This window comes from Moritella sp. PE36, from assembly GCF_000170855.1.
GTDB lineage: Bacteria > Pseudomonadota > Gammaproteobacteria > Enterobacterales > Moritellaceae > Moritella.
The window spans coordinates 230687-276364 of the sequence record NZ_ABCQ01000002.1 but is presented as its reverse complement, the minus strand read 5'-3'; the positions used below and the strand labels follow the sequence as shown (position 1 = coordinate 276364).

Annotated in this window: 43 protein-coding genes and 1 pseudogene; 22 read left to right on the top strand and 22 right to left on the bottom strand. The window is 41.5% G+C overall.

The window, feature by feature from the left end:
• A partial coding sequence (locus PE36_RS02920; protein WP_006030460.1) for a MarC family protein occupies positions 1 to 371 on the top strand: 371 nt, incomplete at its 5' end.
• 188 nt (positions 372 to 559) lie between these two features.
• Here PE36_RS02920 and PE36_RS02915 read toward each other — a convergent pair.
• Both PE36_RS02915 and hflX read right to left on the bottom strand, forming a co-directional pair.
• Positions 560 to 1771: a DUF3103 family protein gene (locus PE36_RS02915; protein ID WP_006030459.1), complete on the bottom strand. Its 1212-nt coding sequence runs from the start codon at positions 1769 to 1771 to the stop codon at positions 560 to 562.
• Between the two features lie 391 nt (positions 1772 to 2162).
• On the bottom strand, positions 2163 to 3506 hold the full coding sequence (hflX, locus tag PE36_RS02910) for a GTPase HflX (protein WP_006030458.1): 1344 nt from the start codon (positions 3504 to 3506) through the stop codon (positions 2163 to 2165).
• Between the two features lie 258 nt (positions 3507 to 3764).
• Here hflX and PE36_RS02905 point away from each other — a divergent pair, with 258 nt between their 5' ends.
• Positions 3765 to 4379: a LysE family translocator gene (locus PE36_RS02905; protein WP_043993715.1), complete on the top strand. Its 615-nt coding sequence runs from the start codon at positions 3765 to 3767 to the stop codon at positions 4377 to 4379.
• A gap of 133 nt (positions 4380 to 4512) precedes the next feature.
• Positions 4513 to 5520, top strand: a complete 1008-nt coding sequence (locus tag PE36_RS02900; protein WP_006030456.1) for a tetratricopeptide repeat protein — start codon at positions 4513 to 4515, stop codon at positions 5518 to 5520.
• 111 nt (positions 5521 to 5631) lie between these two features.
• Here PE36_RS02900 and PE36_RS02895 read toward each other — a convergent pair whose 3' ends face one another.
• From PE36_RS02895 to PE36_RS02885, 3 genes are all read right to left on the bottom strand, one after another.
• Positions 5632 to 6117 (bottom strand): VOC family protein, encoded by a 486-nt coding sequence (locus PE36_RS02895; RefSeq protein WP_006030455.1) that lies wholly within the window; start codon positions 6115 to 6117, stop codon positions 5632 to 5634.
• A 211-nt stretch (positions 6118 to 6328) separates the two neighbouring features.
• Positions 6329 to 7189, bottom strand: a complete 861-nt coding sequence (locus tag PE36_RS02890) for a LysR family transcriptional regulator (protein ID WP_006030454.1) — start codon at positions 7187 to 7189, stop codon at positions 6329 to 6331.
• 42 nt (positions 7190 to 7231) lie between these two features.
• The gene (locus PE36_RS02885) at positions 7232 to 8110 is read right to left on the bottom strand and encodes an MBL fold metallo-hydrolase (protein WP_006030453.1); all 879 of its coding nucleotides are present in this window, start codon (positions 8108 to 8110) and stop codon (positions 7232 to 7234) included.
• Positions 8111 to 8513: 403 nt separating this feature from the next.
• Here PE36_RS02885 and PE36_RS02880 point away from each other — a divergent pair, with 403 nt between their 5' ends.
• The gene (locus tag PE36_RS02880; protein ID WP_043993713.1) at positions 8514 to 9959 is read left to right on the top strand and encodes a methyl-accepting chemotaxis protein; all 1446 of its coding nucleotides are present in this window, start codon (positions 8514 to 8516) and stop codon (positions 9957 to 9959) included.
• 2 nt (positions 9960 to 9961) lie between these two features.
• On the opposite strand, the gene PE36_RS24325 is transcribed toward PE36_RS02880, so the two are convergent.
• The 4 genes from PE36_RS24325 to PE36_RS02865 form a co-directional block, all read right to left on the bottom strand.
• Complete coding sequence (locus PE36_RS24325) at positions 9962 to 10120, bottom strand: hypothetical protein (RefSeq protein ID WP_006030451.1); 159 nt, start codon at positions 10118 to 10120, stop codon at positions 9962 to 9964.
• A 91-nt stretch (positions 10121 to 10211) separates the two neighbouring features.
• Positions 10212 to 11081, bottom strand: coding sequence for a tetratricopeptide repeat protein (locus PE36_RS02875; protein WP_198138572.1), 870 nt, complete (start codon positions 11079 to 11081; stop codon positions 10212 to 10214).
• Between the two features lie 384 nt (positions 11082 to 11465).
• Positions 11466 to 11768: a hypothetical protein gene (locus PE36_RS02870; protein ID WP_006030449.1), complete on the bottom strand. Its 303-nt coding sequence runs from the start codon at positions 11766 to 11768 to the stop codon at positions 11466 to 11468.
• Between the two features lie 63 nt (positions 11769 to 11831).
• On the bottom strand, positions 11832 to 12653 hold the full coding sequence (locus PE36_RS02865) for a helix-turn-helix domain-containing protein (protein ID WP_006030448.1): 822 nt from the start codon (positions 12651 to 12653) through the stop codon (positions 11832 to 11834).
• An 84-nt stretch (positions 12654 to 12737) separates the two neighbouring features.
• On the opposite strand from PE36_RS02865, the gene PE36_RS02860 reads away from it, so the two are divergent.
• Positions 12738 to 13457 (top strand): hypothetical protein, encoded by a 720-nt coding sequence (locus PE36_RS02860; RefSeq protein ID WP_006030447.1) that lies wholly within the window; start codon positions 12738 to 12740, stop codon positions 13455 to 13457.
• Between the two features lie 13 nt (positions 13458 to 13470).
• Here the strand turns inward: PE36_RS02860 and PE36_RS02855 are convergent, their stop codons facing one another.
• On the bottom strand, positions 13471 to 16968 hold the full coding sequence (locus PE36_RS02855; RefSeq protein ID WP_006030446.1) for an EAL domain-containing protein: 3498 nt from the start codon (positions 16966 to 16968) through the stop codon (positions 13471 to 13473).
• A 512-nt stretch (positions 16969 to 17480) separates the two neighbouring features.
• On the opposite strand from PE36_RS02855, the gene PE36_RS02850 reads away from it, so the two are divergent.
• A complete protein-coding gene (locus tag PE36_RS02850) occupies positions 17481 to 19103 on the top strand; it encodes a methyl-accepting chemotaxis protein (RefSeq protein ID WP_006030445.1) in 1623 nt (540 codons plus the stop codon).
• Between the two features lie 134 nt (positions 19104 to 19237).
• Here PE36_RS02850 and PE36_RS02845 read toward each other — a convergent pair whose 3' ends face one another.
• Positions 19238 to 20305: a hypothetical protein gene (locus PE36_RS02845; protein WP_006030444.1), complete on the bottom strand. Its 1068-nt coding sequence runs from the start codon at positions 20303 to 20305 to the stop codon at positions 19238 to 19240.
• Positions 20306 to 20847: 542 nt separating this feature from the next.
• Positions 20848 to 21099: pseudogene (locus tag PE36_RS23885) on the bottom strand (helix-turn-helix domain-containing protein); the annotation flags it as partial.
• Here PE36_RS23885 and PE36_RS02840 point away from each other — a divergent pair.
• The gene (locus PE36_RS02840) at positions 21090 to 21344 is read left to right on the top strand and encodes a hypothetical protein (RefSeq protein ID WP_006030443.1); all 255 of its coding nucleotides are present in this window, start codon (positions 21090 to 21092) and stop codon (positions 21342 to 21344) included. The pseudogene PE36_RS23885 and the gene PE36_RS02840 overlap by 10 nt on opposite strands.
• 57 nt (positions 21345 to 21401) lie before the next feature.
• Here the strand turns inward: PE36_RS02840 and PE36_RS02835 are convergent, their stop codons facing one another.
• Positions 21402 to 21908, bottom strand: a complete 507-nt coding sequence (locus tag PE36_RS02835; RefSeq protein ID WP_043993708.1) for a heme-binding protein — start codon at positions 21906 to 21908, stop codon at positions 21402 to 21404.
• Between the two features lie 162 nt (positions 21909 to 22070).
• Here PE36_RS02835 and PE36_RS02830 point away from each other — a divergent pair, with 162 nt between their 5' ends.
• Together PE36_RS02830 and PE36_RS02825 are read left to right on the top strand one after the other, a co-directional pair.
• A complete protein-coding gene (locus tag PE36_RS02830) occupies positions 22071 to 22751 on the top strand; it encodes a response regulator (RefSeq protein WP_006030441.1) in 681 nt (226 codons plus the stop codon).
• Positions 22729 to 24132, top strand: a complete 1404-nt coding sequence (locus tag PE36_RS02825) for a cell wall metabolism sensor histidine kinase WalK (protein ID WP_043993706.1) — start codon at positions 22729 to 22731, stop codon at positions 24130 to 24132. Before PE36_RS02830 ends, PE36_RS02825 begins: the two co-directional genes overlap by 23 nt.
• 284 nt (positions 24133 to 24416) lie before the next feature.
• Here the strand turns inward: PE36_RS02825 and PE36_RS02820 are convergent, their stop codons facing one another.
• On the bottom strand, positions 24417 to 25283 hold the full coding sequence (locus PE36_RS02820) for a LysR family transcriptional regulator (protein ID WP_006030438.1): 867 nt from the start codon (positions 25281 to 25283) through the stop codon (positions 24417 to 24419).
• 104 nt (positions 25284 to 25387) lie between these two features.
• On the opposite strand from PE36_RS02820, the gene PE36_RS02815 reads away from it, so the two are divergent.
• From PE36_RS02815 to PE36_RS02795, 5 genes are all read left to right on the top strand, one after another.
• Positions 25388 to 26455, top strand: coding sequence for an HlyD family secretion protein (locus PE36_RS02815; protein WP_043993704.1), 1068 nt, complete (start codon positions 25388 to 25390; stop codon positions 26453 to 26455).
• A gap of 77 nt (positions 26456 to 26532) precedes the next feature.
• On the top strand, positions 26533 to 27552 hold the full coding sequence (locus PE36_RS02810) for a DUF2955 domain-containing protein (RefSeq protein ID WP_006030436.1): 1020 nt from the start codon (positions 26533 to 26535) through the stop codon (positions 27550 to 27552).
• Between the two features lie 123 nt (positions 27553 to 27675).
• On the top strand, positions 27676 to 28593 hold the full coding sequence (locus tag PE36_RS02805; protein ID WP_006030435.1) for a permease: 918 nt from the start codon (positions 27676 to 27678) through the stop codon (positions 28591 to 28593).
• Positions 28594 to 28823: 230 nt separating this feature from the next.
• The gene (locus PE36_RS02800) at positions 28824 to 29348 is read left to right on the top strand and encodes a Tfp pilus assembly protein FimT/FimU (RefSeq protein WP_006030434.1); all 525 of its coding nucleotides are present in this window, start codon (positions 28824 to 28826) and stop codon (positions 29346 to 29348) included.
• 28 nt (positions 29349 to 29376) lie between these two features.
• Positions 29377 to 29940 (top strand): DNA-3-methyladenine glycosylase I, encoded by a 564-nt coding sequence (locus PE36_RS02795; RefSeq protein WP_043993702.1) that lies wholly within the window; start codon positions 29377 to 29379, stop codon positions 29938 to 29940.
• Between the two features lie 4 nt (positions 29941 to 29944).
• On the opposite strand, the gene PE36_RS02790 is transcribed toward PE36_RS02795, so the two are convergent.
• Positions 29945 to 31216 (bottom strand): CynX/NimT family MFS transporter, encoded by a 1272-nt coding sequence (locus tag PE36_RS02790; protein WP_006030432.1) that lies wholly within the window; start codon positions 31214 to 31216, stop codon positions 29945 to 29947.
• Positions 31217 to 31408: 192 nt separating this feature from the next.
• Here PE36_RS02790 and PE36_RS02785 point away from each other — a divergent pair, with 192 nt between their 5' ends.
• Complete coding sequence (locus PE36_RS02785; protein ID WP_043993756.1) at positions 31409 to 32095, top strand: helix-turn-helix domain-containing protein; 687 nt, start codon at positions 31409 to 31411, stop codon at positions 32093 to 32095.
• Between the two features lie 232 nt (positions 32096 to 32327).
• On the opposite strand, the gene PE36_RS02780 is transcribed toward PE36_RS02785, so the two are convergent.
• The 4 genes from PE36_RS02780 to PE36_RS02765 all read right to left on the bottom strand — a co-directional run bounded on the left by PE36_RS02780 (position 32328) and on the right by PE36_RS02765 (position 36506).
• The gene (locus PE36_RS02780; protein ID WP_006030430.1) at positions 32328 to 32849 is read right to left on the bottom strand and encodes a peptide-methionine (S)-S-oxide reductase; all 522 of its coding nucleotides are present in this window, start codon (positions 32847 to 32849) and stop codon (positions 32328 to 32330) included.
• 131 nt (positions 32850 to 32980) lie between these two features.
• Complete coding sequence (locus PE36_RS02775; RefSeq protein WP_043993701.1) at positions 32981 to 33388, bottom strand: hypothetical protein; 408 nt, start codon at positions 33386 to 33388, stop codon at positions 32981 to 32983.
• A gap of 92 nt (positions 33389 to 33480) precedes the next feature.
• Positions 33481 to 35415 (bottom strand): hypothetical protein, encoded by a 1935-nt coding sequence (locus tag PE36_RS02770; protein WP_006030428.1) that lies wholly within the window; start codon positions 35413 to 35415, stop codon positions 33481 to 33483.
• A 269-nt stretch (positions 35416 to 35684) separates the two neighbouring features.
• Positions 35685 to 36506 carry a 2OG-Fe(II) oxygenase gene (locus tag PE36_RS02765; RefSeq protein ID WP_006030427.1) on the bottom strand — a complete coding sequence of 274 codons (822 nt, stop codon included), beginning with the start codon at positions 36504 to 36506 and terminating at the stop codon, positions 35685 to 35687.
• Between the two features lie 198 nt (positions 36507 to 36704).
• On the opposite strand from PE36_RS02765, the gene PE36_RS02760 reads away from it, so the two are divergent.
• Positions 36705 to 37643: a LysR family transcriptional regulator gene (locus PE36_RS02760; RefSeq protein WP_232286516.1), complete on the top strand. Its 939-nt coding sequence runs from the start codon at positions 36705 to 36707 to the stop codon at positions 37641 to 37643.
• An 84-nt stretch (positions 37644 to 37727) separates the two neighbouring features.
• Positions 37728 to 38336, top strand: coding sequence for a LysE family translocator (locus tag PE36_RS02755; protein ID WP_006030425.1), 609 nt, complete (start codon positions 37728 to 37730; stop codon positions 38334 to 38336).
• A gap of 109 nt (positions 38337 to 38445) precedes the next feature.
• Here the strand turns inward: PE36_RS02755 and PE36_RS02750 are convergent, their stop codons facing one another.
• Entirely contained in the window at positions 38446 to 39423 is a 978-nt protein-coding gene (locus PE36_RS02750; protein WP_006030424.1) for a zinc-dependent alcohol dehydrogenase family protein, read from the bottom strand.
• A gap of 109 nt (positions 39424 to 39532) precedes the next feature.
• A complete protein-coding gene (locus tag PE36_RS02745) occupies positions 39533 to 40741 on the bottom strand; it encodes an MFS transporter (protein ID WP_006030423.1) in 1209 nt (402 codons plus the stop codon).
• A gap of 152 nt (positions 40742 to 40893) precedes the next feature.
• Between PE36_RS02745 and PE36_RS02740 the strand changes: the two genes are divergently transcribed.
• The 5 genes from PE36_RS02740 (at position 40894) to PE36_RS02720 (ending at position 44437) form a co-directional block, all read left to right on the top strand.
• Positions 40894 to 41769 carry a LysR family transcriptional regulator gene (locus tag PE36_RS02740; RefSeq protein WP_006030422.1) on the top strand — a complete coding sequence of 292 codons (876 nt, stop codon included), beginning with the start codon at positions 40894 to 40896 and terminating at the stop codon, positions 41767 to 41769.
• Between the two features lie 86 nt (positions 41770 to 41855).
• Entirely contained in the window at positions 41856 to 42701 is an 846-nt protein-coding gene (locus PE36_RS02735; protein WP_006030421.1) for an AraC family transcriptional regulator, read from the top strand.
• Between the two features lie 44 nt (positions 42702 to 42745).
• Positions 42746 to 43462, top strand: a complete 717-nt coding sequence (locus PE36_RS02730) for an AzlC family ABC transporter permease (RefSeq protein ID WP_006030420.1) — start codon at positions 42746 to 42748, stop codon at positions 43460 to 43462.
• A gap of 1 nt (position 43463) precedes the next feature.
• On the top strand, positions 43464 to 43787 hold the full coding sequence (locus PE36_RS02725) for an AzlD domain-containing protein (RefSeq protein ID WP_232286515.1): 324 nt from the start codon (positions 43464 to 43466) through the stop codon (positions 43785 to 43787).
• A gap of 128 nt (positions 43788 to 43915) precedes the next feature.
• Positions 43916 to 44437, top strand: coding sequence for a GNAT family N-acetyltransferase (locus PE36_RS02720; RefSeq protein ID WP_006030418.1), 522 nt, complete (start codon positions 43916 to 43918; stop codon positions 44435 to 44437).
• Positions 44438 to 44472: 35 nt separating this feature from the next.
• Here PE36_RS02720 and PE36_RS02715 read toward each other — a convergent pair whose 3' ends face one another.
• Positions 44473 to 45411 (bottom strand): VirK/YbjX family protein, encoded by a 939-nt coding sequence (locus PE36_RS02715; RefSeq protein ID WP_006030417.1) that lies wholly within the window; start codon positions 45409 to 45411, stop codon positions 44473 to 44475.
• Positions 45412 to 45678: the final 267 nt, after the last annotated feature.

Sequence of the window (45678 nt, the reverse complement as noted above, 5' to 3'; positions counted from 1 at the left end):
TAGTATTCCTTGTTGGCTATCACATGCTGCAAGGCAAAAGTTCGAAGTTACATACAGCAGAAGACAATAATGATTCAGATGTGGCTGTATCACCGCTTGCTGTGCCTCTGCTGGCTGGACCTGGCACGATTGCCACCGCGATGAACTATTCATCAGCAGGTGGATGGGGTGAAATTATTATTACAATATCTGCGTTTGCTATTTTATGTCTTATCACCTTTGTTTGTTTTATTTTTTCGTCAAAGATCATATCGGCAATCGGTGAGAGTGGGCTTAGTATTGTTACCCGCCTTATGGGACTGATCTTGGCTGTTATCGGTGTGGAAATGCTGATTGGTGGCGTAACTGATGTTATCAGTACGATGGGCTAACAAGACTGGTCATGGTGTCTTTCTAATTAAGGGGTAAGTTTTGGTCAACATTGATGCTCCCGTTCATAATGCTATCTCCATAACGTCATCAGGATTCTTTAAGTAAAGTAAGCACAGCGTAGTGGTATTTTCCTCTTAGCTTATGGCAACATTAGCGATACCACTACACAGTTTCAGTAATAGATTATTTACCTTGGCTGAATAACCAGAGGTGCAAAGGTCGCCCTTGCATTACCACCTGCGCCATAGTGATCTGTGTATGTTTCACCTTCTTGTAAGGTGTAATACGCATCCACAAAATCATCGTCATTAGTAAACCATGAATCAGGTAACGCTTTGATTATTCCGTTAGTAATCGTGGCGAGAATAGCAAAGCCTTGTACTTCAGGATCTGGGATCGCTTTTAAAATTGTCTCGGCAGCAGAGACAAGCAGCGTAGCAAGCTCTTTGTAATTAGTACCGTCATCATGCTCCATCAATATAATATCTGCCGCAGCCCAACGATAGCGCTCCCAATGAATGACGACTTGATTTGGGTAGTATTCTTTCTCTGCATAATCAAGATAAGGCATTTCAATGATATCAAGCACTGGCTCATCACGGGTTGGGTTAACGCCATTCACTATCGCGTATACCTCAGCAGCACCGGATATCCAAGGTTCTTGATCATCTTGTAAACTTATCTGTTTAATGACAGTTGTCGATATGGCTTGAGCTCCAGATTTTGAAGCGCTTCGCTGAGGATAGGCAGACTTGAGTTGTTTTCTTGAATCTGTGCTTTGAGCTAAGATCTCGCGCATTACCGCTAGCCCTTCACGTATCGTTTGTTGTTTATCTAATCCAACCACGATGACCGGTCTGTCTGGCAGCTGGTACACATCGAGCAGATGTATATCACCATTTACATCATAGGCTTCAATATTAGCCCAATCTTTATCATTGCCTTCTGGCTCGAAGGCAAATAACGGTGATACGCCTTGCTGCCAGTCGCTTAGCATACTCGCGTCGGCGAGACGAAATTGAACTAAGTCAGGATGTTTAACGCCCTTAAAAACCGATTTATTCGCCGCTGTAGTCGCTAAGCCTTTTGCCGAACGAATAGCCAGCTCACTTTTATGTAATGCCTGAGTTGCAACACCACTAGACTGCAACACTTGATCCGCATTGACAGTTAAATTATATCGGTTAATGCCAGATTGCAGAGCCGGTAAGACTTGAGTGTATTGTCGACTCAGTGCCAATGCTATTTCACGTTTAGCACTCGCAACACTGATACCGTATTCAGGTTGCTTTTGAACTATTTGCTTTGTATCGTCAGATTTAGCTGCAGAAACAAAGGAGGAATTAATTAAAGCTAAAGGACCTACTAGGATCAGCATAGCTAAAGTCATTTTTTTCATATAATGTCCTTATTAATTGTTACTCGTTTAACCACTATTGAGTTCAATATGAATCGTATTGATAACTATTCTCACTGTCAAAGACATTGTTTCAACTATGCTGATCTAGATTGTTTTTTCTGTATTTGGGGATTTTTAGTGTTAAGAAGATCACTATACACTTGTGGATATAAGACCACCTTCTCGGGGGCTTGGGGTAAAGTTCATATATGCGGTCTATTGAACATAAAAGTGATAATATACACACGCTAATCTAGGGGATGAGTTGCAGCCAAACTCGCTTAATTGTGTAATGTGCATCGCATTTACGGCCATGTTCGTCATTTAACGCTGTTGAAATGGATTAAAAAGGTGACTCGTAAAACGGTCACCTTTTATTTATAACGACGGATTAAAAAGTCGTGAGTTGCAGCATTTTATGTAATCGCTCTAAGGCAATCGGGCTGGCTTTTAATGTTATGCGAATACCATTTTCATGATATTCCTCTTCGAGGACCTGCATTTTACTGTGAATTTCACCCATCACACCACTGGCTGTGTAGGGGATGTCAAAGCAAGCTGGGCACATTTTCTTTTCCAGTATGTTTTGAATTTCCCGATGTACGAACGCGACATCAGCTTTGTCATGGGCACTGATTTGTAGCGCATCTGGATAGCGTTCCAGCAGGTCTAACTGTTGCTCTTCGCTTAAACAGTCGACTTTATTCAGCAATAATACCTTGTTATTCAAATCGATATCTAATTGCCCTAATACATGGTCAACAATGGCTAATTGCGAAATGAAATTTTCGTCTGATGCATCAACCACGTAAAGCAATAAGTCGGCATTTTTTGCTTCTTCCAAGGTTGAATGAAATGATGCCACTAAATCATGAGGTAACTTTTGGATAAAACCAACGGTGTCGGAGATTAAAATACGCGGTTTTGTCGGCGGCTGTAGTGTACGTACCGTGGTATCTAAAGTAGCAAACAGTTTATCTTCAACTAATACTTCAGAGCCTGTTAGAGCACGCATTAAAGATGATTTACCGGCATTGGTATAACCCACTAACGCCACGGTTAACTGTTCGATACGACCACTGCTTCGACCTTGCATCTCGCGTTGTACCTTGGTCAGTTCTCGTCGTAGTTCAGCTATTTTAGTACGAACACGGCGACGACTAATCTCAAACACAGTTTCACTGATTGAACGGCCTTTTTGGCGTTCGCGATCGCCACTGCTTTCATCACGTAATCGCGGTGTTAAGTAATTAAGTCGCGCGATCTCTACTTGCAGCTTCGCAGTACGAGTACGTGCGTGTTTACTAAAAATTTCGATAATAACGCGGGTACGATCGTAAACTTCTACGCCGAGTGCCGCTTCAACATTACTTAATTGATTCGGGCTTAGTTCGCAATCGAATACCACAACGTTGGCTTGGCATGTAACATCTGTTGTTGCTAATAATTGGCTTAACTCGTCTTGGTCTAATTCAATCTGCACTTCATCTTCATAAAATGTGCTTTCACCTGTTAACGTGGCTAACTCTTCCAGTTTACCAGTGCCTAATACAGTTAGCTGTTTGGTCGATTTTTGGCGTTGGGTTCTAGTCCCAACCACAGAAAAGCCGAGGGTATTAACTAAACGGCTTAATTCAGATAATGATTCGTCCACGTCCTGTTGCGAAATACAAGGGGTGCGAATAGCGATTAATAAGGCGCGGGTAGCGGTGTCTTCTGTTGTTGCGATCGACATGTCGGTCTCATAGCTTTAAGTAATATGAGGTGCATCCTACCCGTTTGTGCCGCGGTTATATACGCATTTCTAATTTCTATTGTTAACGATGTTATAAATCGTAACTATATCAATGCATAAACAAAATTTTTATAGGGCTTTGATTGTTATATGAGAGGCTAAATAGAGGCGATGATTTGTTTTCATGTATCCTCGTTACATGGCTTTATTAATGCTACGGCCTTAACTGTTAATTTTATATCCCAAGAAGGAAAAAATATGTCAACCGTCAGTCTGTTCACATTATTCGGCACCATGCTGCTGCTTGCTATTGTACCTGGTCCCGGCGTATTCGCTATTATCGCACGTTCGTTTTCATCTGGTTTTTCGCGTGGTGTATATATGGTGATTGGGATGGTGTTAGCTGACTATGTCTTTATCGTTCTGGCTTTATTTGGGCTATCAGCGCTTGCTGAAATAATGGGTACGGCATTTTTTATCATTAAATATATTAGTGCTGCTTATTTAATTTGGCTTGGTTATAAATTGTTGAAGACCAAAGCGACGGCTGTTGATATTGAAGCGACGCAAGAGTCATCATTATTGTCTAATTTGATGGCTGGACTGCTAGTGACCTTGGGTAATCCTAAAGCTATTTTGTTTTATGTGGGATTCTTCCCTGCTTTTGTCAATGTTGGCGATGTCTCTTATTATGATGTTGCTTCAATAATGTTGGCGGCGACGGTTGCTTTTGGCAGTGTGAATATTGGTTATGCTTTTCTTGCTGTGAAGGCGAGAAAGGTATTTAAATCGCCCAATGCATCGAATGTAATCAACAAAACGGCGGGGACAGTCATGGTTTCCATGGGTGCTTTAGTCGCGATCAGGTCGTAATTTCACCCATCTTACGCGTTATCTACAAAGTTAATGTTTCTATATATATCAAGTGCATAAAAACTATTTTGTTGATAATGTAGAGTGCTAAGTTTAAACTTACGTTACAAATTTTTAACAAGTGGTAGTTGTAATGAAACGTATTTTAGTGATTTTACTTTATGTTTGTTCTGTAAATACAGTGCAGGCGTTTGACCTTTCGATGGAATCTTACGATAAGCAACAATTGCAAACAGTGGGCGCTGTTAAAAACAGTACAGATCCAGCGGTGCTTTATGCTGCCGCTAACGTACTTTGGTATGACAGTGATTTTCAAGAAAATGTTGAGCAAGGTACCTTGTATATGGAACAGGCTGCTGATGCCGGCTTTTTACAAGCGATTGAGGCGATGGGTGACTTTTATTATGAAGATAGTCTGATCGATGCTGACAATAAAAAGTCTATTCACTGGTTTGAAAAATCGGCCGCGAAAAGTAGTGCTTATGGTTATTATTCACTAGCTACTATCTATTATGAGGGCGGTGCTGGTGTGGATGCTGATTATAAAAAAGCGTTTGATAATTTTCTAAAAAGTGCTGAACTTGGTAATGACAGTGCTATGTATGATCTTGCTTTCCAATATATGTTGGGAGAAGGGGTTAAAAAAGATAATAAAAAGGCACTTTATTGGTTTGAAAAATCAGCTGAACTTGGCGATGTTCGCTCGACTTATCAAGTTGGTTACGCTCACCAGTTTGGTCACGGCGTTGAGCAAGATTGCGCTAAGGCGATCGCGATATATCAAAAAACGTTTGATGAAGATGAGTATATCCGTTCTGCTGTGGCGCTAGCGGATATCTATTATGATAACCGAGTGCAATGTGCTGAAAAAAGATCTGATTACAAAAAGTCATTCAGCTTTTATAAATTTGCAGCCTATAACGGTAATACCTACAGCAAGTATCAATTAGGGTATGCTTACCGTAATGGCCATGGCGTATATAGTGATGTTGTACAGTCTTTAGCTTGGTACTCTCTTGCTGATGAAGACGGCTATGATGGCGCCGCTGATGCTATTAGAGAAGTCAAAACGAATATGAGATCAGAACAAATTGCAAAAGCTGACAAGCTTAAAATAGAACTGGAAGAAGAGGTTTATTAAATGCGTGAACAGGCGCCGATTAATTGGTATGACGTTTAATCAACATTGTCGGTGGGAGTGAGTTCGCTAGCTGTTGTTGTACGATACTAGTCTAGCGAACACGCTTAGACTCTATTCATATTCAGAAGAATAAGTCTCTTCGTAAGTGTGTGAATAAAGCTCAAATAAGTTACCAAACGGGTCTTCTAGGTAAACCATTTTGTAAGGGCGGCTGTCGTCTTCAGGGTGATAACGCATGATGTCCATTCTTACTTTGCCGCCTAACTTTTCAGTCTTTGCAATCACACCTTCAAAGTCGTCAGTTTGCAGACAAAAGTGGAAGATACCAAGGCGAGAGAAATCAACATCGTGGCGTTCTGCACGTTCTTTCATTTCAAATAGCTCAACACCAATGCCATCGGTTGTTACCATGTGAGCGATGTTAAAGCCTTTAAAACCTTCACCAAACACAGCAATACACATTTTGCCGATTGCAGTTTGGCGTTCTTCTTCGATTTTAGTGTTTCCCATGATAAGTCTAAGACCCAGGGCTTGAGTATAAAACTCAATTGCTTTGTCCATGTCACCGACGAATAATCCGATATGATTCATTTTCATAATATGCTCCAAGACGTTAACTAATTAATGCGTTGTTTGTTTTGATGAAGCAAGTATATGGCGTGTTTTTAATTATATAAAATTATCATTTTTAATGTAAATGATAATTTATTGTAATGATGAGTTAAGGTCAGTTCTTATAATGGTAGGCCAGTTCTTATGATGGTAGGTCAAAGCTTGGTTTCTTTATGCCCCCACAAACGAAGCGCCGCTACCTTGGTGCGAACAGGTTCACTAACGCCATAAAATCGGGCTGCTGTAAACGATTAGCCGCTAACGTTATCCCAACTTGACGCTCCATTTGTTCTATCCCGGTTATGTTGGAAATTGGGATTGCGGTATAGTTTTCATGTTCAAGTTGCTCGGTCGTTAGTGGGGCGAGTAGAAGCCCTATTTGCTGCTCTACCAATGCCAGAGCCCATTCTTCGGTATCAACCGATGCTACGCGCTCTATCTGCAATTCACGCATGTAATCCATCAATAGGCTCATTTTTTTACACTGCCGACGTTCAATCATCGCGACACCGTGCAGTTGCTCTAATGTGACATGAGTTTTAAAAGCCAGCGCATGATTGTTTGGAATAATGAGATAGTACTGATCACGCCACAAGGGGCGGAATGTCGTTACACTGTTCTTGTTGTCGTTGCCTAAATTAATGTCTTGGCAATCGCTGCCTAAATAAATATCGGCGGTACTATCGCTGGTTAAATGTAACAGCCATTGTGGACAATGCTGTTGCAGTTGAGACATGAGCCGTTTTAAATAGACCAAACTTATATCTGCTTGCACTGCGATAGTGACGGTTTGCCGAGATTGCTGTGGATTAAAATAATCGAACATCGACCCCGCTTGATTTAACAAGGCTTTACTGTGTTGATAAAACTGTTGTCCGGCAGACGTCGGCGTCACCCCCTTTTTATGGCGCGTTAACAGCACAGTATCAAATTCCGCCTCCAGTTTATTAATGGCGATAGTGATAGACGGCTGAGCCACAAAGCACTGTTTTGATGCCCCTGTGATGCTACCTGAGTCGACTGCTGCAACAAAATATTTCAACGATTTTAAATCCACCGAAAACCTCTTTTTACGACGTGTGAACCTAATTAAAAGAGCTCACATTAAAAATTTAGGATAGCGCGGCAACGTTGCTGCTACTATTTCATCATGCGCTGGAACAATAACTAACTTTTTATTTTCTATGCTCAACTGGTGCAATTTTTCAACCAGATTATCAGACTGTTGCTGATCGTAATTGAGATCCACTAACCATTTCACTAATGCGCTGCGGCCAACATTATTGTTCACGCCTGCAATTGACCATGTGCTATCGCCAATAAACAGATATTCGTTATTAACCAGCACACCTAGCTGACCATGGGTGTGACCAGACATATCGATTAAGATGACCGAACCATCATCAAAAACATCTAAGCTGGCTGCAAAGCCTAATGTATTGGTGCTATTTAATTCGATGAAATGCCAGTTTATCGCTGGATCATCAAATTGGCTTTGAATAAAGGCTGGTGGAGCATGTTTCTTTGCGGTTTCCAGTTCATTTTCCTGCACCCATACCGGTGTATTTAAGGCTTTGAAATCTTCAATGCCAGAGGCATGATCCCAGTGTAAATGGGTTGGTATAATGGCTTTTAAGCGGTTAAAGTCATAACCCTGTTGCTGCAATTGATCGATCACAGGCTCGGTCTTTGTGTAAGCAAATAACTGCTGGTTAAGCCAGCTCATGGCCGCAACTTGTTGTTCGACTTCTCTGCCAAGGCCCGTATCAATTAATAAATCGCCTTGTTCATGTTGAATGAGTATCGCATTGTGCACCAGCTGACGTTTTTTAAACCAGTCCCCACCCGAGACAATAAGCCCTTCAGAACTACCTGCCGATTGTCCGGTATTGATGACCGAGAAATTTGCTTTGGCGGCTGCGTTGAAACTGCAAACCAGCGTACTTGCCATCATTAAAACAACACCAATATTTCGCATTATTATTACTCCTTAGAAAGAAAGAGTAAGTGTATGTAGGCTCTGCCTATATGTAAAATATACTATATTTATGGTTGTGGCATATTTTTCTTATGGATAGGTGTTGTGAGGCATAGTTGGCCCCAAACGTAAACGCGATTTTACTTGCCAATAAATGTAAGTTCCTGTCTACATTTTTTAGTGATCTTACTGTCTAACAATATGGATGTAGCTATTCACGATATATTTTCACTAGGTATCTATCTCTTTGGTACAGTTTGTACGCTACACGATAACGAATATAGGATTTACATCTACTTATCAGATGTAAGATCTTATTTTAATAGTAAATTTATGTAAATATTGGTATTAGTATCTAAATGCATTGTGTGATGTAGTGTTTTGTTATATCAGAGGCGTAATAATGAGAGAAGTTAACTTTAGAACCATAGATAAGCTGTTCATAAAGATGAATATTACTGATAAATTTTGGCTGTTGTTCATTATAATATCAGCGACTTTAATTGGTTTTTCTGGCAGTCATTATTACGCGACCATAGCGCAAAGCAATGCTGCAAACCATCTGCAGGCACAAACCAGACTCGTGTCTACGGTGAATACGTTGAAAGGGGTTGGTTTAAATAAAGATGATTTACAAACATCCCTTCTACAGCAGAATATTCGCGTGGTCAGCCAGCCTCCAAAATCGGCAGCACGCGATACTGAAATAACAGTGTCGATACCGTTGGGCAAGGGCTATGCTGTGCTCACTCATTCCGTGGATAACACAGAAGTGGAGAAACAGGCGTTCTTTAAGTTTTTACTTTCTCTACTGCCACTTGCGCTAATTGGACTATTTAGTTACTGGCTTGCAACACACTTAGGCGGTGCCCTGTGGGTTATGCATCAAGCGACCTGCCGTATTGCCAATGGCGATTTGACTTCGCGCCTTGGCTTTCATGTGGGACGTGATGAGTTTGGTGTGATCGGTTACGAACTTGATCGTTCAATGGACACCATCAGTGAATTAGTCGAAAGTGTTAAAACCAGTACCGTTACTTTCCATCGGACCACAACGGCATTTGAAAAAGATGCCCGAGATTCAGAAAACCAGGTTAATCAACAGTATGCCTCGGTTGATTCTGTGGCGACAGCAATGGAAGAGATGTCGGCTACGGTGAAAGAGATCGCAGGTTTGGGTCTACAAGCATCCCAGCAAGCGGATAACGAAACCAGCAAGATCCTGCAGAGTAATGAAAGAGTCCGGGATGCGATTGTCATGGTGACTGAATTGTCTGAGCACACCAATGCAGCGTCAGTCTCTGTGGTTAGTTTGAATGAGAAAGTGACTGAAATTGACAATGTTATTATTACTATTAATGCGATTTCCGAGCAGACCAACCTGCTGGCACTGAACGCGGCGATTGAAGCTGCCAGAGCGGGTGAGCAGGGCCGCGGTTTTGCTGTTGTCGCTGACGAAGTACGGACTCTTGCCGGGCGTACGCAACAGGCGACCGTTGAAATTAGGGATATGATTGACAAGTTGCAAGCTGAAACACAGGGGATTTCAAAAATCACGGCTGAAACCTTAGAGCAAGCGAATAAAAGTCGAGACATAATTACTGAAATTGGTGCTGATGTGAATGATATTGCTGAATCAGCGCAGTCTGTGATGGATGTGAGTACTCAGATTGCGACCGCCGCCGAACAGCAAACGTCGGTCGTTAATAATATTGCAACTGACCTTAGTGATATTCGCTCGCAATCAAGCGTGCTACTTGCTTCAACACAGGCGTCAGTTACCGGTATTCAAGAGCTTGTGGATGCATCACAGTCATTGGGTAGTATCTTAGAGAGGTATCGTACCTAACATTAAACAATGAGTTTTTCTAAACCGATAGACTCACAGATTATGCGTTTTTCATTTTCATTTCCGGTTTCTAACACTTTTATAATGTAATAAACTTGATGCTGTTCTATATCGTTGAGTAATAGAAATTCTTTGATTATACGCTCTATGTTTTCGATCATGTTTTGCTCCTTGTTATTGCAGAGGAGCTTTCTTGGCTGATATGGCTTGGCATAAATAATATTATATTCATAAGACGGTTCCTTCCATGCTTCATATTGTTATGTAGTCTAAAAGTTTTTCTGCTAAATCTTTTGCTTGGGATAATGTATCAGAAGTCATTTTATTGACTAAAAAGTCCTGACTTTTATGCGCATTTTCATAACCATTAATGAGCGCTAGTGAGACCCAAGCATAAGCATGCTTATCACAACGAGGGACACCATGCCCTTTGTAATACATAACACTTAGGCAATATTGTGCCTTGGCATTACCTTGTTCACCGGCTTTTCTAAACCAGTAGGCTGCTAACTCATCGTTTTTGAGTATGCCTATTCCTTTGCTATACATGTAGCCAAGATTAGACTGTGCTTTAGCATAACCTTGTTCACTGGCTTTTTTAAACCAGCTAACTGCGATCTTATAACTCTGAGTCACGCCTTTCCCTTTCGTATACATAAAGCCTAGGTTATATTGGGCTCTTGCATAATTTTGTTCCGCTGCTTTTCGGCACCACAGCACAGCCTCGTTATCATTCTGAGCAACACCTCGACCATTGACATACATGACACTAAGCATTAATTGCGCTAAAGCAATATTTTGTTCCGCTGCTTTATGACACCATATTGCGGCTTCTTGATCACTTTGATATGTACCTTTCCCACTACCATACATATAAGCCAGAGTGGATTGTGCTATTGCACACCCTTGTTCAGCCGATTTTCGATACCAGCTTACCGCTTTATGATTATTTTTAAGAAAACCGCTTCCATTGGCATACATAAAACCTAGATTGTATTGTGCCTGACTATTGCCATGTTTAGCTGCGATGAATGTTTCAATATATTTGGAGGCGACAGAATATGAACCTATTAGCGTTGATTTTGATAATCTATCAGCAGGTATAATATGTTTAATGTTCATGATCATAACTCTCTACAGCTCAGTATGATGAATATTAATCCTTAAGCGAAATTGGCGTCCCTGATTCAATTTAATCACTAAGATATAAATAGAATTGTACGCTTACAATTTAGAAAGTTTTATCTAACAACTAAGGTCTATAGATATTATTATCAAGGATTTATATATTCGGAACATCATGCACATCTAGGTTGGAAGTATAAGTTCGTAATCTATTTGGTGATGATTGGTTTCAGATATGTTGTAGGAGGGGGCATGTCAAAACGTACGCATAAAAAATGCAAGAAGAGAGCAGCTCTTATCAATAAAGAGCATCGCCGCTCGCCATGCTATTCCGATGAAAATCGAAAAGGTATTATAGTTTAATATCGAGTAGGGTGACGTTTATGCTAACTCTGGCCCTAAACGTAGACGCGCTTCATAGTCGTCGTAGTAATCTCTTTCTGCTAATAACACAGTTAACTGTTCTAATGTGAATTCTTGATTGCTCATACCATTTGCTAAACGTTGTAAACAATGACCAATCGCTGTTTGCTCGTCTTGCGCTAAATATTCACGGCAAAAGTACAGTGGCGGCAGGCCATAAGCAAATGAGGTTAATTGGGCAATGTGCATTGCATCGAGTGGTTGTGCTAATTGTGCGAGAGAAATGTTGGCAATTGACTGATCTTGACCGGTATTAGACATTGAAAGCGCTCATATAAGAAAGACCCTAAATATACTACAGTAAAACTATTTTTATTACTGGGCTTATTCGATATAAATTCGATGCTTTCTGGTGCGGAATTGCTGTGGTGTCATAGCAAAACGTGCTTTAAAGGCTTTGATATAAGATGAATCATTTTGATAACCCACTTGATGTGCCACGCTTTGTATTGAAAGCTCGGACTCCAACAGAGACAGTGACTGGATCAGACGTAAATGCTGTCGCCACAACGCAAACGATGTATTGAACTCTTTTGCAAATATCCGCGACAATGTGCGTTCAGATGCCCCGACTATTCCCCCCCATTTGGACAAGGTGAAATCAAGTTCTGGCTGTGCTGTTAGGCGCTCAAAGATCACTTTAATTCTTCTATCCTCTGGAATTAATAGTTTGAATTTGAACGATTCACTAGTATGGATTTGGTCATACAACACCTCAAGTAAGCGCAAGGTATTGTCGTGTGAAAGTGCTGGCTCTAATTGAGATTGTTGTTTAATCATCAATATCAGCTCTTTGAGAAAAGGTGTCATGGAAACTTGTTTAAGTTGTTGTCCTGCGTTGCGGGTATAACAGCGACCATAGTCGGGATTGATGTATAGACCAATGAAAGTGGTGTCGGTGATGGCGATTGATTCGTGATTGACGCCAGCCGGAATAAAAATCGCGGTGGTGTGGGGGACAAGGAACTGATATCCATCCGCTTCTGTTTGTATCAACCCTCGAATTGGAAATATCAGCTGATGCCAGTGGTGCTGGTGCAACTTGTCAATAAAACCCTTATGCATCTCGATGGTATTGATTAACGCTGGCGCATGCTGATTTTGTGCTATTAACGTATTTGCGGATAAGGTTTGGCTAGTTGGCATGGTTTAATGTCTCGATGGCCTTATTCAGTCATTGTGGGTAAGTGTAACATAAAGCCAATAGCCAAATAATATGACAGGGGAAATATGAGAATCCATTTTATTGTGCACGAATCTTATGAAGGGCCAGGGTATTTTACTGAGTGGGCGGGCCTGAATGATTATCAAGTCAGCTTCACTAGAGTGTACTTGAATGAAGCATTACCTTGTGAGGTGGATGCGTTTGACCTGCTAGTTATATTAGGCGGGCCGCAGAATCCACATACCCGACAAGAGGAATGTGTATATTTTGATAGTCTTGGTGAGCAAACATTTATTAAACAAGCGATAGTGAGGAATAAAGCCGTTGTTGGTGTTTGTTTGGGCGCGCAGTTGATTGGTGAAGCCTTGGGGTCAACATACCAAGTCAGTCCATACCAAGAGATTGGCTACTTTCCTATCGCGCTTACAGAGAGTGGCAATGTCGATCCTAAGTTAGATGAGTTTGATTTAGCAGAGGTTGTCGGCCATTGGCATAACGATATGCCGGGACTGACAAGTGATAGTAGGGTATTGGCGGTCAGTGAGGGATGCCCACGGCAAATTGTTCGATATTCGCCGTTAGTATATGGCTTGCAGTGTCATCTTGAGTTTATCAGCGAGCAATTAGCGCCTTTGATTACACACGACCAGCCAGCGTTTAATACAAAGAGTAGGGGCAAGTATGTTCAGGACCCGAGTGTGATCATTAAACATGACACCACACGAATGAATCTATTGCTTGCTGGGTTTATGGATAAATTAGTACAAGCTTATCGGGATTACTGACCCTGTCCTAAATCTATCCTCTCTTTGTTGTGTCCACTATGCTGCCACTATCTAGCCATTGCTGGTTTGGGATATAGTTGTGTAACCAATTTGGGATATCAGATGCTGGCATGGGCCGGGCAATGCCATAACCTTGTGCCGCATAGCAACCCATTGAGAGCAACATCAAGCCGTGCTCTGTTGTTTCAACACCTTCCGCAATGACTTCACGATTAAAGGAGTCTGCTAGCGCAAGCACGCCCTTGATAATGGCATAATCATCAGGATCGTCGAGCATGTTTTTTACAAAGTTCTGATCAATTTTGATGGTATTAGCAGGCAAGTTCTTGAGGTGGGTAAGCGAGGAATAACCCGTACCAAAATCATCCAGAGCGATATTCACGCCTAATACATCCCGACAGGTATTGAGAATATTACGGATGGTATTGAGATCACCCAATGCGCTGCTTTCTAATATTTCTAATTGTAAATATTGGGCATCTAAATTGGGGTGACTTGCCAACGCACTTTCAAGCAGGGTTAAAAATTTTGCTGACAGCAAGTGATAGGACGCGATATTAACACTCACTTCCATAAAAATACCCAGCTTTTGCCATTCCACAATTTGTTTCAATGCTTGGTTAATAACCCAGTCACCGATCTGGTTTTCTAGCTCTGAGCCCTCAATAATAGGTAAAAAATCAAGTGGCGGGATCAATCCTTTCTCCGGGTGAAACCAACGAATTAACGCTTCTGCACCAAATACCTTGCCGGTCTTCATATTGATTTTAGGTTGGTAATACAAAGCAAATTCGTTATTTGATAAGGCTTGCTTTATCTCATCAAGTTGCTGGTGTTTTTGGATCTTTTGTTGATCTCGCTCTGGATTAAACAGATGGAAACGATTTTTACCGGTTAATTTTGCTTGATACATCGAATAATCAGCGTGACGTAATAAGGTATCCAGATCGGCATCATCATCTGGATATAGCGTTACCCCAATTGAGACACTGATATTAAAAGTATGCCCCGCAATAATATAAGGTTGGGCAAGAAAGTAATTAATCCGTTGCAGTGTTTCGTCACAGTGAGCAAGTGATTTTATATCACCCAGCAGCAGGACAAATTCATCGCCACCCTGGCGTGATGCGGTATCTTCATCTCTGATATTGCTTTTGAGACGTTGGGCTACGGCGATGAGTAACTGATCACCTACGTCATGGCCGTAGCTATCATTGACGGGTTTGAAATTATCCAAATCGAGAAAACAAACACCCAGCATAGTGTCAGTTTGCTGACTATGGGCAATGCCTGATTTAAAACGGTCAGCAAGCAGTGAGCGGTTGGGTAACTTGGTGAGCATGTCATAATGCGCCATCATTTCCAGCTTTTGTTGCTGTTGCTTAATCTGAGTTATATCAGAGAATAAACCCACGTAGTGCAAGTTTTCACCATCATCATTGGTGAGTGACGAAATAGAAAGTCGCGCCGCAAACAGTTCGCCGTTTTTCTTTTTATTCCAGACCTCCCCATGCCAGTAGCCTTGCTCCATGAGGCTTTGCCACATTTCAATAAAGAAAGCCGGACTCTGTTTGTCGGAAGCGAGGATACTGGGTTTTTGACCTAATACTTCGCTACGGCTGTAACCGGTAGCTCGGGTGAAAGCAGGGTTGACATCAATAATTTTCCCCGTCACATCTGTGATCATTAGTCCTTCATTAGTATCGCTGAATACCCGGGAAGAAAGCCGAAGTTTTTCATCTGACAAATATCGTTCAATCGCTATCACACTGAGTTGCACGGCGAATTCGAGCAATTTGAAATCGTCATCAGTTGGCGTACTCGGTTGACGATGATAAATTGCAAAGGTGCCAAGCAGTTGCTTTTTTGAACCGATAATCGGCTCGGACCAACAAGAGGCTAGCTGCGCGTTGGCTGCTAGTTCTTTAAACTGATCCCAATAGGGATGAGTTTGAATATCCTCAACAATCACTCTTTTTTTGGTGAAGGCCGAGGTGCCACAACTGCCCACGCCATCGCCAATTTCAATGCCATCAACTGCTTCATTATAATAATCAGGAATGCCTGATGATGAAAATCCAGAGTTAAGATGGGTGCCTTGTGCATTGATCAGTAGCACGGAACACAGTGCCCCCGTTTGTTCTTGTTCGATAAAGTTAACGATGTGTTCCAAAATTATTTTTAATGGGTCGCCTTTTAATAATTTCTCTAATACCGCGTTGCGGGCATTATCACGCAGCTCTATCTGCTTGCGCTGGGTGATATCGGTATGAACGCCGGTGCACCAGATTGGTTTATGATGCGCATCCCATGCTGTAAATTCACAGGCTGTGTGGATCCATAACCAGTTTCCATCTTTGGTTTTTCGCCGATATTCAAGTTCAAATGGCATGCCTGACACCAAGGATTTTTTATATCGATTGGAGGCTGATTCAAAGTCATCGGGATGAATTTTTTCTAACCATTGTTCAAAGATCGTTTGAATATCGGATGGATTGACATCCGTCAGCTGTTCGTTTTTGCCGCCAAATGAAACTTCACCGCTCTGTATGTTGAGTTCAAACCACACTTGACCGGTTGACGTTAGCGCCATATTTAAGCGTGTTAAATTATCGCCCAATTCCCTAGTGCGTGTCGCGACAATATTTTCAAGCGACTTTTGGTTGTCCTTTATCCGCATGATTAAGATGGCGGAAAAGGTGGTCAAAATCGTAAACGTCATACTGAGCAGAGACATTGCTAGAAGCGAAATGTAGTGAACCCAGCCATTGATGGGGGACATTTTTAACATCCAAGTCACGTTGGCTATTTCTATACTATTTGCTACAGGGTTAACTAACAATGGTGCTGATGAGTTTGATAAAACTTGAATTTGTCCAGTGTCTGGATTAATGCGTGATAACTGATATGCGACCCCTGCTTCTACCAGAGCCGGTAGTTTTACAGCGTCGAGTACTTGTGGAAAACGTATTAAAACAGTCACGAAGCCCCAAAAAGACTGCTCATCGCTTGGGCGATCCAAATAGATAGGTAACCGTCCAACGGCGCCATAGCCTCCTTGGACTAAATGAAAAGGGCCTGCCAGGGTTAATTTTCCGCTATCCCAGGCTGCAAAAGCCTCTTTACTCCGGCTCGGAGAGGTAAGCAAGTTATGGCCAATTGCCTTTTCATTTCCTGCTAATGGCGCAATATATTGGACAATACCATTAGGAGCGAGTTGCAGTGCCGAGACTCCTGGATAGAAAGGCAACATTTCAGTTGCGAATCGGGTAAAGCTAGCCTCATCAAGGTGTTGATTTTGGACTAAGGCTGCAAGTGGGAATGTGGCCGATAATGCCTGATTGATATTACTCTCAATGAGGTTGACATAACTGCGAGATAAGTTTTGAATCGCTAAGCGCTGTTGCTGATGTTTGTAACTATCAATGGCGTAAATCGTAATAGCAGATAGCGCGATTGAGATGGCAAAGATAAGTTGTATGGTTATTGATGTTTTTAATTCTTTCAACATTTAATTCTTCAAGGCAGCCATGCCAGTCCTTGCTCTATGGTTACGGGTAATTATGCTCCTTTCCCTGCCGACTTTATTCGAAGCGTTCTAGGTTTTCGTCATACTTGCTTGTCGAATTTTATTGGAGATAGCCTGTTATTAGTACCATGATGCCGCTTAGCGGTATATAAGCATTAAGTGTAATTAAGTATGATTAAGAATCTCTACGCAACATTTTTAGTTTAAAACCGTTTTGTGTCATTTGTTTAGCGGTTGGTATTTTTAACTCATGTTTTTTTATCACGCTACAACAAAAAAATTGATTAGATGTTCGTAATAAAACTAAACTATCAACTCTTATTCATAATGTACGTCACATTAATACTTAATAGTGATTGGTTTCAAGCGTTAAAGTTGATCTGAAACCGAAGGAATCGTGGCGATGTGTGCTTTAATTACGAGATGTCGTAAAGTTACACTCGAACTTGCCGATAAAAGTATATCTTCTCCATTTCTTATTAGAAGTAACATTTATGAAATTAAAAACACAATCTTATTTGCTTGCTGGCCTTATATTGTCTGCACTCGTCGCGATTACAGTAGTGGGACTTTGGACGCTAAAGGCATCCAGCTCGGCGGATAATAAATCACGCGTCACCGAAGTTTTTCAAACCACTTACAATTTCATTAATGAGATGGAGAAGATGGTAGCAGCTGGCGAATTAGAAGAAGCTAAAGCCAAACAGATCGCCATCCAGGTATTGAGAAATAATATCTATAAAGACAATGAATACGTGTACGTTGCAGATGAAAACCTTACCTTCCTGGCCGCGCCACTCGATCCACAATTACATGGCACCAGCTTTAATGATTTTAAAGACAGTAAAGGTCAAAGTGTCGGCCAGATCTTAATGAATGCGGTGGCTCGCCAGCCGAATCAAATTGCAGATTATGTTTGGACGCTGCGATTACCTGATGGTTCGGTTGAAGAAAAGCACTCGATTGCCGAAAAAACAGCTCGTTGGGGTTGGATCGTTGGTACTGGTATTGGTGAGAATGAAGTAAATGCCCGTTTTTGGTCTAGTGCTAAGTGGCAGTTCGGTTTATGTTTTTTGGTCGCGAGCTTGCTCTTCGGACTACTACTGACGGCGATTAAACGTATGATTGCGATCCTCGGTGGTGAGCCGAGTGATGTATTAGCAGCGATACAGGCTGTTGCAGATGGTAAAATCAGTACATCATTTAACGAGTCTGCGCCAAGAGACAGTATTTATGGTGCAGTACAAACAATGAGTATGTCGTTGGGTGAGTTGGTTCAGCACCTTGGTCAAGCGATGAATGCGTTAAGTACAGAATTAATCGAAGTTGATTCACGTTCTAAACGGATGAGTGAACTGACGGAAACACAACAACAGTCCACTGCGATGATTGCGACGGCAATGACAGAAATGGCGTCGTCAGCCAATGGTGTTGCAGATTCTGCACAAGCTACGGCGCAGAATACTCTCGATGCCGATAAACAAAGTGTCGATACACATAATTTAATCAACTCGACGGTTAACAATATTCAAGGCCTTTCTGATCAGCTTAATACGGCCAGTTCAGCGGTCTCGGCATTGGATGATGACGTGAATAACATTACCAAGATCTTAGATGTGATTGGTGATATTGCCGAGCAAACTAATTTGCTTGCATTGAATGCTGCGATTGAAGCTGCACGTGCGGGTGAACAAGGTCGTGGCTTTGCGGTGGTTGCTGATGAAGTGCGTAACCTAGCAGGGCGAACACAAAACTGTACTAAAGAAATTCAGCTGATGGTCACGAACCTGCAAATGGGTTCACGCAATGCCATTTCAACCATGGATATTTGTGCTGAAACCAGTGCTAGCACTGTGACTGAATCACAACATGCATCCGAAGCGTTAGCGCAGATTGTAACGGCACTAGAAACAATATCATCAATGAGTCATGAGATAGCGACCGCCGCCGCTGAGCAAAAAGTAGTGGGCGAAGATATTGCAATGCAGGTTAACATGATTGAAGAGAGCAGTTGCAAGCTATCAAACACCGTGTCTAGCGGCGCAGAAAGTTCGCAAACCTTGGTGAGATTAACGGATGATTTAGCCCATTGGTTGAATAAATTCCAAGTTAAATAAGAAACGGTTAAATGAGAGTTGGCTTAAAGTAGAACCGATCACAATGCTAAAATAGATGTAATAAATAATGCGGTTAATATAAGGAGGGAGACGACCACTACATAAAAAATCATACAGTGGTCGTAGCTTATTGCTTATCCTACATCTATCATTTGAAATCCATTCGTGATGTTATCCTTGCTCCCAACATAGCAATAGGCTACACCCACACTGCGCTCAAGCAGTCCACCGGTTTTTATACCGTAACACACCTCTTGAAGATTAAATGTGGGCATATTGAAATCGATATTTAGATCAAACGAGACGGACGTGACTCCGCTTAATGGACCACGATTAAAACCTACAACGTAATCCACTGTAGTTCCACCAACATCCACGGGGCGATTACGGTTAAATCCGAACCAAAGGCCACCACTGACACCAGCATGGAAACCTATACCAGCACCAACTTCAATAATCCATCGGCATTCACTGAAATCAATTGAGAACGCGATTCCATAGCTGACCCCTATAACTTCGCCAGCAATCTGTGAGACATCGATCTCACCTCCCATCAGGAATGTTCCGTATTGTTTTTTTCTGTACTCGGCAATAATACCTTTAAGCGGATTCAATAACTCGACAAGTGCAGCTAAATCACCCCCAAGTAGGGGTTCAAGCCCTTCCTCTCCGGCCATCATTCTCGCCTTCGTAGTTAAGACATCAGTAAGTACTGCATGAGCGCCATTTGCCATTAATTCGGGCAATTTCGACATGGCAAGACTGTCCAATTCAGCATCCGATGGTTCTCTCCGCGCCATTACCTCTTCATGAGTTAATTTACGCTGATCACGAGATATGTCTTTTGCAATTGTGAGCTCTTTATCTAGATGGGGCGCAATGCTAAATTTTAACTCGTATTTAGCTGAAAATGTTTCAAATATCAACATACTCCAAGCATGTTTAGGGTTGATAATCACAGTACCGAGGTCATCGTCAGAAGTGATCATATCTTCATTAATAAGACGAACCTCAGCTTTATCTATAAATATAAGTTCGTAGTTTAATGGGGTATGTAATCCAGTATTTAAACTGCCTTCATGAAATTTAGTCCACGGACCGTTATCGAGTCTAGATTCGAGTCTGTAATTGTCGTAACCCACATAATTATCGGTGTGGATACATTTTAACTCTGTAAGGTGTATCAGATTTGCTTTAGGCATTTATTCATCCAAATTGTAGTTAAAGTGGGGGGGATAATATCTTTTACTTAACACTAGAAAATAAAATCATCCCCTTTAGTTAAACTGAGGCTCAGCGACAATCATATATAATGAGTCAAAGCCGCGTGTGTTGTAGCTACGGTGTTATCATTATGTTAACGATATGTTACATGAGTGAGGGGTGAATGCAACCTCTCCTATATAAAATAGGGTAGATTCGTTTAACTGAAGAAGGCCTTAATTATTTAAATGATGGTGGTAGTCTGACTCTGACTTCGGGGATTACGTCTGATTTCCCTATTCGATTCGGTACAAGTGCGACGACTGATAGGTGGTGTTATCGAGTTCTTTGCTAAGTCGGCAGGATTAGAAGCGCACGTGGTATTAGAATTAATGTAGTGAGTCCGATGGGATTAGAAAACGGTCAGACATTTAAATGTTTCGGTGGCAATCGTTAACCAAATGCGAAAGATATTTTAATTAACCTTACTGAATATTTCAGCCTTGTTACACCTATTATCGACTAACAGGTTCGGCTTCTTCTACAACGCCTCATAAATTCGATGATTTCTTAAGCGAAACTGCTGTGGTGTTAGGCCAAAGCGGTCTTTAAATGCTTTTATATAAGAGGAATCATTTTGATAGCCCACCTGATGCGCTATGTTTTGTATTGAAATTCCAGACTCTAATAAAGACAGTGGATGGATAAGGCGTAAATGTTGTCGGCACAAAGCAAACGAGGTATTGAACTCTTTAGAAAATATGCGAGACAGCGTTCGTTCCGATGCTCCAACTATACCTAGTAGGGCGAACGCAAGACTGCACCAAAGAAATTCAACAAATGGTGACGAACCTGCAAACGGGTTCTCGTAATGCCATTGCAACCATGGATATTTGTGCGGAAACCAGTGCTAGCACTGTGACTGAATCACAACATGCATCCGAAGCTTTAGCACAGATTGTCACTGCGTTAGAAACGATTTCATCAATGAGTCATGAGATCGCGACCGCTGAGCTGAATAGGCGTGATGGTGCTTGATATCACCTTAAGTAACACGCCTTAGCTACTGCAGTTTAAGCCATGAGCCTCGCAATATTAAAGTACTTTTGCGATGGCTGATTCGGCGCATTGCACATCGAGATGACCGCCCGGAGCACCACCCACACCGATTGCCCCAATGACGGTATTATTGGCTGTTAACGGTAGGCCTCCTGCTAACAGCAGCAGATTATCATCCATATCTTTTAATGGTTGCAGAAATGGCTTGTCAGCGATCATTTTCATCAGCTTTGCGGTTGGTTGTTTCATGCTTGCCGCTGTAAATGCTTTCTGGCGAGAGCTTTCTAAAGTATGTCTGCCAGCATTATCGGCGCGTAGCTGTGCAATCACATTACCTGTTACATCAACAACCGTTGCAGTCACCTGGTAACCTTTCTGTTCACATTGTTGTACGGCTTCTTTTGCCAGTTCAAATGCTGATTGCGACGATATCTGTATTACTGAAATAGTTTTAGGACTATTGCCCGATGCTGCTGCAGCAAAAGAGGACGCCATTAGGCCTGCAATCGCGAGAGTCATTACACTGTGTTTAAGCGTTTTCATGTTGTGCTCCATTATACTTGTCGGTAGTGAGTTGAGCTTAGATTAACGCAAACACCATTGCGCAATACTTTCACAAACATTACACGATTGTAATGTTTGTGAAACCCAGATAAAAAACTGCTAGAGTGACAATGTTTTTCGCTGCAAGATTGAGGGGGTTACGTGAACGTTTTATTGATTGAAGATGATCTCCATATTACCCGTTTTCTGACACAGGGCTTCCGCCAAGAGGGCTATACTGTGATGCATGCTGGCGATGGTATTGATGGTCTTCATTTGGCGACGACAGAACATTACGATGTCATTGTTCTGGATATCATGTTGCCAAAAAAAGACGGACTCGCAGTATTATCTGAATTGAGAGGACGAGGGTACACCACGCCTGTCATCATTCTCAGTGCCAAACATTCGGTCGAAGAGCGCGTTTTCGGGCTTAAATCCGGGGCCGATGATTATCTGGTAAAACCATTTTCTTTTTCTGAATTGTCTGCCCGCTGCCAGATCTTAACCCGTAGGGATAGATCGCAGGCTACGCCGGTTCACCAGCTTTGTTATCATGATCTGAAATTGGATCTGCTAAAGCGCACGCTGCACCGCTCAAATCAATTGCTCAATCTTAACCAACGTGAGTTTGTGCTGATCCAGTTGTTACTGCAAAATGCCGAAACGGTATTATCCAAAACCGCTATTCTGGAACAGGTTTGGGGTTATCAGTTTGATCCGCAAACGAATGTCGTGGATGTGCTGGTATGCCGTTTGCGGAGTAAGGTAGATAAGGATTTTGAACTGCCACTGATCCATACCATAAGAGGGGTGGGTTATGTCCTTAAATCAGCATGTTGAACAGGCTTTACTGAGCACTCAGCGTCATCTTTTTTTCAGGTTCATGGCAATACTGCTACTGTGTCTTGTGCTGATTGAAGTTATTGTGGGGGCCCTTTTCTTTTATGATCTTTACCATGTTGAGAAAAAGATCCTCAACACGTTATCGGTAGAGTATCAACGTATCCTCAAGTTTGAGTCTGATGATAAATTGATCCACGTACTGACCGCCAATCCACAACGGCTGATTGAAAACAATATCGCGGCATTTTCTGTTACCGCGTCTCAGCCCGCGCAGTTTATTGCGGGAGACAGTGAGCTGCCTTCTGATCTTAACTTTCACGCATACTTACCCAATGACAAGTTCTGGTTTACTGCGTTCATATTTGAGCCGTACATGGCGATAAAAATGCAAGGTAGCGTCCAGGACTTTGGACTGGTGCTGGATAATCAGGCTCGATATCCGAGCGCGATACGGCAATGGCTGATGACCTTCTTTGCGTTGATCATACTGGTACTTGTTACTTCTGTGTTTATCCGGCGTTTAATTAAAAATACTATGTCACCCTTGGTTACCTTAGGGGAGCAACTGGATAAACTGAGTCAAGGTGCGCTGGATTCGTTTTCAGAACCCCGTGAGCATGAAAAGAAAGACGGGCTGGACGTTATTAATCACAGTGTGCATCTGGCGATATCCAGATTACATCATGTCATCGCGACGATGGATACAACTGTAGATGCCATTGCCCATGATATAAGAACGCCATTATCGCGCATCACCCTTGCCTCGGAAAGCGCCTTACTCAGCGCTCATCAAGGTAACGAAAAGGTGGATATGGAGAGTGCGCTAAGTGATTGCGCCGAGTATGCCGAGCAGGCGAGCAATATGCTGACTGCGCTAATGAAGTTGAATGATGAATTAGCAGGTAAACGCCAGATACAATGCATACCGACTGATGTTAATGACGTTATTACACGTGTTGCACATTGGTATGAGGGTATTGCCGAGGAAAAATCCATTACCATGCGTTGTGTCACTCAGCCAGGCACTATAGTCAATTCCGATGCCGATAAGCTGACTCAAATTCTGGTGAATCTGGTCGATAATGCGCTCAAGTATACTGACTCTGGTGGCGAGATCACGCTTACATCTTCGGTGCATAACGATGGCCATGTGGAAATACATGTCGTTGATACGGGTATCGGTATTGCCAGCGAACACCAGGATCTCGTCTTCAAACGCCTGTACCGAGTAGATCCCAGCCGCAGTAATATCGACGGTTATGGACTGGGACTTTCACTGGCGTCGGCGATGCTAAATAATATCGGCGGGACGCTATTACTTGAGTCAGAGCCTGGCAAAGGCAGCACCTTCACAATTCGGTTGAATGTTAATCCATGAGTACAAGCTGTCTCAACGTCGTGCATGATTTTATTGATATAGGGCTTCATACTATCAAGGTTAACATTATTGAGATGAAGCAAAGCCAAGAAAAATAGAGACTTTGATTGGGTGCTGATGTGTTTTTGTATTGCGGGCAGTGCAGACACTGCTCAAGCGTCGCTTTATGCGGTAACTCATGTGCAGGAAAGAGAGGGCACTCAAGTGCCCAAATATGATTTATCTTGTGTCACGAACATAGGGTGTATTATTTACAACCGCACAATTATTAATACCACTACGTATTAGTAATTTAAAAATTTATCTCTGAGTAAGTTGATCATGGTTTTGGTTTTTTTCGGTAAAAATTGTCGCGAAGAATAAATCAAGGTCATGGCGATCTCTGACTGATAAATATCAGGTAAAACATGAATTAATTCCCCTTGTTTAAGTTGCTGTTGGACTAAAATCATCGGGAGTAATGCAATACCATGTCCCGATTGCGCCATCCGGTTAACTAACCCCAAATCTTCTGAGATCAAACGTATATTCAATCCTTCTGGCAGTATGCTGGAATCATAATGACTGGTTAAAATTGCATGTTCAAACAGATCATTAAGACAGTGCGGCATCTTATGGCTTTGTAAGTAATGAGGTGAACAAAACAGGCCTTTTTTAGACGGGAAAAAGACTTGTTGCACGTAATCTTCATTAATGATTTTGATCACATCTGGCAGCAGTTGCAGGTCTATATTTTCACGTTTTAAATCGACACTTTCGTGACGATGAATAATTTCCAAGGTGATGTCTGGAAACTGTCGTGCATAGTCATCTAACAATTCTGCAAACAAGGTTGAGGCAATAAACGCGGCAGGTACGGCAATACGCAATACGCCTTGCAGGCTTTGTTGTTGGTTTTTAAGTACAGAGATAGCTTGATTTACATCGCTTAATGGCTGATTAATCTGTTGATACAACAAGCGCCCATGCTCGGTCAGTTCAATCTGCCGCGTGGTGCGGATAAGCAGTTGGCAGCCGAGTGCTTTTTCTAATTCTTGTAACCGTCTGCTCACTTTAGAGCGTTGCAATCCATGCGCTTGTGCCGCGGCACTGATACCGCCATGCCTGACTGTTAATATGAATAAGTACAGATCATCCATCGATGCTTTCATTGCTTGTCCTATTTATGAGACGTAAGTGCCATATTAATCATTGTATTTAATCAAATGAAATATTTCTATAATCCTGTACAGTTTTATTCTAATCGGAAATTTATATGCCTCATACACAATCCATCTTTCGTCGTTGGATGCGCAGCCTTATTGTCTTGTTCATTGTTTTCATGGCTTACATTATTGTGGCCGATAGATACGCGCCGCTGACAACCGAGAGCCGGGTTTATGGTTATGTGGTGCAACTCGCACCCGAAGTATCAGGGCCGATCATCGATGTCGCGATCGGTAATAATCAGCATGTTGAGAAAGGACAGCTGTTGTTTACCATTAATAATAGTAAATACACCCTTGCGGTTAACAAGGCGAAAGTGGCGTTACAGCAAGCATATGAGCAAGAAAAATCGCTTTATGCTCAGGTCGAAGCCGCCATCGCGAACACGGCAAGCAGTAACGCCAATTACAATAATGCCACCGCGGAGTATCAGCGTATCAGCAAGCTGGCGAAAAATAATTTAGTCTCTACGTCGATGCGCGATAGTGCGTATGCCAATTACCAAGCAGCGCGTTCGACACTGCATGCCTATAAGCAACAAACACTCGCGATTAAAGCCAAGTTAGGAGAAAGCGGTGGTGATAGTTCGCTGGTGATGGCGGCTAAAAATAATCTTGCACAAGCGGCGTTAGATTTATCCCATACCCAAGTTTTTGCACCCAACAAAGGGGTTATCACTAATCTGCAACTTGAAGTGGGTGCGATGGCAACGGCTAATCAACCTATGCTCACCTTTATTCCGATCGATTCGTTGTGGGTTGCCGCCGATTTTAGAGAAAAAGCCACTGCGCTGATCAGTAAAACATCCGCCGCGTATGTCACCTATGATGCCTTGCCGGGGCAAGTTTTTAACTTTACTGTCGCCAGCCGTGATTTTGGCGTGGCTGCAGCGCAGCAAACCGCGAGTGGCCAATTAACCTCGGTTGAAGTCAGTAATCGTTGGGTGCGAGATGCACAGCGGATCAGGGTAAACCTATCCAGTGAACAGGCTATTCCTGAACAACTCTTTGTGGGCTCTCGCGCGACAGTGGTGCTTTACCCTGTTGATAATGTCTGGTGGAAAACTTTGGCCAGTATGCAAATTAATCTTGCTGGTCTACTGCACTATGTTTATTAATTCGGTTTATTAAGATATTTTGGCGCGATTAAGTTCACCTAGGTTTATCTGGTGCTATTGAGTTTCTTGGGGTTAGTATGATGAAAACGATGCGAATTTGGTTTGCTTGTGTGTTTGGCTTGGCGTTAAGTATGGTGTTTGGTTGGTCGTATGGATTTTTTGCGGTGTTATTACCCGCGTTTATTATCGCCCGTGCGGATGATTGGCATTGTAGCTTAGTCAACCAAATGGTTTTCGGTATTATTTGGGTGACGCTGGAAGTGAATTTTATTTCCGGGTTCTTGCAACCTTACCCTTTTTTGATGACTGTTGCTGTGGCGATGTTATTTCTCAGTAAATGCATCGCTATGACCAAACCAAGCGGTTATCTGTTTGGGTTTACGGGCTTGCTGGTGGGGTCTATTACCCTTAATTTTATCAGTTATCCGAGTTTTGATATTGAAGAGTTCACGCTGACATTGTGGGTCAGTGCGTTTGCTATCTATCCTATTTGTGCGCTGGCGTATTATTTATTTCCCGAACCTGTGCCCGAAGCAGAGGATAGGGCCTCACACATCAGTAATGGCGTAGTACAACACGATCATATTGGCTTGTTACGACAAACCGCAATGGGCTGGATCATATCCATGTTGGCGTTTCTGATTTTTCAGTTTGGTGATCTGAGTGATTCTTTATCTGCGCAAGCGTCTATTTTTATTGTCCTCACGCCAATGACCTTTATTGGTTCAATGGCAGCGGCTAAAATTCGAATAAGCGGCACATTTTTAGGTTGTTTGACCGGTATGGTGATTCAATTAGGCTTATCAAGTTGGGCTAATAATGGGCTGTTATTTTTAATGGCGTATGCAATTTTCGCTGGTTTATTTGCCCGGTTATTATCATTAGGTGGGGTTAAATCTGGCCTTGGTTTCTCGGCGCTGGCCGCGTTATCTGTGCCTCTTACCACCGCTTTCCAGCCGGGACAGAAAGATGCTTTCTTTTCGATTATTTATCGTTTTAGCTCGATTACCTTGGCCGTTATCCTGACGTCGTTGGCGATATGGCTAACTCATAGTGTTTTAGTTCGAGTGATTAAATCACCGGCTGAATGTCGTTAAGTTTGGCTGACGATGGCCATATTATTTATGGCGATATATATTTCGATATTTATGGAAATAGTTTGACATGATTTATTGATAGGTTTATATTTCGAACATTCCAGAAATATAGAGATAAAAATAATGTTCAACATTACACAAGCAATGGTGATGGATACCTTAGGTATGTTTGCTTTTTTAGCCGCAGAGTTAACGGTGCTTTTTTTACTGATTAGTTATCTAGTCGGTGTGCTGCAAGAGTATATCCCGCCAGCCAAGATCCAAAGTATCCTGAGTGGTAAAAACGGTAAAGGTTATATCGTTGCCGGTTTGTTAGGGGCGATCACACCGTTCTGTTCATGCTCTACAATTCCTTTCCTGAAAGGTTTGTTACGCGCCAAAGCAGGGTTCGGTCCTATGATGGTGTTCTTGTTTGCCAGCCCGCTATTAAACCCCATTATCATCGGGTTGTTTGCCGTTACCTTTGGTATGAAGATAACAGTGTTTTACTTTACTATTGCAATGAGCGTATCAGTTATCGCTGGTTATACCTTAGAAAAACTGGGTTTTGAAAAATACGTCAAACCACAAGCGTATATTGAACCAGAAGCCAAAGGGTGTGCATCTGCGTGTGGCGGTAAACAAGCACCGGTAAGCAAGTGGATGAAGATCTGGCACAGTACCTGGGCTGACTTTAAAAAAGTGTTACCTTATTTAATCGGTGGTATTGCGCTGGGCTCAATGATTTACGGTTTTATGCCAACGGAATTTGTTGCGCGTATCGCGAGTGAAGATAACCCGTTCGCTATTCCGGTTGCTGCAGTCATTGGGATCCCACTTTATATTCGAGCAGAAGCAGTGATCCCATTAAGTGCAGCGTTAGCGGCAAAAGGTATGAGTCTTGGCGCAGTCATGGCATTAATCATTGGCAGTGCAGGCGCGAGTTTAACAGAAGTTATTTTGCTTAAATCTATCTTTAAAAACCAAATGATCGCCGCGTTCTTGTTCGTTATCTTAGGGATGGCTGTAGGTGCTGGTTTTCTATATCAGTTCATTTTCTAAGCGATATTTTTAGTTAAGAAAGCGTGACATCGCTATCGGTGTGGCGCTTTTTTATTTTTGCTTAAAGAAATCAGGCTATTATTAATCACATAGTAAAATAGTTAAAGATGAATTAATTATTTTGTAATTAACATATGGTACTAAGTATTTTATGGGGCATACTGTTGCAAATTTCTAACAGAGAGTACAAATCTCTAACAGAGAGCACAAACGTTTAACAGAGAGAGAAAATGGACTTTACTGCGTCTAAAAAGAATAAGGGTTTTACGCTAATTGAATTGGTTATTACTATTATTGTGCTTGGTGTGCTTACGGCAACGGCTGTACCACGTTTTATTGATTTAAAAGATGATGCAAAAAAAGAAACGGTTGAAAATTTTCACGGTAGCCTGAGGGCGACTGTGCGATTGCTGCATATGAAATCCCAAATCGACAATCTATTGGGTGATGATGTCACCATCGCAACCGACTATGGGGATTATCAGTTTTATCGTGGCTATCCAGAAACGAAAAGTGAAGCCCTAACGCCAAATACCTACTTTATTGAGACCTTCCTAGAATTAGGCGCCCCACTGGATGTGATTAAAAATAATATCTCTCGAACCGCGACTTATTCTGAAATTACCGTTTTCGAAGATAATGGCTACTCGCGTATTGGTTATGGCACAGGGGATTTGAGCAACGATTTATGTTACGCCGAATATCACCATACCAGCGAGACTCAAGAATTTACTGTTGAAACAGCTGGCTGCTGATTTGTTTATCGCGACTAAAGGACAAATAATGAAAAACAGATGTACTTGGTGTGGGGAAGACCCATTATACGTAGCTTATCATGATGAAGAGTGGGGCCTGCCAGTTCATGACGAACAACGCTTATTTGAATTTCTGATCTTAGAAGGTGCGCAAGCCGGACTCAGCTGGATCACCATATTAAGAAAACGTGAAAACTATCGAAACGCTTTTCATCAGTTTGATTATACGATTATCGCCAATTACACCGAAGACGATGTTAAGCGCCTACTTGCTAATGAGGGGATTGTCCGTAATACCTTAAAGATAAGATCAGCGATAAAAAATGCCAAGGGCTTTTTGAATATTCAAGCCGAGTTTGGTTCGTTTGATGCTTATATTTGGGCTTTTGTTAACGGTGTTACCCTGCAAAACGATTTACCCTCACAGGCTGGAATACCCGCTAAAACTGAACTCTCAGAAGCCATGAGTAAAGATTTGAAGAAGCGGGGTTTTAACTTTGTCGGGCCCACGATCTGTTATGCCTTTATGCAAGCAATCGGCATGGTTAACGATCACACCACCGATTGCTTCCGTCATCACGAGTTGAAATAATTAGCTAAAGTTCATTGATCACTGGATTACTCGTTTGCTCGCTTGGTAGATTATCCGATGGATTGAGCTGGTGGGTAATGACCGCTGATCTGCCTGCCTTCACCGCTAAGCTTGCCCATATAATACTGATACCAGCAGTGATGATTAAGGGCATATCCCAACTACCTGTTGTTTCATGCAGTGAACCAAAAATAATCGGCCCCGTTGCTGCAAATAGATAACCTATGCATTGTGCCATCCCTGACAATGCGGCTGCTTGGTGTGCGTTATGAGTACGCAGGCCGACAAAGGATAATCCGAGAATAAAACCACCCCCACAGCTAAAACCAAGCATCATCACCCAGGCGACCGCGTGTTGGGGCATCATGAGTAACCCGGTGATCCCAATGAATGCCAGTATTGTCATTATTAAGCTAAGTACACGTTTATCTTTTACCTTTGCCATGAGTGGAATTAATACGATAGCCGGTGCTGCAGAGGCGAGTTGTAGAATCCCATGGATGTAACCCGCTTGATGTTCTGAATAACCATTGCTCACTAAGATACTCGGTAACCAAGCAATAAAGGCGTACATAATAAATGAGTTTAACGCCAAGAACCCAGAGACTTGCCAAGCGGCTGCAGAACGCCACATATAACTATGGCTATCAATGTCGGCAGTGTCCGTAGCCGGTTTTGTGTGATGGCTTGTTTGTGGTAGCCAAACTAGCATCGTGATAAGAGGCAGGACGAGCGTAGTGGCTAATGCGAATGCCCAATCTGGGATCGCCGTAACATTAAGCGAATTAGCCAGGTTAAGCATCGGGATTGTGGTGCTTGAACTAATGGTTGCGCCAACCCCCATCATTAATACATAAATAGCGGTCAATGTCGGTACTTTGTTGGGAAAGTCGCGTTTTAGCAAGCTGGGTAAGAGTACATTGCCTATCGCAATACCGATGCCGATGATACAAGTGCCTAAGTACAGGGTTAGTGTTGAGCCTGCAGAGCGGATAACAATACCGCTAGTGATAGCAAGCAGTGCCAACATTAATGATGGTTCAAGGCCGATCTTACGAGCTAGTCCCGATGAAAGAGGTGAAAAAATAGCAAAGGCGAGCAGTGGTAGTGTGGTTAACATACCGGCTTGCGTGGCTGACAAATTAAGATCGTCAGAGATGAATGCTAAGATTGGTCCTATGCCTGTTATAGGACCTCGGAGATTACTGGCTATAAGTAAAATGCCGATAATAACCAGTGCGGGCTGAACAATGTTGCGTGCAGAATTGTGTGACATATTTGCGTCCTCTTGAAGCTATGCCACTATATTATCCATATCCGATTATACTGAATTTGTGTATATTGACATTTTATTGCTAAATACGGACAGTGTATGACGTTACCTAATATTGCTTTAGATTTTGATTCGGATGAGTACGTCGAAAGTGTTAATGCATTACGTACGTCGAGTCTTGAACGTGGTCTGGAAATGCCTGTTCATCAACACGTGAAGTGTCAATTAGTGATGCCGTTAACAGGTTTTGTCCGTTGTTCAATTGCGGATGCCATATGGATGGTGCCGGCAAATTGTGCGGTATGGATCCCAAGCCAAGTGTCACACAGCAATCATATTTCGTTAAGTTCAGATGTCTGTATGTTATTTGTTGATCCTGATATTCCCGGCATACCCGATAAAAGTTGCACATTATCAATCTCGCCTTTACTGCGTGAACTCATTATTAGTTTAGCAAGTAAGAAGCAGGACTATGCATCTGATGACGCGACAGTGAGACTCGCGCAAGTATTGATTGATGAGCTGATCCGTATGCCGAAAGAGCACTTTGATTTTCCTATCCCTGCAGAACCGAGACTCAATAAGATTGCTCATTTGTTATTGGCTAATCCAGCCGACCGCAAAACAGTCGGGGAGTGGGCGTCGTTATTTGCGATGAGTGAAAGAACATTTTCTCGATTGGTGAAGCAAGAGGTGGGGATGACATTTGGTCGTTGGCGTGGGCAACTACACTTGGTAATGGCATTGCAAAAACTGTCATCAAATGAATCGGTACAACGAGTATCAGAAGATTTAGGTTATGAGTCGGTCAGTGCTTTTATTACCTTTTTTAAGAAGACGTTAGGCAGACCACCGAAACAATATATGAAACAGTCAGTTTAAATATGAGGGGCTGGAAAAGGGTGAACCGCTATTTCAAAGGCCGCTAATCGCAATAGTTGGATTGCAGAGTTAAAGAATAATGAATTAAGGCGGTCATTACGGTTCGACATACCGGTATCTACATTTGCTACTGGTACTTTAACTTCAAATTAACCACCTTCATCCAAGCTGCTTGTTAGCGCACTGATGGTTGCTAGTTTAACCACCAATTATTTTTTAATCGTCGCTATATTTATGCGCTGAGTGTTGTTGCCAATTTGTCTTTATTCATTAAATGAGCATGGCTAGCGAATAATTTCTTTAATTTAGGGGTGATGATGTTTTCACAAAATGGCCGTTGTGGATCGCTGTAATAATAGTTTTGCATGGATCCATCTGACGGTTTAAATTGATTAAATGCATAAGCGCGGGTGATCAAAGGCAGTTCAAATTCATCTTGTAATAATGCTAGATTATGTTTTATTTCAGTGTTCTGATAAGGATCCATGGCATAGACGGCGCTGCGATATTTATCGCGCATGGAATGGGCTTTGGCACAGCTATGAGTGTGTAAATGAATGGATATGATATTTTTTAAACTAATCACGTCGGGCATGAACGTGACAATAATACCTTCTGAAAACCAATCATCGTCAGCAAAAGAAGATAACCAGCCTTGTTCTACTTTCGTCACACCGCGCAGCGATAAAAAGATAGCCTCGGTACACCAATAGCAGGAGCCACTGAGTCCGATTTTTTTGACTGTATTGTCCATTGCTGATCCTTGCGGGTAAGTGAACGCGAAGTAACGCTTCAATCAATTTAATTATGGACGATAGAAATGGCTGGTAATTGGGTTTAGCTAAAATTTTATTAAAATGGGCAGGTTTACGATTTTTTTTTGGGCTATTGCTGTAATACTAGATCATTAGGTACTAATCTAGAAAATTGTTTGGTAATTGAAATTTTATTCTGTTTCGTAAATACAATCCGCTCAGCATTAAGGTGTTGCTTCGTATCATTAAATGAAAGTTCTCGAGTGTTAAAATGAACTCCGTCTATAACACCTCTTGCTTGCTCCATATAAAAAACACCTCGATAGTAATAAGCTAATTTAAAATGGATTTCTACATTCGCAAATGAAAGGCTACCGGATTTATATTGAAGCACTTGCTTAGCAGTATTTTTTTTCGAACTTAGCTTAAGTGTTTGTTTGTTTTTAGTATTAATTCGCTCTTTAGTTTTTATCTTATAATAAACTTTATATACACCTTTAGTATGCAAGCTGTACTGTGTCTCTGTGGCATTATCCATAATAAAAACACCATCAAGGGCATTTGCCAATGATGGTGTTAATATTATTATACAAAGTAAAAATCTAAGCATAATAAGCGTTAAGTGAAGTGTTATTCTTCAACGCAACTTACTTTTTCTTCAGTATCTTCATCAATACCACACCAAACAACATCAAGAATTGTTGAGTTATTTGATTCTGTTATATTTACTTCAAAATCAGCATCTACGGCAGGGATGAAAGTTGTAATCGAAGAATCTTCAGTGTAGGTGTTGTTTATAACTTTAATAACATCCCAGTTGGTATATTCATTCCCCCACAAATCAATCATTTTATAATTTGCTTGGTGTGAGCATGTCGGTTCTGAAAATATTTTAGAAAGGGCAATATCATATTGTGCCTGATTATTGCCAAGATCTGATGTATCACATGTATAGCTATTTGTTGTTATATTAAAATCAGAGCTGTCGATACCGGTTTGAGTGTTGTAGAACGCATGAAGATTAATATATGTTAACTCACCATCTTCATCGATAGATAGAGATGAAGATGGATTATCTAAATGGTTATCGAGATCTGAAATAATTTTTGCAATTTCTTCAACATCTTCTTCGTCCACAAAGCTTGATAAATTAATAAGTTTAGAAACCGTTACTGCATTAGTAAGTGCTGATTTTGCTGATGTTAATAGTTGAGCAGCATTTTTTCTATAACTAAATAATGATGAATCGGCATAGTAACCACTAGGGTCATATGAATATAAATCAAACTCAGCATCAATATCTAGTTGAACATCGTCCCAACTAATAGGAGGGTTTTCATTCCAAGTGTATGTTTCATTTACCGCATCAATATCTTTAAATGTTTCTGATTGAGGAAGGTAATAAGTATCATCACCCGCGCTATAAGCTGAAAGCGTATATAATACATTCGCTGCGCCAAGAGCTGCAGTTCGGATGACAAGAGAGTCTTGATAAGTTAAAGCTTCATCAGATTCTTCAGAATAAGGTAATACATAACCTTCGCCAGGCATTGCTGCAGCAAGTCTTTCACTTGCATGTACTAAGCGATTAGCAGCTTCAGTAAGAATTTTAGATACGTCTTCTGTTGTACCAATAGGCGTTTCGATTAATTCGATGATTACATCAGGGGTGAATGAAGACTCAATGACTGTTGATAGCATTTCTGAATAATCGGAACCTGTGATATCTACGCGAGCAGCCACTTCTTCCATGTTCGCTATTTCCGCAATTTCTAAGATGGCATCAAATGCTTTTTGGTGGTAGCCATTACTACTATCTGAACTTTCAAGCAATGTTCTGTATTCATTTAGTTTAGCTTCAATATCAACAGTTGTTATGTTGCCTGTTAATAAGTCCTGAAGATCTAAAACTATTTGCGCTATATTTTCACTGGTATATTGATTATTTAGATCATCTTTTGCTTCTGAAGGCGCTTTAATATTTTCTGTTGGAAGAGGAACGACAGTTGGTTTACCATCAACTTCAACCTCAACTTCAACAGTGATTAGAGCTGCTTCAAATGTCATATCATCAATAGCCGCTAGAGGTTCAGCTTCAATTAAGCTTTCACCAACAACATCACTCGTATCAAGTTTGTCATCTGTTTGGATTACATCGATAGACTGAAGAAGAGCTGAAATGTTTGCTGCGTACTGCTCTGGAGTTGGAGCTACAGTGTTCAAAGTAGCGACACGTTGATCAGTTTGAGCATCTAGTGAGTAAGCTGTGATCTGATTATTTTTACTCGTAATCCCTTCGCGGTTAGAGCCGATAGCATAACCATCTAATTCAAAGTCGCAAATCGCACCTTCAGTAACAGTAAATTGACCTAATTCAGATGTAGAACCTGTATCACCAGTATCACAATTGTAATCAGCCCCCATTACTGGTTGAACATCCATGAATAAAGCTATTACTTGCCCATTTGATGGTGGATTCGTGGGTGTATCCGTCGATGAATCAGAATCTGAACCACAGCCAACAAGTATTGAACTAACGCATAACGCAAGAAGAGTTTTTTTCATATTAACCTTATTTAGAGTATGGGGATATGAGTTTTTGCAGCATCATACTTTAAATAGGTCGGTTGTCTATTGCTTAAGAAGTAAATGTTATCATTAGAATGAAAACAATAAAATACTTTATATCTTGTTGTTTTTATTAGTTAAACTGTATGTAAGTATGTTTATTCTAATTGGTTGTCAGAAATTAAAGTGCAATTTACTCCTTATTTATCTGTGTTTATTTAGATGTTGTAAACCTGCACTTTTATCTAACGTTTAAATTTATTTACTTACTTTTTATAAATCTGCTTGGTTTTTATCATTCCCAAAGGAAACAGTTTTCGCACGCCTTGACGCAACGCATTATCAGCTTGTAAAGCCACATCTCTGACGCCCTGATCGGGTCTGCCGCGAAATGAAGTGACATGGAATTGATCTGTGGGTTTGAGCGCAGTATCTGAAAAGTAATAATTTGATACACAGGTTCTATTTTTATCGGCGGTGATAGGGCTAACGGAGTGCCATGATTTGTCATGTGTGGCCATGACGATGAGTCGATTGAATGAGCTATCTATGGTGAGCTGTTTGTTTTCGATGCCATCGGGCCAGAGTTCTAAATTACCGCCGTTGGCCTGCTGCCAATCTGGTGTTACATAATATAAGAGGTTGAGAACACGCCATTGTTTGCGGTCTTTTTCATGTGAATTGTCTAAATGCGGGTTGAGGAACTGGCCTTGGTGCATCAATGAAATCCCCCCCGCATACAGATTTTCATCGGGATAGAGGCTATCAATACCACAAATATTTTTAACTAAGGCAAGAATACGATGATCTTGAAATGCAAAAATAGTTTCTTCTAATAGTGGATGGTGATCATTCATTTGTGCGGTGACGTATTTGTATTCTCTGAGGTTATATTTGCCACCAATGAGCATCATGTCGTTATAGCTGGGAAATACATCGTATATTTTTGTGGCTAAATCAACGGGAAGGAAGTTATCAATATAGAAGTAACCAATATTACTGACAGAGCTCTCATACATATCTTTGACTGTTTCAGCTTGCTCAGTTATTTTATCGATAATTAAGTCTGCGATATCGAGTCTGTTCATCGTTCACCTACTTTCACACTGTTTGCTCAGTTGATATCAATTTTAGCACATGAAAAAAGACTAATAAGCGGCGTTCCAGCTAGCTAAATCGCAATATCATTATTTAATGAGCAAGGTCAGATAGTTAACTTTTAAAATCACGACAAGAAAATTTACGTTATTATGGCTAACTGATTCTTTTGTATGGCGAGTGCTGCTTTGAATAACTACAAATTATTACCGGCGTTAATTTCGATATTACAAACCCGTAATTTGACCGAGTCGGCACGACAACTCAATGTCACGCAGTCGGCGATAAGTAAAACCCTAACGCAAATTCGCGCTGCATTTCATGACAAGATCGTGATCCGAGAGGGCAACCACTTTGTACTGACACGTAAGGGCGAAGAATTAAAAACGCAGTTACCGATATTGATGCGAACCTTGGATAATTTGTATTTGCCGAGTGTGATGGATCTAAGTTTGTGCCAACGCCAATTTACACTTGCCTCGAGTGATTATGTTGCGCAAGCTATCTTACCGTCAATATGCTGTGAGTTGGCTGTCGATGCATCTAATGCCAGCGTTGAATTCCAACTTTGGCATAAAGACAAGTTAACTGAGCTAGCTGACATGTCGTTAGATCTAGTCAGTACTATTACCGATGTTGTGCCTGAAAATTTACATGGCAAGAGTATCGGTGAAGATCAGCTGGTGGTCGTGTGCCGCCGTCAACATCCTTTGTGTCAGGGTGATGATTTATCGGTGGCGGAATATATTAATGCCAAACATGTCCTGATCAGCGGTGGTGGTGATAAAGATAGCACCGTGGATCTGGCATTATCAGCGCTTGGCCAACAGCGCCAAGTCTTTGCATCGGTACCGTTTTTTCAGTCTGCGATTGAACTGTTATTAAAGACCGATACCTTGTTGACGACACCATTGCATATCGCGGCAGACTTTGCCCAGACATACAATCTTCGGATCATAGCACTGCCGATCGAATTAAAACCACAGCAGTATTACTTGTTGTGGCATGCAAAACACCATCAAGATCCAGAACACACTTGGTTTAGAGAGTTGTGTCATCCATTCCTAAAAAATCATCTTGAACGTACTAAAACACTGGGTATGAAATTACTTCATACCGATAAGTAGTAAATACAGTTTTTACTCATGCTTTGGCTGCGTTAATATGAGGGAAATTAATTAAACTGATATAAAATAAATGAGGGGTTAGGTATGGAATTCACTGCATGGCTGTCTTTAGCACTGATTTGCATGATGGGCGCGATGACACCGGGTCCGAGTCTGGCGGTGGTATTAAAGCATACTATTTCAGGTGGTCGGGTTAACGGTGTTGCAGCCAGTATTGCCCACGGTGTAGGAGTTGGTGTGTATGCGACGTTAACTGTGGTTGGTTTAGCTATTGTGATCCAACAAACGCCTTGGTTATTTAATGTCATTAAATATGCTGGTGTGGCGATGTTATTACGCTTGGCTTATAAGGCGTTAACGTCAAAACCGGCGTTAGGGGATGTTGCTCAACAGCAAGAAGTGGTGACCCTAAAAGACAGTATCGTACAAGGTTTTATGATCGCGTTTCTGAATCCTAAATTAGCGATATTCTTTTTAGCGTTATTTGGTCAATTTGTCGAAGCGGATGCTGGCTGGTTACAAAATCTGATCATGGTGGCAACGGTATTTACGTTTGATACCTTGTGGTATTGCCTTATTGCAGTGGTGTTATCACAGTCGTCGATGTTGGATAAATTAAGAAATAATGTGCATAAGATTGATAAGGTAACTGGCGTGATATTGCTGGCGGTTGCTGCGCGTGTAGCGATGTAGTCTTAGCTTAATAAAAAAGCACCACCGCGACGGTTATCTACAGTCGCAGTGGTGCTTTTAAATTATTCTGGATCTTAAAACAGTCAGGGTCTTAAAACAGTGCAGATAATTACGCTGTTAACGTCACTTTACCTATCGCTTTACCTGAGCCTAGGTGATCGTGTGCTTGTGCTACTTCCCAGATAGAGAAGTTGCTGTCATCAATGATTGGTGTGATCTTACCTGCATCAACAAGTGCGGCAATTTCAGTTAAGATAAGGCCGTGTGACTCGTGGTTAATGCCGTGACATAATGGAATTAGCATTAATATACTGTGGAACGACAAGCTTTTTAGTGCCACTTGTAGTACGTTTTCAATCGGCAGAATTGTTGCTACGTGACCATTGAATTTCGCTGCTTCAAATGATTTTTGAATGTTGTCGCCAGCCACAGTATCAAAGATCTTATCAAAACCAGTACCGCCAGTGTGCGCTTGCACATAGTCAGCCACTGTTTCTGTGCTGAAATCGACTAAGTTATCTGCACCTACCGTTTTTGCTAATTCTGCGTTCGCGGTTGAGTGAGTTGCAGTTACGGTTGCGCCAAGTACTTTTGCAAGTTGTACTGCGATGTGACCTACGCCACCCGTTGCGCCATGAATAAGTACGTTATCACCGGCTTGTACATTCATTTTGTGTACTAGCGCTTCGTATGACGTGATAGCAACAAGCGGTAATGCAGCTGCTTGTTTCATGGTTAGTGTTTTCGGCTTTTGCGCCATTAAACGAGCATCTACTAACATGAACTCTGCGAGTGCACCGTCAACACCGTTAATACCGCCTGCCATACCGTAAACTTCGTCACCAACGTTGAAGTTGGTAACGTCTTCGCTTACTTCAACCACGATACCGGCAACATCACCGTGTAATACTTCTGGTAAGTTTGCAGACCAAGGCAGGTCAATTGAACGTAACATAGTATCAAGTGGGTTTACGCTGGTTGCTTTTACTTCAACAACCATGTGGCCTGATTTTAATGTTGGTTTTGCTTTTTCTACTAATTGAAAAACGTCGCTTGAACCGATTTCTTTGATGATCATTGCTTTCATGGTTGATGCCTTTTATAGAATTGTTTGGGACTTGCTTAACAAGATGGGGCAATTCTATGCTTTGTTTCCTCCGCCAACAATAACCCTATAAGCAAACTACTTTTGCTTTTTAGGCAAAGGTGGTGATAACGGGGGGAGTATCGCGACGAGATACAAATCTCAGCGCAAAGACCAACGCCACCATGAGAGTATGAATGATGCTTGTTGCGGTTAATACCGTCCACCATCCACCGACTTGCCAGCAGTAGATAAGGATAAAGCCCCCGACACTACCACCCGAATAATACATCACTAGGTATAGCGCGGTTGCAGTTGATTTACCTTGCGTTGCACTGCGGCCAATATGACTGTAAGCGAGAGCATGAATAAAGAATGCCCCTGCGCTTAATACTAATAAACCAATAATGATCGTGAGCATAGTTTGCAGTGATAGGATGATGAGCCCGACCAGACTAATGCCGATGCCGAGTAATAGCCCGCTGAATAAGGAATTGTTATGCAGCCAGCGGCCACTGAACTTTGCTGACAATGTACCGCTGAGGTAACACAGGAATACCAGTGACAATAAGCTGGCAGGTAAGGAGATAGGTGCGGCAGATAACTTAAATCCCATCACTGAAAAGATATTAATGAACACGGAAAAATTGAGCCCACCAATCAACATCGCAAAAAACAGCGTGGGTGTTTTGATATGTTTGATGATTTGTTTTCCGTGTGTACGCAATCGTCCTTGCTGGGCAGTAAAATGGCGTTGTTTTAATATCAGTGGAAATATGATTAATAGTGCAATACCACTGATCACCGACATTGCTAGAATAGTCCACTGTAGTCCTATCGCATCTGTCATCACTCCGCCATATATCCGACCAATAATGCCACCTAAGGTATTGGCACTGATGTAACCGCCCACTGCGATCAACAATGCGGGTGGCGCGAACTCTTCTGCCATATACGCCACTGCCACGGCAATGAATCCCGCGAGCGCAATACCGAGTAATGCACGCAATAAAATTAACGTGTGTAAATCAGGGCTAATAAACATTAAAAAATTGATGCAGGGAATAAGCACTAAGCTGCAGCGCATGATGGGGCGGCGGCCAATCACTTCAGATAAGATGGCCCAAGGCAGTAAGGATATCGCGATGGCTAAGGTGGTGCTAGAGAATAACCAGTTAACTTGTAATTCAGTGGCGTTAAACTTAACCATGAAATACGGCAGTAGCGGCTGAAAATAATATAAATTGCAAAACACCAGAAATGAGCCGAGACCAAGCCCCAGTGTTACTTTTTTATAATCTTGAGAATGTAGCGCAATCATTTATCCGTCCTGCTGATAACTAAGGTAAATAGTTGAGGGAATAGCATGATCTACTTTTTTAGGCTCATGCGGTACTAACAATGCTTATAGAGTAGTGGAGTAGTGCTAATATGAAAAATATATAAATATCATAGAAGGTATCTATTTTAGTTATGCTTAATTCTAAAATACTGCATTATTTTGCCACGATTGTTGCACAGGGCAGTTATACCAAGGCGGCCGAGCATCTTGGAATTGCCCAATCGGCGCTGAGTATTGCCATGCGTAAATTTGAACAGCAAATAGGTATGCCGTTATTGATCCGCAGCAGCAAAGGCGTGGTTGTCACCAAAGAAGGTGAAGTATTACTGGTTCACAGCAAGGATATTCTGGCTCGTATCGTGGATGCTGAAATGGCATTAAACGATTTACGCGACCTCGAACAAGGTGAGGTCAGAATTGGTATTCCGGGGATGATGGGATCGTACTTTTTTCCTGAGATCTTAATGGCCTTTAAGTTTAAGTACCCTAATTTAAACCTGAGTATTGTCGAAGCTGGTACGCAAACTATTAAAGAAAAATTACTCTCTGGTGAATTAGATCTCGGGGTTATTGTCGATGATCATGTGCCTGAAAGCTTACAAGTTCAGCGCTTAATTCGTCCCCAGATGGTGGCTGCTGTTGGTAAGAATCATGCTTTGGCAGAGGCTGAATCGGTGACTTATGCAGATTTTTTCACCCATGAATTAGTGATGTTTAAGGCTGGTTATTTTCATCGCGAAGTGATTGATGGTTTGTGTAAAGCAAATAATATGACCGCGAATTATTCCTTTGAAACAAACTTGATCACCATGATCCTTAATATCGTGAAGAATGAATTTGCCATTACCGCATTATTGGAGTTAGTCACAGATCAAGAAGCGGACGTTAAAGGAATTCCGTTTGATCCGCCTATTTATTTGAATCTGGCACTTGCGTGGCGTAAAGATGGGTATTTGTCTTTGGCTAATCGACGTTTTGTTAAATTTACTCTGGCGCAGGTGAATTAATATAAAGGCCACTTTAGCCAATATACCTTCAAAAATATGAGCAATATTGTACTATAAAATAACGCTTTAATAGGATGAGTAAGAAGATGCCTCACATCAGCAAGGAAAAAGCTGAATTCAAAATTGTAGATGCCTTTAACGGGTTGGAAATTGTCGATGCTGACTATCAAGAACAGACATTTTCTAAACACGTACATGAAGGTTATACGATAGGTGTTATCGATAAAGGCGCACAACGGTTTGAACGCAGTGGCAGTACCCATATTGCCGATGAAAATTCGATTATTTTCGTCAATGCCGACGATGTCCATACGGGGGAGTCGGCGACACAAGACGGTTGGCGGTATCGGGCGATGTATCCGCATCCGTCACATTTTGAGAGTATGACGAATGATCTCTATGATGGTCAGTTTAACGCACCTTATTTTAATCATGCCGTGGTTAAAGACCCACAGTTATCAGCGCAATTAAGATTACTCTTTGCTCAGATCGATAGTAATGCCTCAAAGTTACTCATTGAAACGATCTTATACAGCATCATGATGCATATGACCCTGCGCCATTCATCGATGAAAAACACACCTAGTGATATATCGGGTAGCAAGCAGAGATTATTGTTAGTGAAAGAATATCTTGATGCGTATCCTGAAGAGGATGTGTCATTAATAACGCTGGCGGCGATGGCTGGACTCAGTCAGTTTCATTTCATCCGTCAATTTAAAAAAGTGTTCTATATTGCCCCGCATAGTTATCAGATACAGATGCGATTAAAGAAGGCTAAAACATTGTTAATGCTCGGTGTTAAACCCGTGCAAGTGGCCGCCGATTGTGGTTTTCACGACCAGAGTCATTTCAATCGACATTTTAAAAAAGCGATGGGTACATCACCGAGTAAATTTCAAAAACAAGCAGTTTTGTACAAGATGCTTTAGCACTTTAACTTTAAGCTACTTCTAAATATTGAAGGAGTTTACTTATGCTAAATGAAACTGATGTCGCTTACAGCCCTATAACAAGCGATGTGAAAACAATTAATCGTGCGGTGATAGATATTATGCCGCTGGCACTGGCAACGGTACCGTGGGGGATCTTATGCGGTTCGCTAGCAATTAACATAGGACTTACCGCGATCCAGGCTCAGTTAATGTCGTTATTGGTTTTTGCTGGAGCGGCACAGCTCGCCAGTATTACTATTTTGGGCGCTGCGGGAGCCATCTCATCTATTTTTTCATCTACCTTTGTGATCAGTTCTCGCCATCTTTTATATTCAGCGGTATTTAGAGAGCATGTTCGGCAGCGATCTTTTTTATCACGCAGTTGTATTGCCTTTTTTCTCACTGATGAAATGTTTGCTGTCACTTGTGCTTACATCGAGAAACATAAGACCTTCTCGGCGTTATATGCGATAAGCGCTGGTATTACATTTTATGTCGTTTGGAATGTCTCAACGTTTGCTGGCATTGTAGCGGGGCAATACATTCCTAATCTGGAAAGTTTAGGGCTAGAGTTTGCGATAGCGGCGACCTTTATTGCTATTGTGATCCCGTCAATCAAAGATATATCCATACTTATTGCTGTCATTGTGAGTGGCTTTAGTGCCTTAGTATTATCTATTTACATCCCTGATTCTGCGCTGATTATTGCAACTATCACTGGCATGTTAGCGGGCTATTTCACCCCAATTAAGGAATAACATGATGGATAATTTTTGGCTAGTATTAGGTGGGATGGCATGCATTACGTTTTCATGTCGGTATTTGTTTTTATCTCGAGTTGTTTCATTTGAATTAAGTCCGAGAATAAAGCGGGCATTGAGCTTTACAGCCCCCGCTGTATTAACCGCAATGTGGGTGCCTATTGTATTTTTAGGACATCAAAGCAGTGAGGCCGGGTTTTTTAATAGTCCGTTTTTATATGCAGGTGTATTGACTGTGTTATTAAGTTTAAAGATAAAGAATACCTTAGCTGTGGTGTTTATAGGTATGTGTGCTTTTATGGTATTTAGGTTCTCTCTATAAAAGCGGTGCTTAGATTTACTTCATAAAATAGTTACTTAGGTTTACTTTGTAAAAATACAATTTGAAATATATGATACTGCGATAATTGTTTAGGCTGTTAAATCACATGATGTGGTAAAGGAAGTAATATGCTGATCACGACCTCGCGCTTAAGTATGCGTCAAATAACGGCACAAGATTGGCCGTTGTTTTTACGGTTACATACCGAATCGCGTGTGATTGAAAAATGTTTTGATCAACCAAGTGACGATGATATTCGCGCTAAATTTGAATCGCGTTTACCTCACTGGTCTGTCACTTCTGGTGCTTGGCTGTGTTTGCTGATCACCGATGTTGAAACCAATACGGCGGTTGGCATCACGGGGTTCGATTATGATGGCCGATCTGCAGAAGTCGGTTATCTGTTATTACCGGAATATTTTGGTCAGGGTTATGCGACTGAATCATTACAGGGACTTATCAATTGGGCAATGCGCGTGCACCTTATCTCGGTATTTCAAGGTATTGTTACTGAAGGTAATAGTGCTTCAGAAAAGGTATTGGCGAAGTGTGGATTTAAGCTTAATGAAGTGATACCGCAAGCGTATAACATAGGCGGCATATTATATGCCGATCGCATTTATAAACTGAATACAAATTCACAAGCTTAATGTTGTGAACTTGTACCTAGCTGTTGATTATGTTCTTAGGCTGCTTGTTCGTTTTGCATTATTGGATTTACCAGCCAAGGCGCTAAATTTGTCGCCATCTCTACTTCAGTGTCATCTAGCCATTGGTATCGCTTCGTGTACATTTTTCGTTTGGTTTTTTTCAATGTTAGCGGATCTTTTCGTGGGGTAAACACTGACAAGCCAAACATGTATGGGTCGAGTTTTGTCGCTTCAAACTCGTCCCACAAACCATCGTAATCAAAGGTCACTGAGTTTCGTTTTGAGCCAATATAACGTATAGCTTGATAAATATGGCCTTTGTTAGAAATCGCTTTTACTTCACTGATCCCTAAAATACGGGACAGCATTAACGCCATTTCAACCAATAATGATTTAGTGCGTAAACCGTGCAGTGATTTGGTTAATTCTTTAATCAGCGCATGGCGATTTTCTACTGAATCACGAGGACCTTGTAACATACCAATATGCATTGTTTTAGTATGTGTACCGGAGATATTACATGCTAAAGCATAGACACTTTGGTCCTTATCGTTAACTAAACGAATACCAATACCACCTTCTCGGCTTGTGCCTCGATGTAGCTGAATTCGATATGTTTGTTCGCTTAAACTTTTGAACGCTAAGATGGTCACACCATCATCAGAAACAATAGTACTCGCGTGTTTCCCAAAAGTATCATCAATAAACTGGTAATGTTGTGTTAAGTGCTCAACACGTTCCGTACTTGACCAGTTAACACAAAGATAAGGTTTTAGCGGCTTTTCTATTACCTCTGGGGTGTTTTTTAATATTGGCTTTAAATTTTCACGGGAAAAAAGAGTCACCATCGCATTGACAGCTTTACTGTTTGTTACCGCCCAAAAATAGAAGCGCCCTTTCTTTTGTATTTTTCTCATCCCTTTTGCATTAGGGTAAATCTGATCGGCGAAGTCAAAGATGTTAGTTGTAGACATCAGTTTGTTATTCCTAGTAAAAAGAGCGTTAATGGTTGGTATTTCAACTGTACTGTATTTAATATTTCTGCACTGTCCGATCGGTGACAATTCGGAGTTTGAGTAAGACCGTCATGCTTGGTTTATGTTTGTTTGGGTATCTTTATTCAATTGTGTAAATTTATAGCAAATAGTTATTTTTAACTAAGAATATTTTGTATGCGTTTGTAAGAGGTCTGGGGTAATGCCAATCAGATCATGGTAGTTGTATACTATTGGCATTACTCA

Excerpts from the sequence above, each read along its gene's own strand:
- PE36_RS02845 (WP_006030444.1), bottom strand. The coding sequence starts at position 20,305 with ATGCCTAAAGCAAATCTGATACACCTTACAGAGTTAAAATGTATCCAC.
- PE36_RS02840 (WP_006030443.1), top strand. The coding sequence starts at position 21,090 with ATGCTCCAACTATACCTAGTAGGGCGAACGCAAGACTGCACCAAAGAA.
- PE36_RS02820 (WP_006030438.1), bottom strand. The coding sequence starts at position 25,283 with ATGAAAGCATCGATGGATGATCTGTACTTATTCATATTAACAGTCAGG.
- PE36_RS02855 (WP_006030446.1), bottom strand. The coding sequence starts at position 16,968 with ATGTTGAAAGAATTAAAAACATCAATAACCATACAACTTATCTTTGCC.
- PE36_RS24325 (WP_006030451.1), bottom strand. The coding sequence starts at position 10,120 with ATGATCGAAAACATAGAGCGTATAATCAAAGAATTTCTATTACTCAAC.
- PE36_RS02715 (WP_006030417.1), bottom strand. The coding sequence starts at position 45,411 with ATGTCTACAACTAACATCTTTGACTTCGCCGATCAGATTTACCCTAAT.
- PE36_RS02835 (WP_043993708.1), bottom strand. The coding sequence starts at position 21,908 with ATGAAAACGCTTAAACACAGTGTAATGACTCTCGCGATTGCAGGCCTA.
- PE36_RS02730 (WP_006030420.1), top strand. The coding sequence starts at position 42,746 with ATGCTAAATGAAACTGATGTCGCTTACAGCCCTATAACAAGCGATGTG.
- PE36_RS02895 (WP_006030455.1), bottom strand. The coding sequence starts at position 6,117 with ATGAAAATGAATCATATCGGATTATTCGTCGGTGACATGGACAAAGCA.
- PE36_RS02740 (WP_006030422.1), top strand. The coding sequence starts at position 40,894 with ATGCTTAATTCTAAAATACTGCATTATTTTGCCACGATTGTTGCACAG.
- PE36_RS02785 (WP_043993756.1), top strand. The coding sequence starts at position 31,409 with ATGCCTGTTCATCAACACGTGAAGTGTCAATTAGTGATGCCGTTAACA.
- hflX (WP_006030458.1), bottom strand. The coding sequence starts at position 3,506 with ATGTCGATCGCAACAACAGAAGACACCGCTACCCGCGCCTTATTAATC.
- PE36_RS02825 (WP_043993706.1), top strand. The coding sequence starts at position 22,729 with ATGTCCTTAAATCAGCATGTTGAACAGGCTTTACTGAGCACTCAGCGT.
- PE36_RS02850 (WP_006030445.1), top strand. The coding sequence starts at position 17,481 with ATGAAATTAAAAACACAATCTTATTTGCTTGCTGGCCTTATATTGTCT.
- PE36_RS02870 (WP_006030449.1), bottom strand. The coding sequence starts at position 11,768 with ATGTCTAATACCGGTCAAGATCAGTCAATTGCCAACATTTCTCTCGCA.
- PE36_RS02800 (WP_006030434.1), top strand. The coding sequence starts at position 28,824 with ATGGACTTTACTGCGTCTAAAAAGAATAAGGGTTTTACGCTAATTGAA.
- PE36_RS02770 (WP_006030428.1), bottom strand. The coding sequence starts at position 35,415 with ATGAAAAAAACTCTTCTTGCGTTATGCGTTAGTTCAATACTTGTTGGC.
- PE36_RS02725 (WP_232286515.1), top strand. The coding sequence starts at position 43,464 with ATGATGGATAATTTTTGGCTAGTATTAGGTGGGATGGCATGCATTACG.
- PE36_RS02865 (WP_006030448.1), bottom strand. The coding sequence starts at position 12,653 with ATGCCAACTAGCCAAACCTTATCCGCAAATACGTTAATAGCACAAAAT.
- PE36_RS02860 (WP_006030447.1), top strand. The coding sequence starts at position 12,738 with ATGAGAATCCATTTTATTGTGCACGAATCTTATGAAGGGCCAGGGTAT.
- PE36_RS02880 (WP_043993713.1), top strand. The coding sequence starts at position 8,514 with ATGAGAGAAGTTAACTTTAGAACCATAGATAAGCTGTTCATAAAGATG.
- PE36_RS02810 (WP_006030436.1), top strand. The coding sequence starts at position 26,533 with ATGATGAAAACGATGCGAATTTGGTTTGCTTGTGTGTTTGGCTTGGCG.
- PE36_RS02905 (WP_043993715.1), top strand. The coding sequence starts at position 3,765 with ATGTCAACCGTCAGTCTGTTCACATTATTCGGCACCATGCTGCTGCTT.
- PE36_RS02815 (WP_043993704.1), top strand. The coding sequence starts at position 25,388 with ATGCCTCATACACAATCCATCTTTCGTCGTTGGATGCGCAGCCTTATT.
- PE36_RS02795 (WP_043993702.1), top strand. The coding sequence starts at position 29,377 with ATGAAAAACAGATGTACTTGGTGTGGGGAAGACCCATTATACGTAGCT.
- PE36_RS02745 (WP_006030423.1), bottom strand. The coding sequence starts at position 40,741 with ATGATTGCGCTACATTCTCAAGATTATAAAAAAGTAACACTGGGGCTT.
- PE36_RS02720 (WP_006030418.1), top strand. The coding sequence starts at position 43,916 with ATGCTGATCACGACCTCGCGCTTAAGTATGCGTCAAATAACGGCACAA.
- PE36_RS02805 (WP_006030435.1), top strand. The coding sequence starts at position 27,676 with ATGTTCAACATTACACAAGCAATGGTGATGGATACCTTAGGTATGTTT.
- PE36_RS02875 (WP_198138572.1), bottom strand. The coding sequence starts at position 11,081 with ATGAACATTAAACATATTATACCTGCTGATAGATTATCAAAATCAACG.
- PE36_RS02780 (WP_006030430.1), bottom strand. The coding sequence starts at position 32,849 with ATGGACAATACAGTCAAAAAAATCGGACTCAGTGGCTCCTGCTATTGG.
- PE36_RS02900 (WP_006030456.1), top strand. The coding sequence starts at position 4,513 with ATGAAACGTATTTTAGTGATTTTACTTTATGTTTGTTCTGTAAATACA.
- PE36_RS02790 (WP_006030432.1), bottom strand. The coding sequence starts at position 31,216 with ATGTCACACAATTCTGCACGCAACATTGTTCAGCCCGCACTGGTTATT.
- PE36_RS02755 (WP_006030425.1), top strand. The coding sequence starts at position 37,728 with ATGGAATTCACTGCATGGCTGTCTTTAGCACTGATTTGCATGATGGGC.
- PE36_RS02765 (WP_006030427.1), bottom strand. The coding sequence starts at position 36,506 with ATGAACAGACTCGATATCGCAGACTTAATTATCGATAAAATAACTGAG.
- PE36_RS02775 (WP_043993701.1), bottom strand. The coding sequence starts at position 33,388 with ATGGATAATGCCACAGAGACACAGTACAGCTTGCATACTAAAGGTGTA.
- PE36_RS02750 (WP_006030424.1), bottom strand. The coding sequence starts at position 39,423 with ATGAAAGCAATGATCATCAAAGAAATCGGTTCAAGCGACGTTTTTCAA.
- PE36_RS02735 (WP_006030421.1), top strand. The coding sequence starts at position 41,856 with ATGCCTCACATCAGCAAGGAAAAAGCTGAATTCAAAATTGTAGATGCC.
- PE36_RS02915 (WP_006030459.1), bottom strand. The coding sequence starts at position 1,771 with ATGAAAAAAATGACTTTAGCTATGCTGATCCTAGTAGGTCCTTTAGCT.
- PE36_RS02885 (WP_006030453.1), bottom strand. The coding sequence starts at position 8,110 with ATGCGAAATATTGGTGTTGTTTTAATGATGGCAAGTACGCTGGTTTGC.